The sequence below is a fragment of the Limnobacter sp. 130 genome, from assembly GCF_902506325.1.
GTDB lineage: Bacteria > Pseudomonadota > Gammaproteobacteria > Burkholderiales > Burkholderiaceae_B > Limnobacter.
Genome location: NZ_LR732330.1, coordinates 630,473 through 688,143 on the forward strand (window position 1 = coordinate 630,473; position 57,671 = coordinate 688,143).

The 57,671-nt window shown below is 51.6% G+C and carries 47 protein-coding genes (1 of these 47 cut by a window edge); 15 read left to right on the forward strand and 32 right to left on the reverse strand.

Annotated elements, in window-relative coordinates; genetic code table 11:
* The 3 genes in view from FRIGORI9N_RS11995 to FRIGORI9N_RS12005 are tightly spaced (at most 4 nt apart) and all read left to right on the forward strand, a layout consistent with a single transcriptional unit that may run on beyond the window.
* Positions 1 to 808: the 3' portion of a hypothetical protein gene (locus tag FRIGORI9N_RS11995; protein WP_159571305.1), read on the forward strand. It extends 3,077 nt beyond the left edge of the window; only the last 808 of its 3,885 coding nucleotides appear in the window; its start codon lies off the left edge, out of view; its stop codon occupies positions 806 to 808.
* A 3-nt stretch (positions 809 to 811) separates the two neighbouring features.
* Positions 812 to 2,146 carry a multiheme c-type cytochrome gene (locus FRIGORI9N_RS12000; RefSeq protein ID WP_159571308.1) on the forward strand — a complete coding sequence of 445 codons (1,335 nt, stop codon included), beginning with the start codon at positions 812 to 814 and terminating at the stop codon, positions 2,144 to 2,146.
* 4 nt (positions 2,147 to 2,150) lie between these two features.
* Entirely contained in the window at positions 2,151 to 4,628 is a 2,478-nt protein-coding gene (locus FRIGORI9N_RS12005; protein WP_159571311.1) for a cyclic nucleotide-binding domain-containing protein, read from the forward strand.
* 16 nt (positions 4,629 to 4,644) lie between these two features.
* On the opposite strand, the gene FRIGORI9N_RS12010 is transcribed toward FRIGORI9N_RS12005, so the two are convergent.
* The 10 genes from FRIGORI9N_RS12010 to FRIGORI9N_RS12055 all read right to left on the reverse strand — a co-directional run bounded on the left by FRIGORI9N_RS12010 (position 4,645) and on the right by FRIGORI9N_RS12055 (position 22,252).
* A complete protein-coding gene (locus tag FRIGORI9N_RS12010; protein WP_159571314.1) occupies positions 4,645 to 6,909 on the reverse strand; it encodes a CHASE2 domain-containing protein in 2,265 nt (754 codons plus the stop codon).
* A gap of 13 nt (positions 6,910 to 6,922) precedes the next feature.
* Positions 6,923 to 8,374 carry a FecR domain-containing protein gene (locus FRIGORI9N_RS12015; RefSeq protein ID WP_159571317.1) on the reverse strand — a complete coding sequence of 484 codons (1,452 nt, stop codon included), beginning with the start codon at positions 8,372 to 8,374 and terminating at the stop codon, positions 6,923 to 6,925.
* A gap of 11 nt (positions 8,375 to 8,385) precedes the next feature.
* Complete coding sequence (locus tag FRIGORI9N_RS12020) at positions 8,386 to 13,605, reverse strand: filamentous hemagglutinin N-terminal domain-containing protein (protein WP_159571320.1); 5,220 nt, start codon at positions 13,603 to 13,605, stop codon at positions 8,386 to 8,388.
* Between the two features lie 11 nt (positions 13,606 to 13,616).
* Positions 13,617 to 15,269 carry a ShlB/FhaC/HecB family hemolysin secretion/activation protein gene (locus FRIGORI9N_RS12025; RefSeq protein WP_159571323.1) on the reverse strand — a complete coding sequence of 551 codons (1,653 nt, stop codon included), beginning with the start codon at positions 15,267 to 15,269 and terminating at the stop codon, positions 13,617 to 13,619.
* Between the two features lie 18 nt (positions 15,270 to 15,287).
* A complete protein-coding gene (locus FRIGORI9N_RS12030) occupies positions 15,288 to 16,067 on the reverse strand; it encodes a 3',5'-cyclic-nucleotide phosphodiesterase (RefSeq protein WP_159571326.1) in 780 nt (259 codons plus the stop codon).
* Positions 16,068 to 16,097: 30 nt separating this feature from the next.
* Complete coding sequence (locus FRIGORI9N_RS12035) at positions 16,098 to 17,837, reverse strand: patatin-like phospholipase family protein (RefSeq protein WP_159571328.1); 1,740 nt, start codon at positions 17,835 to 17,837, stop codon at positions 16,098 to 16,100.
* Between the two features lie 93 nt (positions 17,838 to 17,930).
* Positions 17,931 to 20,228 carry an AsmA family protein gene (locus tag FRIGORI9N_RS12040; protein ID WP_159571331.1) on the reverse strand — a complete coding sequence of 766 codons (2,298 nt, stop codon included), beginning with the start codon at positions 20,226 to 20,228 and terminating at the stop codon, positions 17,931 to 17,933.
* Between the two features lie 12 nt (positions 20,229 to 20,240).
* Positions 20,241 to 20,963, reverse strand: a complete 723-nt coding sequence (dnaQ, locus tag FRIGORI9N_RS12045; RefSeq protein ID WP_159571334.1) for a DNA polymerase III subunit epsilon — start codon at positions 20,961 to 20,963, stop codon at positions 20,241 to 20,243.
* Positions 20,960 to 21,400 carry a ribonuclease HI gene (gene rnhA / locus FRIGORI9N_RS12050; protein ID WP_201301496.1) on the reverse strand — a complete coding sequence of 147 codons (441 nt, stop codon included), beginning with the start codon at positions 21,398 to 21,400 and terminating at the stop codon, positions 20,960 to 20,962. The genes dnaQ and rnhA overlap by 4 nt, the downstream gene beginning before the upstream one ends.
* Positions 21,401 to 21,433: 33 nt before the next feature.
* Positions 21,434 to 22,252 carry a class I SAM-dependent methyltransferase gene (locus FRIGORI9N_RS12055; protein WP_159571337.1) on the reverse strand — a complete coding sequence of 273 codons (819 nt, stop codon included), beginning with the start codon at positions 22,250 to 22,252 and terminating at the stop codon, positions 21,434 to 21,436.
* Here FRIGORI9N_RS12055 and gloB point away from each other — a divergent pair.
* Entirely contained in the window at positions 22,243 to 23,016 is a 774-nt protein-coding gene (gene gloB / locus FRIGORI9N_RS12060) for a hydroxyacylglutathione hydrolase (RefSeq protein ID WP_159571340.1), read from the forward strand. The genes FRIGORI9N_RS12055 and gloB overlap by 10 nt on opposite strands.
* 119 nt (positions 23,017 to 23,135) lie before the next feature.
* Positions 23,136 to 24,428 carry a transglycosylase SLT domain-containing protein gene (locus tag FRIGORI9N_RS12065; protein ID WP_159571343.1) on the forward strand — a complete coding sequence of 431 codons (1,293 nt, stop codon included), beginning with the start codon at positions 23,136 to 23,138 and terminating at the stop codon, positions 24,426 to 24,428.
* A gap of 4 nt (positions 24,429 to 24,432) precedes the next feature.
* Here the strand turns inward: FRIGORI9N_RS12065 and FRIGORI9N_RS12070 are convergent, their stop codons facing one another.
* From FRIGORI9N_RS12070 to FRIGORI9N_RS12090, 5 genes are read right to left on the reverse strand one after another with little or no spacing between them, the layout of a single operon-like run.
* Positions 24,433 to 26,271 (reverse strand): ABC transporter ATP-binding protein, encoded by a 1,839-nt coding sequence (locus tag FRIGORI9N_RS12070; protein ID WP_159571346.1) that lies wholly within the window; start codon positions 26,269 to 26,271, stop codon positions 24,433 to 24,435.
* Between the two features lie 4 nt (positions 26,272 to 26,275).
* Positions 26,276 to 27,673, reverse strand: a complete 1,398-nt coding sequence (locus FRIGORI9N_RS12075) for an ABC transporter permease (protein ID WP_159571349.1) — start codon at positions 27,671 to 27,673, stop codon at positions 26,276 to 26,278.
* 13 nt (positions 27,674 to 27,686) lie between these two features.
* A complete protein-coding gene (locus FRIGORI9N_RS12080; RefSeq protein WP_159571351.1) occupies positions 27,687 to 28,664 on the reverse strand; it encodes an ABC transporter permease in 978 nt (325 codons plus the stop codon).
* Complete coding sequence (locus FRIGORI9N_RS12085; protein ID WP_159571353.1) at positions 28,664 to 30,952, reverse strand: ABC transporter substrate-binding protein; 2,289 nt, start codon at positions 30,950 to 30,952, stop codon at positions 28,664 to 28,666. The genes FRIGORI9N_RS12080 and FRIGORI9N_RS12085 overlap by 1 nt, the downstream gene beginning before the upstream one ends.
* A 40-nt stretch (positions 30,953 to 30,992) precedes the next feature.
* Entirely contained in the window at positions 30,993 to 31,628 is a 636-nt protein-coding gene (locus FRIGORI9N_RS12090) for a DUF882 domain-containing protein (RefSeq protein WP_159571355.1), read from the reverse strand.
* Positions 31,629 to 31,692: 64 nt separating this feature from the next.
* Between FRIGORI9N_RS12090 and gltX the strand changes: the two genes are divergently transcribed.
* Together gltX and FRIGORI9N_RS12100 are read left to right on the forward strand one after the other, a co-directional pair.
* Complete coding sequence (gltX, locus tag FRIGORI9N_RS12095; protein ID WP_159571357.1) at positions 31,693 to 33,114, forward strand: glutamate--tRNA ligase; 1,422 nt, start codon at positions 31,693 to 31,695, stop codon at positions 33,112 to 33,114.
* Positions 33,111 to 34,322: an O-succinylhomoserine sulfhydrylase gene (locus FRIGORI9N_RS12100; protein WP_159571360.1), complete on the forward strand. Its 1,212-nt coding sequence runs from the start codon at positions 33,111 to 33,113 to the stop codon at positions 34,320 to 34,322. Before gltX ends, FRIGORI9N_RS12100 begins: the two co-directional genes overlap by 4 nt.
* 77 nt (positions 34,323 to 34,399) lie before the next feature.
* Here the strand turns inward: FRIGORI9N_RS12100 and FRIGORI9N_RS12105 are convergent, their stop codons facing one another.
* The 3 genes from FRIGORI9N_RS12105 to FRIGORI9N_RS12115 all read right to left on the reverse strand — a co-directional run bounded on the left by FRIGORI9N_RS12105 (position 34,400) and on the right by FRIGORI9N_RS12115 (position 36,239).
* Complete coding sequence (locus FRIGORI9N_RS12105; RefSeq protein ID WP_159571363.1) at positions 34,400 to 34,729, reverse strand: H-NS family nucleoid-associated regulatory protein; 330 nt, start codon at positions 34,727 to 34,729, stop codon at positions 34,400 to 34,402.
* A 79-nt stretch (positions 34,730 to 34,808) separates the two neighbouring features.
* Entirely contained in the window at positions 34,809 to 35,402 is a 594-nt protein-coding gene (locus FRIGORI9N_RS12110; protein WP_159571366.1) for an isochorismatase family protein, read from the reverse strand.
* A gap of 87 nt (positions 35,403 to 35,489) precedes the next feature.
* On the reverse strand, positions 35,490 to 36,239 hold the full coding sequence (locus FRIGORI9N_RS12115) for an MBL fold metallo-hydrolase (protein ID WP_159571369.1): 750 nt from the start codon (positions 36,237 to 36,239) through the stop codon (positions 35,490 to 35,492).
* Between the two features lie 151 nt (positions 36,240 to 36,390).
* On the opposite strand from FRIGORI9N_RS12115, the gene FRIGORI9N_RS12120 reads away from it, so the two are divergent.
* A complete protein-coding gene (locus FRIGORI9N_RS12120) occupies positions 36,391 to 37,200 on the forward strand; it encodes a sulfite exporter TauE/SafE family protein (RefSeq protein WP_159571372.1) in 810 nt (269 codons plus the stop codon).
* 5 nt (positions 37,201 to 37,205) lie between these two features.
* Here FRIGORI9N_RS12120 and FRIGORI9N_RS12125 read toward each other — a convergent pair whose 3' ends face one another.
* The 3 genes from FRIGORI9N_RS12125 to FRIGORI9N_RS12135 all read right to left on the reverse strand — a co-directional run bounded on the left by FRIGORI9N_RS12125 (position 37,206) and on the right by FRIGORI9N_RS12135 (position 40,697).
* Positions 37,206 to 37,898: a hypothetical protein gene (locus tag FRIGORI9N_RS12125; RefSeq protein WP_159571375.1), complete on the reverse strand. Its 693-nt coding sequence runs from the start codon at positions 37,896 to 37,898 to the stop codon at positions 37,206 to 37,208.
* A 171-nt stretch (positions 37,899 to 38,069) separates the two neighbouring features.
* The gene (locus tag FRIGORI9N_RS12130) at positions 38,070 to 39,374 is read right to left on the reverse strand and encodes a hypothetical protein (protein ID WP_159571378.1); all 1,305 of its coding nucleotides are present in this window, start codon (positions 39,372 to 39,374) and stop codon (positions 38,070 to 38,072) included.
* Positions 39,375 to 39,554: 180 nt separating this feature from the next.
* The gene (locus FRIGORI9N_RS12135) at positions 39,555 to 40,697 is read right to left on the reverse strand and encodes an acyl-CoA dehydrogenase family protein (RefSeq protein ID WP_236550881.1); all 1,143 of its coding nucleotides are present in this window, start codon (positions 40,695 to 40,697) and stop codon (positions 39,555 to 39,557) included.
* 104 nt (positions 40,698 to 40,801) lie between these two features.
* Between FRIGORI9N_RS12135 and FRIGORI9N_RS12140 the strand changes: the two genes are divergently transcribed.
* Positions 40,802 to 41,407: a TetR/AcrR family transcriptional regulator gene (locus FRIGORI9N_RS12140; protein ID WP_159571381.1), complete on the forward strand. Its 606-nt coding sequence runs from the start codon at positions 40,802 to 40,804 to the stop codon at positions 41,405 to 41,407.
* Positions 41,408 to 41,426: 19 nt separating this feature from the next.
* On the opposite strand, the gene FRIGORI9N_RS12145 is transcribed toward FRIGORI9N_RS12140, so the two are convergent.
* Together FRIGORI9N_RS12145 and FRIGORI9N_RS12150 are read right to left on the reverse strand one after the other, a co-directional pair.
* Positions 41,427 to 41,630 (reverse strand): YjfB family protein, encoded by a 204-nt coding sequence (locus FRIGORI9N_RS12145; RefSeq protein WP_159571384.1) that lies wholly within the window; start codon positions 41,628 to 41,630, stop codon positions 41,427 to 41,429.
* A 63-nt stretch (positions 41,631 to 41,693) separates the two neighbouring features.
* Entirely contained in the window at positions 41,694 to 42,017 is a 324-nt protein-coding gene (locus FRIGORI9N_RS12150; protein ID WP_159571387.1) for a hypothetical protein, read from the reverse strand.
* Positions 42,018 to 42,179: 162 nt separating this feature from the next.
* Here FRIGORI9N_RS12150 and FRIGORI9N_RS12155 point away from each other — a divergent pair, with 162 nt between their 5' ends.
* A complete protein-coding gene (locus tag FRIGORI9N_RS12155; protein WP_159571390.1) occupies positions 42,180 to 43,883 on the forward strand; it encodes an acyl-CoA dehydrogenase family protein in 1,704 nt (567 codons plus the stop codon).
* A gap of 9 nt (positions 43,884 to 43,892) precedes the next feature.
* On the opposite strand, the gene FRIGORI9N_RS12160 is transcribed toward FRIGORI9N_RS12155, so the two are convergent.
* The gene (locus tag FRIGORI9N_RS12160; RefSeq protein WP_159571393.1) at positions 43,893 to 44,306 is read right to left on the reverse strand and encodes a hypothetical protein; all 414 of its coding nucleotides are present in this window, start codon (positions 44,304 to 44,306) and stop codon (positions 43,893 to 43,895) included.
* Positions 44,307 to 44,492: 186 nt separating this feature from the next.
* Between FRIGORI9N_RS12160 and FRIGORI9N_RS12165 the strand changes: the two genes are divergently transcribed.
* The 5 genes from FRIGORI9N_RS12165 to FRIGORI9N_RS12185 all read left to right on the forward strand — a co-directional run bounded on the left by FRIGORI9N_RS12165 (position 44,493) and on the right by FRIGORI9N_RS12185 (position 49,065).
* Entirely contained in the window at positions 44,493 to 44,732 is a 240-nt protein-coding gene (locus tag FRIGORI9N_RS12165; RefSeq protein ID WP_159571396.1) for a DUF2798 domain-containing protein, read from the forward strand.
* A 105-nt stretch (positions 44,733 to 44,837) separates the two neighbouring features.
* Positions 44,838 to 46,268, forward strand: coding sequence for a hypothetical protein (locus tag FRIGORI9N_RS12170; protein WP_159571399.1), 1,431 nt, complete (start codon positions 44,838 to 44,840; stop codon positions 46,266 to 46,268).
* 80 nt (positions 46,269 to 46,348) lie between these two features.
* The gene (locus tag FRIGORI9N_RS12175; RefSeq protein ID WP_159571402.1) at positions 46,349 to 47,578 is read left to right on the forward strand and encodes an oxygenase MpaB family protein; all 1,230 of its coding nucleotides are present in this window, start codon (positions 46,349 to 46,351) and stop codon (positions 47,576 to 47,578) included.
* A 60-nt stretch (positions 47,579 to 47,638) separates the two neighbouring features.
* Positions 47,639 to 48,469 carry an SDR family oxidoreductase gene (locus FRIGORI9N_RS12180; protein ID WP_159571405.1) on the forward strand — a complete coding sequence of 277 codons (831 nt, stop codon included), beginning with the start codon at positions 47,639 to 47,641 and terminating at the stop codon, positions 48,467 to 48,469.
* A 5-nt stretch (positions 48,470 to 48,474) separates the two neighbouring features.
* Positions 48,475 to 49,065: a TetR/AcrR family transcriptional regulator gene (locus FRIGORI9N_RS12185; protein WP_159571409.1), complete on the forward strand. Its 591-nt coding sequence runs from the start codon at positions 48,475 to 48,477 to the stop codon at positions 49,063 to 49,065.
* A gap of 142 nt (positions 49,066 to 49,207) precedes the next feature.
* Here FRIGORI9N_RS12185 and FRIGORI9N_RS12190 read toward each other — a convergent pair whose 3' ends face one another.
* The 8 genes from FRIGORI9N_RS12190 to FRIGORI9N_RS12225 all read right to left on the reverse strand — a co-directional run bounded on the left by FRIGORI9N_RS12190 (position 49,208) and on the right by FRIGORI9N_RS12225 (position 57,412).
* Positions 49,208 to 50,272, reverse strand: a complete 1,065-nt coding sequence (locus FRIGORI9N_RS12190) for a chemotaxis response regulator protein-glutamate methylesterase (protein ID WP_159571412.1) — start codon at positions 50,270 to 50,272, stop codon at positions 49,208 to 49,210.
* A gap of 12 nt (positions 50,273 to 50,284) precedes the next feature.
* The gene (locus FRIGORI9N_RS12195) at positions 50,285 to 51,097 is read right to left on the reverse strand and encodes a protein-glutamate O-methyltransferase CheR (RefSeq protein ID WP_159571415.1); all 813 of its coding nucleotides are present in this window, start codon (positions 51,095 to 51,097) and stop codon (positions 50,285 to 50,287) included.
* Positions 51,098 to 51,160: 63 nt separating this feature from the next.
* Positions 51,161 to 51,685 (reverse strand): chemotaxis protein CheW, encoded by a 525-nt coding sequence (locus FRIGORI9N_RS12200; RefSeq protein ID WP_159571418.1) that lies wholly within the window; start codon positions 51,683 to 51,685, stop codon positions 51,161 to 51,163.
* Between the two features lie 18 nt (positions 51,686 to 51,703).
* Entirely contained in the window at positions 51,704 to 53,368 is a 1,665-nt protein-coding gene (locus FRIGORI9N_RS12205) for a methyl-accepting chemotaxis protein (RefSeq protein ID WP_159571421.1), read from the reverse strand.
* A gap of 38 nt (positions 53,369 to 53,406) precedes the next feature.
* Positions 53,407 to 55,509: a chemotaxis protein CheA gene (locus FRIGORI9N_RS12210; RefSeq protein WP_159571424.1), complete on the reverse strand. Its 2,103-nt coding sequence runs from the start codon at positions 55,507 to 55,509 to the stop codon at positions 53,407 to 53,409.
* A gap of 3 nt (positions 55,510 to 55,512) precedes the next feature.
* Positions 55,513 to 55,824, reverse strand: coding sequence for a lipid asymmetry maintenance protein MlaB (locus FRIGORI9N_RS12215; RefSeq protein WP_159571427.1), 312 nt, complete (start codon positions 55,822 to 55,824; stop codon positions 55,513 to 55,515).
* 14 nt (positions 55,825 to 55,838) lie between these two features.
* Positions 55,839 to 56,207 carry a response regulator gene (locus FRIGORI9N_RS12220; protein ID WP_159571430.1) on the reverse strand — a complete coding sequence of 123 codons (369 nt, stop codon included), beginning with the start codon at positions 56,205 to 56,207 and terminating at the stop codon, positions 55,839 to 55,841.
* Between the two features lie 14 nt (positions 56,208 to 56,221).
* Positions 56,222 to 57,412, reverse strand: a complete 1,191-nt coding sequence (locus FRIGORI9N_RS12225; RefSeq protein WP_159571433.1) for a methyl-accepting chemotaxis protein — start codon at positions 57,410 to 57,412, stop codon at positions 56,222 to 56,224.
* Positions 57,413 to 57,671: the final 259 nt, after the last annotated feature.

Sequence of the window (57,671 nt, forward strand, 5' to 3'; positions counted from 1 at the left end):
GACCTGGAATGAAAACGGGGTGTTGAATGGCGCAAGCCACATTGCGCTGGGCGGGCATTACGCCTACATCACCACGCCCAAAGGGCTTGTGTTTGTTGATATCAACGACCCGCTAAAACCAAGGCACATCACCACCCTGCCCTTGCAGGACGCACGCGCCACAGCGGTGCAATTCCGCTACCTGTTTGCCACCACCGCCAAAGGGCTGGAAGTGATCGACATTACCCACCCTGAAAAACCGGAACACACTGGCGCAGTGGTGCCCATGGCCGATGCGCAACGCGTGTACCTGGCCCGCACCTACGCCTACGTGGCTGCGAAAAAACAAGGTTTGGTGATTGTGGACATTGAGCGCCCGCGCAAGCCCGTGGTGTATCAACAATTTACTGCTGACGGTCAGCTCAATGACGCGCATGATGTGGTGGTGGGTTCCACCAACGCATCACTGTTTGCCTATGTGGCCGATGGTGTGAACGGGCTAAAGGTATTGCAGCTTACCTCGCCAGACACACAGCCAAGATTTTACGGTTTTTCGCCTGCGCCCATGCCCGAGTTGATTGCGTGGCGTAAAACCCCAAGCCCGGCATTGTCTGTGTCGAAAGGACTGGATCGGGACCGTGCGGTCGATGAAACAGGTGGGCAGATTGCGGTGTTTGGCCGCATTGGTTCTCGCCCCTTCACACGCAAGGAAATGGAAGCGTTTTACCTGCGGGCCGATGGCCGCTTGTGGACGGTGACCGACAAAGTTGAAAAGGAAAACTACTTGCCCAAGCCCAAAGTGAATTCAGTGGCTTTCAGAAAGGATTAAGCCATGACAGCCCGTCTTCTTTTCTCGCCCGCAATCGCCTTTTTGGTGGGGATGCTTGCCATGCCCCTGACTGGCGCAGCGCAAACCATGCCACACCAGTCGCCCAACCAATCGGTGGGCACCGTGAACTGCGCCAGCAGCACATGCCACGGCAGCATTGCCGAGCGCACAGCCACCCCTGTTTTACAAAATGAATACACCACTTGGTTGCGGCAAGACCCACACACCCAAGCCTATGCGGTGCTGAAAAACGCGCAATCCCAACGCATTGCAAAAAATCTGAAGCTTGCACAACCTGCGCATGAAGCCAAGGTGTGCCTGGATTGCCACAGCCACAATGTACCGGCCAGCAAACAAGGGCCGCGCTTTGACAAAAGTGATGGGGTGAACTGCGAGGCCTGCCACGGCCCCGCTGAAAAGTGGATTAAAACCCACGTGGAACCGAAAGCCAGCCACGCCAGAAATGTGGAAAACGGGCTGTACCCCACCAGCGACCCCTATGCGGTTGCAAAATTGTGCACCGGCTGCCATGTGGGTGATTCCAGCCGCCCGATCACCCACCAAATCATGGGTGCGGGCCACCCGCGCATTTCAATCGAAGTTGAAACATTCATGGCGCTGGAGCCGCCCCATTACCGCATTGATGATGACTGGCGAGAACGCAAAGGTGCATTCGACACCGGAAAAATATGGGCGATGGGCCAGTTCGCCACCAGCGCAAACCTGCTGGAATTAATTGCTGACCCCAAGCGGAATCGCCAAGGCATTGTGCCGGAACTCATGATGTTCGACTGCCACGCCTGCCATTCACCCATGAGCAAGAAAGACTGGAGCAAAGACCTGGCACTGACCCCTGGCCAGCCACGCATCAACAATGCCAGCCTGATCATGGTTCAGGCCGTGGTTCGGGCCGCAGCACCCGCACAAGAACCTGCCTTGAGAAGCCTGATTGAGCAGCTTCACATTCAAAGCACATCGCCAGCGGCCAGCATGCAAGAGATTGAACGCATTGCGCGAAGCCTGAACAGCGAGCTAAACAGGGCCCGTTCTGTTGTGCAAAAGGTGTCATTCACTGAACCCATTATGGAAAAACTTTTGAAAGAATTGGTAACCATGGCCGCGAGCAACCAATACCCCGATTACGCCAGTGCTGAACAGGCCTACATGTCCATTAGCAGTGTAGCCAACGGCCTTGCAAACAAAGGCAATTCGCAACTGGCCAGTGCCGTGAATGCACGCATGGATCGCCTGCTGAGGTTATTGAACAATGACGAACGATATGACCGCAAACAATTCCAGACCGAACTGCTGGCGTTGAAAGCTGCGGTGGGGGGTTAAACACATGTCCGACACGAACACGCGCATTACGCCAACCCCCATGTTCAGCGATCTGTCAGCTGATCTGGATATTGCAATTGTTGGCTCTGGCCCAGCGGGCCTGTCTGCCGCTGCGCGTGCGCAACAACTGGGTTGCAAATACGCGTTATTCGAATCAGAGAAACACGCATCGGACACCATTTACAAGTACCAAAAGGGCAAGCATGTGATGGCTGAGCCCGGCTTTTTGCCGCTTCGCAGTGGCATGTCATTTGATGCGGGCAAACGCGAAAGTGTTTTGGGCACCTGGGATTCTCAGCTGCTTGATCAAAAAATCAATATTCAATACAAGAAAACAGTCAGCAAAATAATCAGGCTCAATGATGGTGCCGGCCCTTTTGAACTGACCTGTGAAGACGGCACTACAACCACAGCCCGCACAGTGATTCTGGGCATTGGTCTACAGGGAAATATTCGAAAGATTGGCACCGCGGGCGACGACCTTCCCAATGTTCAATACACCTTGGCTGATCCTGATGAGTTCAACAATGAAACCATCATTGTGATTGGGGCTGGTGATGCCGCCATTGAAAACGCACTGGCCTTGATGAAAAACAACAAGGTGGTGCTGATCAACCGCAAAGATGAATTTGCCCGGTGTAAAGAAGGCAACCTGAATCAGATTCTTGCAGCAGACAGGAACGAAGACCTGCGCATTTTCTACAACACGAGTACGAGTGCGGTCGAAGAAATGCCGGAGGCCAAAGACGGCGAGCCCACCCTGAACTACCGCTACAAAGGCCCGGAAGGTGAGCAGGCCATGCCCGTGCACCGAATCATTGCACGCTTGGGGGCGACACCGCCCCGTGGCTTGGTGGAAAGCTTCGGGGTGACCTTTCCCAACAGCGATCCCAATGCAGTGCCTGCCCTGAGCGAAACTTATGAATCCAACGTACCCGGCCTGTTTATTGTAGGTGCCCTGGGCGGCTACCCTTTGATCAAGCAAGCGATGAACCAGGGCCATGAAGTGGTCGACTCGATCATGGGCCTGCCTGTGGTACCTGCAGACGAACCACTGCTCGCTGAGAAATTCATGCCCTTGGGTGATATTTCTGTCTCGGCCGTGCTTGACATGATTCTGGACAACGTTCCCCTGTTCAACCAGATGACCCGCCTTCAACTGCGTGAATTCATGCTGGAATCAACGCTGCACCAACCCAAGAAAGGCTCTGTCATCTTTCACAAAGGCGACTACACCAGTACTTTCTTTACAATTGTGCAAGGTGGCGTGGGCATTGAATTGGTGAACAAGGAAGGCAAGCCTTTTATCCTGAATCTCGACAAAGGCAATTATTTTGGCGAAATGGGCCTGATCTCCGGGCGACGCCGCACGGCCACGGTCTATGCAGGAGAAAACTGCGTATTGATCGAAACACCTCGCAAAGCGATGTTGAAGTTGATTGCCTCGGTGGATGCGGTGCGCCGAACCATCGACGAAACGTTCGTGCGCCGCGCCCTGTCCACGCACCTTGCCCCACAGCTAGAGCCTCAGGAAATCGAACAACTGATTGCATCGGGCATCAGTGTGACCCGCTACGTACGGGGTGAAAAACTGTTCAGTGAAGGTGATAAAACCGACGGCTTGCACCTGATCCGACGCGGATCGGTGTCGGTGTCCAAATTGCTGGATGATCAGGATTCGGTGCTTTCTTATGTATCCGCAGGCAGCTATGTCGGTGAAATTGATCTGGTCAATGGCACAGACCGCCAAACCACTTGCACCGCCACGGTACTGACTGAAGTGCTGTTGATTCAAGCCGACGCGGTCATCGATGTATTGAGCAAAAACAGCAACTGGAAAAAAGCGCTGCAGGCCAAGATTGGCAAGCGCGTGCACGACGCTATTTTTCGGGAAAGCACGGCAAAACGCGAAAGCGATCTGATTCATTTTCTGATGAAGCAAGGTTTGGGTGACGCAACCAACGCCTTGGTGATCGATGAAAATTTGTGCGTGCACTGTGACAATTGCGAGCGTGCGTGTGCAGAAACCCACGATGGGATACCCCGCCTGGATCGCGACGCGGGGCCCACATTCCAGAACATTCATCTGGCGCATTCCTGTCGACATTGCGAACAGCCGCATTGCATGAAAGACTGCCCACCCGATGCCATTCGCCGCAATGAAAAAGGCGAGGTAATGATTGCCGACACCTGCATTGGTTGTGGTAACTGTGCCAAAAATTGCCCATACAACGCGATTGAATTGCGCGTAAAACCACCCCCCAGAAAAACTGGCTTGTTGTCTTGGTTGCTCTTCGGTTCGGGCGGCCCCTTGGGCGAACGCCCTGTGAAGTACGATGCCAACGCCATCAAGAAAGCGTACAAGTGTGACTTGTGCCATGGCAAAGAAGGCGGCCCGGCCTGTGTTCGTGCGTGCCCAACCGGCGCTGCGTTCCGGATTTCACCCGAAGTGTATTTGAACCAGCAAAACGAACTGATCTAAGCTGAATCAGTTCGTTTTACTTGGTGTCGAACTGGGTTACACCATTCCAGTTTTCAGGGGGGGGTGTTTCTTTGAAGTACGCAATGCGTGCGGCATACAAGTCGTAAAGCACATTGAACTCCGGTGAATGGCCGTGCCATTCATCCAGGCTTTGCAGCGCAGCGTCCCATTGCTGCGCCTTGAATTGCGTCAACATGGTCTCCCACACGCGCAAACCGGTTAATTGCTGCTCTGTCACGGCGCTGTGCTCGCCCAAGGGGGCATAAATGAATACGGGCTCATTCTTGCCTTTTACCTTCACAGCATCCAACTCTTGAAAAACCATGCCAGAAACAGCTGCTTTGGTTTGCGGGCCTACGATAACGCCCACACCATAGGTTTTGGTGATGCCTTCAAGTCGTGAGCCCAGGTTCACTGCGTCGCCCATCACAGTGTACGCGCGGCGAATTTTAGAGCCCATGTCGCCCACACGCATTTGACCGGTGTTTACACCCACCCCAATGGCCAGTGTGGGCCAGTTGCGCGCCAAGAGCCGTTCGTTTAAACGCACGGCTTCCTCCTGCATGGCGATGGCGGCTTTGGTGGCCAACTCCGCATGCTCTGCATCGGCAATGGGTGCCCCCCAAAATGCCATGATGGCGTCACCAATGTACTTGTCCAAAGTGCCACGATGGGAACGAATGATTTCAGACATCACCGTGAGGTACTCATTGATGTACTCACGCAATTCATTGGGCTTGAGTGACTCTGAAATGGTGGTGAAACCACGCACATCGGAAAACAGCACGGTGAGTTCGCGGCTTTCGCCTTCCATGGAATAGCGTGTGGGATCCGATGCCATTTCAGACACCAACTCGGGGGCCACGTACTCTCCAAACAAATCCACCATTTGCCGTTTACTGCGCGATTCAGCCAAATAACCATAGGCCACGTCAAACACAAAAATCGCCAATACCAACAACAACACAACCGCCACAGGCAACACAAGGCCAGCCTGAAAGTACAACACTGAATTGATGGCCACGCTGGCCACCAACACCGCAAACGCAACCAACAGCGACCAGGTGGCGTTGAGAATCGGCATCATGACGCTGAGCACCACACCGACAGCCAGTACGGTGATGAAAAGCAAACCTTGGGAATACTCAGGGCGAAGTTTGTAGACACCATCGAGCATGCCGCTGATGACATTGGCATGGACCTCTACCCCCGGGTAGGCCGGGTTCACGGGCGTGCTTCGCAAATCGAGCAGACCAGGTGCAGTGGTTCCCACCAGTACAATTCGACCTTCGATGTCTTCGGGTTTTAATGCACCCGCAAGTACATCGGCCGCCGAGACATAACGATAGCCGCCCGCATTGGGACCGCCCTTGGCGCGAAAATGCACGCGCGTCAACAAACCGCGTTCTACAGGAATGTCCAATTCAACTTCTGGAGACCTGAGTGCTATTAATTCAACTGCGCCATAGTCATCGGGTACACCTTCCGGAAATACCGGAATCACCTGTGGGTTACCCAGCGCGCGTCGAAGTGTACCCAAGGCAAAACTTTGGTAATAAGCCTCGTTGAATTGGGCCAGCAGCGGAATGGAACGCACTGTACCGTCCTCATCCAAAATGGGATTGAAATAACCGCCTTCAGCATTTTTTTGTAGAACCGGGATGTTGCCACCGTAGCCCTGCCAGCTGGTGCTGTCCAGGGTAAGGTCACCCAACTGGCTTTTTTTGAACAATGCGGGTGGAAGTGCTCCAGACAATGCGGTCGCATCCTGATTCAGGTAATACCCCAACACCACTGGGCGATCAGTCAGGACTTTCGCCAGTTGCGCATCACGATCAAATTCAGCGGTAATTTGCCCTTCCAAACCTAGCAACTCACTTTTTAAGGTGGGTTTGCTTTCAAGAATGGACCCAAGCGCCAACAATGCATCACTTTGCTGAGGCTCGGCAAACACAATGTCGAACCCCACTGCAGCTGCGCCCAGCCTGTCGGTCAATTCAAGCACCAATTTCGCCACGACATCTCGCGACCAAGGCCAGCGCCCCACTTCACCCAGGCTTTTCTCATCAATGTCGACAATCACAATGCGCGGATCAAGCTCGGGCTTTTGTGCCTCGGCCCGAAGCCGCACGTCGTAAACCAGATAATCGAGACGCTTCACCACATCGCTGGGCGCAAAACCCAACACATGCAGCAAGGCTATGGCGGTGAATGAAAAGCCCACGCCAATGCGAAAAGCCTTGCCTGCGATTCTTCGCCAGGACTTCTTGAATGTACTCACGCCTTGACTGCCCTTATGGTGCGCACTGTGGTGCAGAGAAAGGCGGCGAAGACAGGGTAATGTCTTCAACGATAATGTCAGGCGGTGCAGTCAACAACTGAGGCGGCAAATTGGTTGACGTTTGCACAAAAGCACCCTCGCCCCGATTGACTTCCAGCGGAGTTTGATTGGAGTTCGTGATCACGATCACACCATCATTCACAGCCACATAAAGCTGTGCTCCGCCTTCAGAGTCAGCGCCCTGCTGCAAGGACTGCACTGGCGTGGACGACAAGGATTCAAAATTCGCGGGTGTTGTCTCGGGCAATGGTCCGGCATTGGGTACATTACCCAACACATTGGGCAACGAATTGATGACCTGAATTTTCACATTGCCTGCAGGAATGATTGCAGACTGCCCGGCATTAATCACGGAATTCATGTCACCCGAGGTCACAATAATTTGCCCGTCTCGAAGCTCAACCGTCAGGTTGGCCCCGCCAGAACACACGACCAGTCCGCCTGCGGCTGAAGTGCACGAAATATCAATTGCAGTGCCCCGAATACCCACCGTTGCAGTTTCTGTGAAAAACTTCACATTGTTGGGTTCCGCCTTGGCGATTGCGCCCGTAACGGCGCGTACCGCACCTTTCAACAACTTGAACGATGCCACTGATGTTTGGGGCGAAGCGGGTGCATAACGATAAGCCGCCACCTGCATGGAGCTACCCCCCGGCAAGGTCAAACGGGTGGAATCTGCCATGCTGAGCACGGCATAACCACCCTCAGGAACATCCACCGTTTCGCCTGCAAACACCGCGGCGCCCTTTTGCAGGGGACGGCGTTTTCCATTTGACGAAATGGCGAACAACTCGCCGGTCAATTGCGACACGCGTCCTGCTACATCTGAGGTGGAGGTGTTCGTCACAGTGGCTTTCTCAGACTCACCCTTGGCAAGGCGATTACACTCGTTGCCATTACAAATTCGAGCGGAGAAATCGGTGCCTCGAATACCAATGGTTGCGGTTTCGCTTTTCAGTGCAAAGGCATCTGCACTGCCCCGCTTGCCGATCAAACCAGTCAAGGTGCGCAACCCCCCTTTCACCAGTTTAAATTCTGCCTTGTCGGCTATCGGCTGTTCGGGCTGATACTCGTAGTTCTCAACCACAAAGCGCGTGTTGGGCCGCAAGGCCACTTGCGTGGTGTCCACAAATTCAAGCACCGCCGTACTTTTGGCCTGCGTATTAATGACATCGCCCACGTTCAGTTTGGTCCCTGCACTGGCGAATTTGTTTTTGCCTTCGGCAGTTTGCAAATTCACCAAACCAGTCACCACCTTGATACTACCGACGATTGCCTTGGTCGGTTGATTGCTTGCTGAAGCGCCTGCAGGTGCCAGGTCTTTCGATTGAATATTCTGGGCCAAGGCAGGGTTGGTGCCCGCGAAGGTGAAGGCGAAAAGTCCAAGGGCCAATAATTTATGCATGTTGTAGGTCCTCATTTGCACACTGCCGAAGCACGCTGTGGATCACTTTGTGTGGTCTTCAACTCGATGTCATTGGACTGCTGTGAAATGGTTGTACCCCCGGTATTCTGATTTGCCACCGTTACGGCCTGCTCTTCTTGCTGAGGGGTCGAAGAGCTGCTGGGGCTTGTCGACGTTGTTGATGTAGACGTTGAGGTCGGTGTAAACGCCTGATTCAAATTCTGCCCCACTGTGGAGTCCGAGGTGCCTGTTGTTTGAGTCAAGGTGGTCGGACTTGTAGTTGAGCCTGGTTCGGACACAGGAGGTGGCGAACTGAGCGCAACAGTCGTGGTACTCATTTGCTGAATCTGGTTCACACTTGCCACAGCCGGAGACGAGAAGGTGTAGGCAGAACTGGCAGGGGCATTCGAGACGCTGCCGAAACTTCCGTTAATGGCACTGGCTTCCAGAAACGCGTATTGGCTGCCAGCAGTCAAGGTGCCTCCGGAAATATCAATCAGGTTCAATTGACCTGCCAGGTTGGCATTGCCCTGAACAACAATGCAGTCAAAATCAGTGCCTTTTACGCCGCCGTCGCTGGCTATCTCAATATCAATGACACTGGTTGAGTCCAGGTTCAAATCACCGCTGACTGTCATCAAACCAGGAGAAGCACCAGGAACGATTCGGCCGCCTTGTGCATTCAAGTTGCCATTGATGCTTGCAAAGCCCCGCAAGGCACCGCCGTTGATATTGACATTGCCATTCAACACGGCGCCGGGTTGCACATTGAGATTGCCTGCAGTCTGAACATAGCCACTGCTGCCGAAGGAGAACACACCCATATTGAAAGTTAAGGTACCGCTGTTGAAAAAGCCCGCTGTGTTTGACGATGCCAAGCCATTGAGAACATACGAGCCAGTGTTGCTGATGGAGCCACTGTTCATGATGTTATTCTGGATCAGGCTGCCTGTGCTGTTGCTCAGGATCAGGTTACCGCTGTTGCTCAGCGTGCCCGTACCGGAAAGCAATCCACTGTAGGTGTAATTGCCTTGCAGTTCAAACAAGCCATTGTTCTCAATGTTGTTGGTAATTGTCTCGTTGGTTTGATTGGGTCCCAAGCGCACAGTTGAAGAAACACCATTGACAATGCGTCGACCACTTTGCAGATCAGCCGCAGTCACAATGTTCAAACCCATCATGAACTGGATCTCATCGATGGTCTGAAATGCATACCGTAAACCACTGAGATCGGTTCCAGCAGCGAACGCGACCCCACTGTTGGCCAAAGTGGGGCTGGGCGAGCCGAGCGAGGTCAGTACCATGCCCGAGTAGGCTACAGCCTGGTTCACATCAAACTTCACACAGAAATCAAACACCGAGCAGGTGAATCCGTCCGTCAGCGAATCAGGCGTGCCGTCAATTACAAAAGACGGATTTGAAAAACCGGACAACACGGTAGTCACAGGCGTGGAGAATCCATCAAAGTCCTCGTACTCGGCAATCGCCACGGCCTCGGGCGTTAGCTGACCCACCAGGAACACAGGGCGCTGTGGCGCTGGCGTGTTTCCATAAAACAAGCTGAGCGCCGGTGGCAAACTGGCAGCGTTACCGGTCACATTGAGCGTGATTCCACTGCCCACATTCAAGGTCATCGAGTCGGGAATTGAATCCACCGCCATTGGGTCGTAGGCGCGTCGACCCGCGAGAATCAGGTTGCCCTGCGTACCCGAGCTAATGGTGGCTGTGCCATTCAAATTCGCCACACCTTCGGCATCGGATTCCACAATCAGGAAAGAGTCGCCGCCCATGTTGATGTTGGCACCAATCAGTACCGCAGGTGTAACAGGGGCACCATTTTCATCTTGAGTTGCCAGTAAAACCACGCCCGTGGGCGATACATTGATGGTCGTGCTTACTTCGGTGTTGCGAAGTTCAAGGAAACCGTCAGGTGCAATATTGATTGAATTGGCAGTACCCGCACTGGTGAGCAAGCCACCAGTGACCACCAAGTCTTCAGCAACCAGAATACTGCCCTTGGAAAGCGGCGCAGAAGTTGCTGCATTGGCGGCGTTAACGGCACTGTTGTCCCACACCCCCTCTGCCGCCAATCGACCGCCATTTGTACGGTTTACACCATACAGATCTGCAGAGACGAAGTTGCCAGACAAGGCGATCAATGAGTTCGCGCCGTTTACATTCAGACTCCCGTCTGTGGTCGAAATATTTTTACCCTCAAGACGCACACGGCCCGAATTCACGGTTAGCGAACCATTGAAATCAAGATCTACCAAAGCCTCGAATTCAGAGTTCTGCGTCTCGGAAAACTGAATTTCCCCGATCCTTAAGGAACGTCCGTCACCACCAGCATTCACCTGAATGTTGGCCGATTCGATCACCATGGTGCTAATTGGAGTCGACACGCTGACTTCCGAGTTGAAGTCAAAATTCTCCGTATCGGTTTGAATCGAGTTCAAGAATCCGTTGACCTCGATGGTGACCGGCGCATCCAGGCGACCGTCCAGGCCGGTGATGTCAACAATTGCGCCACCAAAGGGTGAGCTTGAAAAACTTGCGGCTTCAAGGGGGGGCTCTGAGTGAATGATGTCATCGGAGGCGGCCCCGTTCATTACAATGCGCGCACCCTGCTGGGCAACGAATTGCCCTTGTGTGGTCGAAATGTAAGCGCCTTCCTGCTTGGCCAGAACCATTGGTGTAGAGCCAGAGGAAGTGAATGCTCTTCCCAACTCAAGATAGGATCCCGCCGACAAATTGATTCGTGAATTGGCACCCATACCGAGCGCCTGAAAACTTGCATTTGCAAAGCCCGGGGCAAAGTTGATGCTTCCATTCAAATCGGTGTCAATCGCGCTCAACGAAGCAGAAGAACCGAATTCATTGGACATCAAATTGAAGGTTCCATCCAGCACTGCCTTTTGGTAGGACATGCTGGCACCCACCAGGTTAATCGTGCTTCCCGTTCCTGCCACAAGGTCGCCAATGTCATAAAAACCAAAAGGCGAGCTGCTGCTGCCAGAGTTGCTTAGAAAGTTCAGGGTGCCCGCATTGGTATCAATCTCGAAAATCTCGCTGAATCCACCATTGAAGTTCACGGTGCCGCTTGAAACCAGCCTGTTCAAAATGGTATTTGGATTCAAATCAAATGAGAATTCTGGATCAAACCGAGTGAATGTAGACACAGTGCTGCCAGCGTCCACGGTCAGGCTGTTGGCCTCCATGGAGTTGTATTGCAGATTGCCTTGAATGGGCGCAGGCAAATCGAAATTATCTACACCGACTCGAATGTCGGTTGCAGGCGTGATTTCATCAGGAAAAAAGCTGAGATTGTTCACCATCAAATTGGCACCCAACACGTTCAACTTGACTGTTTTTCCCGGATCAACATTCAAGCTTTGCTCGGTCATTGGATCTGTGGCTACCGCACTGGTGACATAGATCTGATTCAGCAGCAATGGTTGAGACGTGTTGGCACTGTTCATGCCCGAAAGCAAATTCACACCATCCAGCGGCAATTGCCCAAGTGTATTGGTGGGCAATGTATTGCCGACATCGTAAGGGGACAGAATCAAGCTGCCGGAATTGCCCAAATACAGTGGTGCATCGATATACACAGGCTTCGCAATGTCATAACTCAAGTGCAAATCAAACCCGTCGAATGCAAGTTGTCCGGGGTTTAAACCAACAGCCTCATCAATGTTGATTTCACCCTTGGCTTCAAGAAACAGCAAAGGATTCACGCCCGTAGATTGTGAGAAATTCTGACTGATCAGAATGGGTGCAGAGATGGTTAAGTTGCCGTCTCCGGGTTGTGTCCCCGATGTGTAAATTTGAACAAAACCGTTGTTCTCAAGGCCACTCACCACGGTGCTGTTCAGCAAAAAGGACTCGGTTGGCGAGAAGGTCGAACTAATGTCGTCTGTCGAGAAAAACGGGCTTTGTTGCCCAGGTTCCAGGTTGAAACCACCTTCCGGAATTTGATCCACAATCGTCAGGTTGGCCGGGTCAATGAGCCACTGCCCGGCCTCACCATTTGCCGCAGAAGTATTGGCCGCTACATTCACCGCCAGGCTTTGTTTGCCCGAGGTTTCTACCCGACCGCCGTTGCCACCCAATGCGCCGCCTTTGGCTTGCACCTCGGAATCAACCACAGTGTGTCCATCGGCCCACACCACCACTTCACCACCGTTGCCGTTGGCAGTGGCATTCGCAGAAATTCGGGTATTGGTCTGCACCACGGTTTGTTGCGCATTGGCAAGACTGGCGTCTTGCCCTTTCCAGCCACCACCCACATGCACTGTACCGCCACCCGTGGCGCCATCTGCGGAAATTCGGGCACCTTCCAGCACGGCAACTCGTTGACCGGTGATATCGATTTCACCACCTTGGCCGCTGCTGCCTTCGGCAAGCAGCTGACCGCCCACCAACGCATCGCCTTGGGCGATGAATCGAATCACGCCGCCCTCGCCAACCTGCGCGCCAGTGGCTTCAACCACGCCACTGTTTTTCACCAAATGCGAAAACAGGGAGGCGTTTTTGCTGATGATTTGCCCCAGGTTCACCACCTTGTCGCCCTCTTTCGCGGCAACTGTGAGGCCAATCGTGGGGTGCCTCATGTCAACAATCGTGACACTGTGCCCCGCCGCCAACAACACTTCGCCATCGGCATGAATAATGCCGCTGTTCTCAATGCTGGGGGCCAACAAAACAATGGAGCCGCCGGAGTGCGTGGTCAGCGAACCTTGATTCACAATATTGCCGGCGGTGCCTGTGGAGTCGTTGAAACGCAAATGCCCGTTCAACAAATCAGTGTTCGAGGCCGCCAAGGTGCTGGCCAAAAACCCGGCTGTATCAACCACTGCGCCCTGCCCAAAAAACACGCCGGCCGGGTTGATCAAAAACACCTGCCCATTGCTTTGAAGGGTGCCAAGAATTTGGGAAACATCGCCACCTGTGACTCGGTTAAACACCTGGCTGGCTGTATTTTGCTGAATAAACTGCGTGGTTTGCCCCACGTCAATATTGAACTGTTGCCAATTCAGAATGGCACCCGGCGTATTGGTAATTTGCATCAGGTTACCAATGGTTTGCGCGGTGGCCTGCCCTGCAACCACCGACATTCCGGTGGGGTTGGCATACGACGAACTTGCAATGGCCATTGCCACGCCCAAAGCCACTGCCTTGCGACGAAACCGGGTATTTGAACTGCAGTTTGAAAGACGATTGGATTTCATGGTGTCTTTCCTTACAGGGAAGTGGCAAAAGTGACGTGCAACATCACGTCACCATGCGGTTGAATGGGTAAGCCCGACACAACTTTGGCCAGGTCAACTCGAAATTGATGTTTGGGGGAGAATGCAAAACGGACGCCGACACCGTAGGACATCAAGTGCGGCTCAACCGGCGACCCAAACACCGGGTTGTTGAATTTCAATTGGGCAGCATCTACGAAGCCCACGAACTGCAATCGTTCAAACAGTGTTCCAAATGTTTTATTGATATTCGGCCCCATCAACTCGAGAGACTGGCGAAGGCCGCGGTCTGCGGAAACAACGCGTTCTTCGAAACCACGCACCGAATAAACACCACCAGCACCAAACTGCTCACCAGGGATCAATGAGTAGTCGGTGTGCTGCGCATCCAGCTGCGCGGTCAAACGCCAACCTGGCATGACCTGTTCAGACCAGCTTGCATTGGCGCGAATAACGTCAAAATTGGCTTCGGCTGCAGGGTTGGTCATGCTGTATTGCGCAGTTGAATTATTTCCGCCGGTCACATAATTCTTGAAATAGCCAATTTGAAAAGCCCGCTGGCGAGAATCCTGCGCCTCGGTCAGGGAATACGACAGGCCCACAGGTCGACTTTCCAGTTCAGGCACCAAGCTTGGGCCAAAACCATTGAGTTGCACCTGACTGACAAATTCTTTGATTTCATGAGAAAAAGTGAGTCGCGCGTCAAACCCCGCCAAGCGATCCAGTAATTTCACCCAACGAATGGCCACGGTGGTACCCGCACCGGCCACCGACACGGAACTGGCAGATGGGCCAGACCCCACACTCAAATTGCCCGCATCGACGTTGGAATCGCTGTAAGCCATTTCCAGCATGGAATCCAGGGAATAGAACGGCACCTTGTAATTCAAGCCGAAGACTTCGACATCAGACCAGCGGCCTGGCGAGGTCACGTATTGAAACGAGGCCATGTGGCCTTTGTTGAATGCATTGTTGTGCTGCAGGGCAAGCCCCATGCGGAAGTCGCCCGTGGCATTGGTACCCGAATTGTCGAGTGTTAAATAAGCTGCCAAGGGATTTTGATCAGACACTTGTACTTTTGCATCCACCAAACCCGGTTTGTCGCTGGGTTCCAGGCGCACGCGTACAATTTTTGCCGGATTGTCATTGATCAGACGCAGGTTTTTGTCCATGTCGACGGTGTTGATCAGGGCACCGGGCTGCAACACCACCAAACTTTGCTGAATGGATTCTGCGGTGAAATGATCATTGCCAGCCACGGTCACCACATCGAGTCGGGCATCCACAATTTGCAGCTTGAGCTTTTCTCCCGGCGTAATTTCCTGCTCAGGAATGAGCACACGAACAACCTCATAGCCCGCCTCGGCGTGTAGTTGCTCCACCGCCACGGTGGCCGCTCGTAAATCATTAAAGGTGATTTCTCTTCCTGAAAAACCCTGCAATATCGACATCACTTGATCGCGCGGCACCAATTCTGGGCCCAACACCTCAAAACCGGAAAGCTGGAAGCTGGGTTCCTGATATTTGTCGCTACCGGACTTCGAATTGGCTGTACTTTCAGGCAAGGGTTGTGCATTCGCGAACTGCAAATGCGAATTGACCAACAGCACCACTGCACAGGCGACTGCGGATAGTTTGAATTTCATAGAATTGTTGTGGAACCGTTAAATGTTAAAAATCATTCCGGCCGATAGAATGCGCAGCGGCTGGCTTCCCGGATACTGCTGTAACTCTTTTTGAATCTGGTCGTGTTCTCTGGGTTTTAGGTGACTAATCCAGATTTCACATGCTGCGTTTAATTTTTGAAGCTCACCAAACAACAAACTTGGGCACAAATGCTTGGCCAAATCTGCAAGCCATTTTTCCTTATCGGGAAAAGCAGCCTCGATAAAGAAATAATCTACCTTTTTTGCCTGGTTGATAAGGGTGAACAACCGGTCTGTTTGGTGTGTGTCTCCAGAAAAGCACCATCCACCTGTGGGCGTATCAAGGAATACACCCACGGCAGGCACCGTGTGGTCCACTGCCACCGTTGTAATTCTGCGTTTACCGAATACCAGTTCTTCTTCAGGCTGTATCTCAACATACTCCAGTACCGGGTTTTCTGCATTCGGAATTTTTGAGAAGTCAGGCCATATTTCCTCATTGAAAATATGCTGTTGCAAGGCCTTGATTGTGGGGGGGGTGGCATAGACCTTCAACGGGCGTTCACGACCAACGCCCACCGTATCGATCAGGAAGGGCAATCCACAAATGTGATCAAGATGTGAATGCGTGATGAAGACATGCTCAATTTGCTCCAAGCGAGCAAAGTCAAGCTCGCACAACCCTGTGCCTGCATCGATCAAAATATCGCTGTCGATCAGGAAGCTAGTTGTTCCTTGTCCGGGTATACCGATACTGCCGCTGCAACCCAACACCTCTACTGTAGAGTGTTTTTGCATCAAAGCCTCGTAAGAATGACGACTGCGTTGTTATGTAATTTTGTGAAGTAAACCCAGTATATCCGGAATTGCCTTACGCCCAGCCTCGTAACCCAAGGCAACGATCTCTTCTCTGCGCTCAAACTCCATCAATCCGATTTGCTCGATCGGAGGTTGAACATACAAATCACTAATCACCTTGGCTTGCCTTGATTTTTCAATGCCACCCAGTTCAATGACCCGCATTAGCGACTTCATCATGCTGGGCATTTGCACGCTGCCCTCATCGACCATGTGCGCGGTGATGTCTTCCTCAAGCCCAACATCCACGGTGACAATTTTTCGTGCGCCGCGGGCACGCATGCAATCAACAGGCACATTGTTGACCAGTGCGCCATCTACCATCACATGCCGGCCCGCCATGAAAGGCTCAAAAAACACGGGAATCGACGTACTGGCGCGCACCGCCTCCCACAACGGGCCTTGTTCAAACAAAAACTGATTGCCCGAGGTCAAATTGCAGCTCACCGCGAAAAACGGAATGGGTTGATCTTCAATCAACAAATCTCCGAATACGCTCTGGTACATGTCATTGACTGCCTTGCTTTTTACAAAACCGTGTTTGGGTATCCAGTAATCAGTCAGTTTGAATGGCAATCCTTTTTTAAAACTGGTGGCCAGCGCTTTGTTCACTTCTGCTGAAGATCGACCCGACGAAATCAGGGCGCCAACCAGGGCACCCATGGATGTTCCGCCCACGGAGTCAACCACAACACCTGCCTCTTCAAGCGCTTGAAAAAATCCGGCATGCGCAAACCCGCGGGCACCACCACCGCCAAGAACCAAACCGAGAGTCAGCCCCAGCACATGGCGTGCCGTGCGGGCATTGTCCGAATGGTGCCCCCGCCGCACATGCAATAGTTTAAAACCACTGCCAAATTCTTTGCGTATGCGCTCAACCACCGACTGCTCAACCCAGCCCGCCTCGTGAACAAGGACAAACCAAACAGGCAAATCATCATTGGCCGATTTCAGTTGCGCCCTCAATAATTCGCAACTGCGCGAATCATTCAAGGTACTTGCGCAGAGCATCACCACCATGCAATCCACTTCTTCGATCAGGCGGTCGTCCAGTTGCTCCAGCGGTTCAGTCTCGATCATTTCCACCAGCCAGCTTGTCGCACTGAGCGAATGGGGTGGCGTCACATCGCTGAGCTGCTTCCATCGCCGCAATTCGCAATGCCGTGCCATGGCAGACTGGAAACCTTCGATCGCCTGCGTGTTAAAACCCTCGGGCCGAACAAATGACTGAAACAAAATAAATTGATGCTGCTTCAAAGGACCGCTGTACCCGAGTTCTCGCTTGAATCGGGACACCAACATTCGGATAAGGTGATGGTAGACCGATCTGCTGTACTCGCCGAATTGTTCCAGGGCAGCCTGATCGATCTGGAGTAGAACACTGTCGCGGCGGGCAGAAATTGTGAGCGTGCGAGGGGCTTGGTCGAAAAAACCAAGTTCACCGATCATTTCACCTGGATAAAAAGAGAGGGTAATGTCTTGAAAACCATCCGGACGAAAACGCTGCCCTTTCAGCTGGCCTTGCAACAAAAGGTAAAAATGGAGACTGGCTTCACCTTGTTCAAACAAGGTTTCCGCACGGCGCAAACGAACCAGTTTTGCCAACCGTATTAACTGCTCAGCCTCACCTGGCTGAATTTCAAGCTTTTTAGATAAAAGCTCAATGGCGTAACTCAGCTCAATGACCGGCAAGTCAGCAGGTTCGGACACAGGGACACCGTTATAAGAATAATTTGACTAAATGTTAGCAAACTATTGCCTTGCCAAACACCTACCCCCATGGGGCCCCCGATCCGCGATTGCCTATCGATTCAGAAATCCTTTGAAGGCATCTTTTAATTTTTCCTCCGCCTTGCCTTTCAACTCTTCCTTTTTCTCATCTATTTTGGGTTGCAGTTTGGCTTTTGCGGCCTCCTTGGCCAGTTCTTTGAACTGCAACTCCCATTGAACCCCGGTGAACGGGCCATACAGGCGAACAGGCACGGTCACTCCGTTCAAACCGGAATCAAGTGTTTTGCCATCCTGGCCGGTGCTGGTTGCGACCACGGAAGCTTTGGCCAGGTAATCAAGACTGTTCTTGACCAGGTTCACTTGCCCGGCACCACCAATTCGAAACAGCGGCGCCATCACGCTTAAATCGTTCGAAGTTGCAACGCCATTGGCAATGTCAAAACTAACTGCGAGGGAACTGAAATCGGTTTTCTGGGTGGAATCTGTTTTTTGCGTGGCATTGCTGCCGCTGCTTAGCAGCGATTTGGCATTGCGAAACCGCTCGGCCAGGTTGATGCCTTTAATGGCCCCGTCTTGCAAACTGACAGAGACCTTGCCGTCCAGCGCGGCCTTCATCTGGTTCACGGTATTGCCGGTGGTGCGAATATTGATTCCCACATTGCCCTTGCCCTCCACCATGTCTTTGTCCAGCAAGGCTTTGATCACCGGTTGAACCTGAACACCGGTCATGTTCTGGTTCACGGTCACGGTTTGGGTGTTTGCATCGGCGGTGATCACACCCTTGGTTGATCCACCATACAACTTTGCATCCAATGGAGAAATAGTCAGCTTGCCGCCCCGCGCCACTGCCTTGGTTTTCACTTGCTGAGCCTGAAGATTGGACACCTTCAGTTCACCAATATTGGCGGTAATGTCCAGATTCAAATTGCGCAAGGGGCTTAGGTCAACTGGCGTGTCTTTGGCGGTTTCTGCAGGCTTGCCTGAATTGGTGGAGTCAGCCGCTTTTTTGGGCGGCAGCAGCGCATCAATGTTCAGCTTGTCTGCGTTCAGCACTGCGGTAATTGCTGGCTTGGTAAAGTTTTTCACTGCCGCTTTCAAATCGAAACTGGTGGCTTCAAATTTCGAATTCAAATCCAGTTCGGCAGTTTTCTCGGTGTTATTGACCACAAGCCGACCTGCCAAGGGCATGCTGGCCTCTTTTTTAGGCAATGCCGGGTCTTTCACATCCAGCTGCCCGGTCAAGGCAGCCAATTCGATTAACTGACTTTTCATGTTCAGGCTCATGGGGCTGGCCAGCTTCAAATTCACTGTGCGCTCGCCTTCCACCAAATTAACCGTGGTGTTCAAGGCTGCAGAAACCGCCTGCTTTAAATTACCCTGCAAGCCAGTCAAATCGATCGTGGCTTTGATACTGCGTGTGGGCTGCTTCAAATCCGCTTTGAAATTGAAAGCTTCGCCGCGGGCAACCGTTTCACTGAGTTCCAGCGAGGGCGAGTTCAAACTGACGTCGAATGCGCCCACATTGGGCAATTGCCCTTTGGCCTTGGCATCCAGCGACTGCGCTTTGACTTCCAGCGTTTTCGGGTTTACGTTCAACGTACTGGCCTGCACATTCACATCCGCCTGTTGTTGATCCAGTTGCCCCAACACGGCAAATTTCAGGTTTTCAAAATTTGCATACAGGTTTTCACCCAAACCAAACTCAAGGCGGGTGTTCAGGTCAATGTTCAAATCAGCTTGCGGTTTGTTGGCTTTCACATTGCCCTTCAGTGCAATGTCGGTTGGCACGCCGGGTTCAATGCGGCCGCTTTGCATTGAGAAGTCATTCAGGGAGGCTTGCAGACCTGTTTGATTGTCTGTGTAGGTCACATTTACTTTTTCAAGCGCGATCGAGTCCACCGAGAAATTCAGTGCTTGCTCACCCGCTTGCTGCGTTGGTTCAGGCTCTGCTTGAGGTTCGTCTTTTTTCTCGGGATTGCTCAAGTCATCGAAATTGAACTTGCCTTCGGCGTTTTTCACCACGTTCACAGTGACACCGCTGGCCTGGACAGCGTCGACAACCACTTCGGAACTCAACAGGGGCAATAAGGCCAATGAAATGCTGACCTTGTCCGCTTTCAGAAATTGATCGGTGCTTTGAAATTCAGAGAGTGTTACGCCATTCAGGTCGGCGCCAATCGAGGGAAACCACTTTAACTGCACAGGGCCGGTGAATGCCAAATCACGCTGCTGTTTTTCCTTGACCACCGCACTGGCTTTATTCAACAAAGCCTGCTGGTCAATGGTATTCACCAAAATCGCTGCGGTGGCTGCCAATACAACTGGCACCCCCACCACAATGCCCACACCCCATGCAATCGCCTTTTTCATGGCGCACCTCCCTTAAGCTGCTTGTTCGTCCGTGGTCTGGCTGATCTTGCTCCACACACTTGGGCCTTTGGCCACTTTTTCAATCTCGGTCAAATAAGCCACGTGCAAAGCCAGCTCATCCTCAGTCGGTTCGGGTTCTGGCAAATCCAGGGCGCTAAGTTTAATGCGCTCTACACCGTCGTCGTCATGGTGTGCATTCAGATCAATCACCAGGCTATCCTGCCCGCGTGTCATGGCCAAATACACCTCAGCCAGAATTTGCGAGTCAAGCAAAGCGCCGTGCAATTGACGGTGCGCATTGTTCACGCCAAGTCGGTCACACAACGCATCCAGATTGTTGCGTTTGCCGGGAAACATTTCACGCGCCATGCCCAGGGAGTCAATGACGCCATCCACATAATCGGCCATCTTGCCCAAACCAAGGCGTTCAAGTTCGCCATCCAGAAAACCGATGTCGAATGATGCGTTGTGAATGATCAGCGTGCTGCCTTGCACAAAGTCGAGAAAATCTTTGGCGATCTGTTTGAATTTGGGCTTGTCCGCCAACATTTCACCGGAAATTCCATGCACCTGAAAAGCGCCCTCATCCACCTCGCGTTCAGGATTGACGTATTGGTGAAAATGATGATCGGTGACTTGCCGTCCGTTCACCTCAATACAACCAATTTCAATAATGCGGTGGCCTTGCCGAACTTCCAGACCAGTTGTTTCAGTATCGAGTACCACGTATCTCATTGTTTCATCACCTTTTCTACACCAAGGTTTGCCAACGCATCGGCCTTTTCGTTACCGGGGTTGCCGGAATGGCCTTTTACCCAGTGCCAGCGAACCAAATGGCGCACGCTGGCTTCGTCCAGTATTTGCCACAAGTCGGCATTCTTCACCGGCTTTTTGTCCGAGGTTTTCCAACCGTTCATCTTCCACTTCGGCATCCACTCCAATACTCCTTTACGCACGTACTGCGAATCGGTGTACACGTCGATGCTGCAGCGCTTCTTCAAAGCATTCAATCCTTCAATGACAGCAGTCAGTTCCATGCGATTGTTGGTGGTATTCAATTCACCACCACACAATTCTTTGGCATGGTCACCCGATTGCAAAAACACACCCCAACCACCTGGCCCCGGGTTGCCTTTGCATGCCCCGTCGGCATACATCACAACGCTGGCAATTCTCTGTTCACTCACAATAAAATCCTGTTGGCCTTATCCACGGTCGCCTATTGTAGGTGTTTTATTCAGCGCCTTATTGGCCACAGGTTTCAGTTGACGCGCGGATACTTTTTTGTCCTTGAAAGCAGGGCCAATCAAACGCATGCCGCGCACGCGCTTGACTGCGCATACAAAATAGACTGCGCCACAGACGGGCCACCACCGGTCGCCCGCATGCTCCATGAAACCCATGTGGCTCAGGCCCTTCTCGGTGAAGGCGGGAAAGCGATAGCAACCAAAACGACCAAACTCGGGTTCACAGGAAAGCAGTTTCAACCAGTCCTTCAAGCGACTCAAATGAATGGGTTCACAACCTTCTGGCCACACAGGTGCCCAGCGTTTCAGGGCGGCATGGCGCAAGCCCCACAACGACATTGGATTAAAACCGGTAATGACCACGCGCCCTTCGGGCATTAACACCCGCTCCACCTCGCGCAGCAACTGGTGAGGATTCTCAGAAAATTCGAGCACATGCGGCAACACGATCATGTCCAGCGATTTGCTCTCGAAAGGCAATTCTTCAAACTCGGCAAAACAATCCGGGCTGATCACCTCGACACCGGCAGGCTTGTTGGCCACCAAACCCTGCTGCACATAGGCTTTGTGCGGAATGCGGCTTTCTTTGAGACCATCGACCAAGCGGGTGCCAAGTTGCACCGCCCTGAAGCCAAACAGATCGGGCACCACTGAATCGATCCATGCCTGCTCACGACTTGTGAAGTACCGGCCCGCTGGCGTGCTCAACCATGCGTCGAGTGCTAACATTTGAGCTTGTTGTGTACTCAGTTCGTTCAGGGGTTCAGATGGAATCATTCAAGTCTTCTCAAGTTTCGAATTGGTCGGTCTACGGCATTCCGGCCTTTCAGGACAATTACCTTTGGGCGATCGTGCATGAACCCAGCAAGGCCTGCATGGTAGTAGACCCTGGTTGTGCCAAGTCGGTTCAAGATTTTCTGGACGCCCGAGGCTACCATCTTAGCGGTATTTTGATCACCCATCACCACATGGACCACGTGGGGGGAATTGATGCGCTGTTGGGCAAAGCAAAGAAAGACCTGCCGGTGTATGGACCCGCCAGCGGACGGATTGCGCAAATCAATCGCCCGGTGCGCGAGGGCGACACGGTGGATGTTCACTGCCTGGTGGCGAAAGTTCTGGAAGTACCGGGCCATACGCTGGACCACATCGCCTACGTGATCGAGCTCAAAGACACCATGAACAGCGAGGAAGTTTGGATGTTTCCCGGCGACACACTGTTTTCCGGCGGCTGCGGCCGCTTGTTCGAAGGCAGCCCCCAGCAAATGTTCGAATCACTTCAAAAACTCAATCAATTTCCTGCAAATACCCGGGTGCACTGTGCGCATGAATACACAGAATCCAATATGCGCTTTTCGCGAGCCTACGCACCAGACTCCAAAAAAATTGAAGATCGAGAAAGTGAAGTCCGCAGAATTCGGGAACAAGGGTTAAGCACTATTCCGACAACACTAGAGACCGAACGGCTCAGTAATTTGTTTATCAATGCAGCAAACCCCATTGAATTCAAACAAATACGTGAGGCAAAAGACAAATTCTGATCGCAATAATCAATTAACATTATTTCACGATCACACTTATTTGAAATAATTCAAGGGGTATCACTCAAGCTGGGGCATGGGTCAACTCTCGATTGACCTACACAAAAGTTCAACATAGGATGCACTTTCGTTTCGCACTTCGCCCTGCCCGGCACCCATACCCTTTGAAACACGACTCGTTCAAAAATGGAATCAAGCACGCAGTTAAAACGCCCTCCTTGGGACGTTTCAAGGCGATGCTGACGGTTTTGGCCGGTCTATTTCTCGGGCCCAGCCTTGCATGGGCCAACGCCCAGCAAGCAGAAATTGCACTAAACGGTGGCAACGAAGACGCACAACTGTTTGGACTGGTCGGACCAAACCCTGGACTTGAATTGAAACTGTCAGGTCCTCTGAAGCTGATCACACTTGATTTTGCTGAAGAACCAGGCGATGTGTGGGCCGACATTCGAAAAGGCTTTTCAATACCCGACCTTGAAACACCGGCGATCAAAGTTCGGGAACGTGCGCTGCTGAAAAACAAACGCCTGGTCAATGCCATGCTGCAGCGTTCCGAGCCCTATATTTATTTCATCGCCCAGGAATGTGCAAAACGCGGTATGCCCTCCGAGCTTGCGCTGCTGCCTTTCATCGAAAGCCAATTCAATCCGCATGCCCGCTCTCCGTCGGCCGCTGAAGGTTTGTGGCAGTTTATTCCCAGCACAGGTCGTCAGTTTGACTTGAAACAAAACACGTGGGTGGATGAACGCCGGGACCTGGTGGCCTCAACCCGAGCCGCACTGGATTACCTGACCTACCTGTACGACATGCATGGCGACTGGCACCTGGCCTTGCTTTCCTACAACTGGGGCGAAGGATCCGTGTTAAGGGCGGTAAAAAAAGCACAAGAGGCTGGCCTGGAACCTACCCTGGACAATCTTGAATTGCCCCTGGAAACAAAACATTACATTCCCAAATTACAGGCGTTGAAAAACCTGATCCAAAACCCGGAACGCTTCGGGACCACTTTGCCCAAGTTTCCCAACAAGCCTTACTTTGCGGAAATCAAACGCAGCTCAGACGTTGATCTGCGAGAAATTGCCAGACTGGCAGGCGTTGAACTGGAGATAATTCGCAAATTAAACCCGGGTTTGAACCAGCCAATTTTGTATGCAGCCCACAGCAACACACTTCTGGTACCCATTGAGTACAGCGCAAAAATTCAGGCAAGCCTGAGTGTATACAAACCACCCAAACCCCAACGCAGCTACACCGTGAGGAAAGGAGACACCTTGGGTGAAATTGCAGCGCGTTTTGACGTGAGCGTTAAGGCTTTGCAACGCCTGAACGGATTGGGCAAGAAGAAACTGATCAAACCCGGAATGAAATTGGGCATTCCCAACGCCCCAAAGCCAGGCAACTGGGAATCCTGAATTGTTACAACACAGGTGCAGCGTCGATTAGCTGGCGGGTGTAGGCATGCTGTGGATTGGCAAACAAATGTTCTGCAGAACCTCGTTCAACGACATCGCCGTGCCTTAGCACCACCACTTCATCGGCCAGATACTGCACCACAGCCAGGTTGTGGGTAATGAACAGCAGGGCCACGCCTGTTTCGTTTTGCAATCGCTTGAGCAAATTCAGTATTTGGGCTTGCACTGAAACATCCAGCGCAGAAGTGGGTTCATCACAAATCAAAATTTTCGGCTCAGATACCAGGGCACGCGCAATCGCGATGCGCTGGCGTTGCCCTCCAGAGAACTCATGCGGAAAACGCGCAAGTGCCTCGGCGGGCATGCTGACTTGATCGATCACTTTCGCGATTCGCAAGGCGCGGGCCTGCGCATCCATGTCAGGACGCAAACTCAGCAAGGGTTCTTCCAGAATTTCAGCAATTCGGTGGCGCGGGTTCAGCGAGGCAAAGGGATCCTGAAACACGAATTGAATTTTAGAGCGCCAGCCTTGGGGGCCACGTTCGGCCCACTGGCGAAGTGGTCGGCTTTCCATCAGCACATCGCCGTCTACTTTCGCATTGCTGCCCAGCAGGCCCAACAAGGCCCGGGCGGCTGTGGTTTTACCCGACCCTGACTCACCCACCAAGGCCACGGTACGGCCCTGTTGCAAGGTTATATCCAGCTTGTTCAAAACAGGTTTGAATTGTTTTTTCAGCAAACCACCTTTTTCAGGATAGGCCACTGACAGCGACACAGTTTGCAAAACCACTTTGCCCTGTTTACCGATCGATACCGAGTCATCGGCAGCCTGCAAATTGGCCTGTGGTTTCTTGAACGACAAATCAGCATGGTAAAAACAGCGCACGACATGGGTGTCTGTGGCAGCACTCAATTCAGGAGTGCTCTCTTGGCAATTGTCTTGCGCATGCATGCAGCGGGCGGCAAACCTGCAACCCGGCTGCGGGTTGACCAAAGAGGGCACCCGGCCCTCCAGCGCATACAAGGCCTGCCCGCGCTGGGCCTGGCTTGGCAAGGACTTCACCAGTGCGTGGGCATACGGATGCCGCGGCGCCGCAAAAAACTCGGCGGTGCTGGCTTTTTCAACCAGTTGGCCTGCATACATGAGCCCCACCGTGTCAGCCATTTGCTTCACGATGGCCAGGTCGTGCGTAATCAGCAGCATGGCCATACCCTGCTCACGCTGCAGGGTTTTCAGCAAATCCAGCACTTGGGCCTGAATGGACACATCCAGGGCGGTGGTGGGTTCGTCCGCGATCAGTAAGTCGGGCTTTACACTCAAAGCCATGGCGATCATCACCCGCTGCTTTTGCCCGCCCGACATTTCAAATGGGTACTGTTGCAGGCGTTTTGCAGGCTCGGGAATGCCAACTCGGGCAAGCCATTCCTCGGCCTCTTTCAAAGCCTGTGCTTTGCTGGCGCCTGTGTGTAAGCAAATGATTTCAGTGAGCTGATCGCCCACGGTCATCACCGGGTTCAGGCTGGTACCGGGCTCCTGGAAAATCATGGCAATGCGTTTGCCCCGCAAGGTTCGCATGGCAGTTTCGCTGATACGCAATACGTCCGTACCCTCGGTACTGGCAATGCCCTCACTTAATTTCACTTGTCCGGCCACAATGGCGCCACTGTCGGGCAGCAAGCGCGCAATGCTCAGCGCTGTCATGGACTTGCCACAACCCGATTCGCCCACCAAGGCGAAAGTCTGCCCCTTTTCAATGGCCAGAGAAATGTCGTCCAATGCATGCACCCAACCGGCCTCGCTGGCCAGTCGGGTAGAAAGTCCGTGGATGTCGAGCAAACTCATACGCTTACACCCTTACCAAAGATTGTTTCAACTGGCGTGCGCGGGGATCGAATGCATCACGCACGGCATCGGCAAACAGGTTGGCTGACAGCACCAGCAACAGCATGAATACAAACGCTGCCACCAGGCTCCACCATACAATCGGTTCACGGCTTAACTCCAACCGTGCCGCATTAATCATGGTGCCGTAACTGAAGGTACTTGGGTCTACGCCCACGCCCACATAACTCAGCACGGCTTCGGCCAGCACCAGGCCAGAGAAATCCATCACCATGGCGATCAGAATCAGGTGCATCAAATTGGGCAACAAATGCGAGAACAGAATTTTTACGCTGGAAACACCACTGGCCCGTGCTGCGAGAATGTAATCCTGCTCGCGCATTTTCAATACCTCGCCGCGAATTAGTCGGGCAAGCCCTGTCCAACTGGTCAAGCCCAAAATAGCGCACAGGAAAAACAGGCGAAGGTCTGCCTTTTCAACCGAGGATGCAAATGCTTCGGGGTTGGCATCCAGTGCAACCTGCAACATCAGTACCGTTGCGGCAATCAACAGCACGGAAGGAATGGAATTCAAGGTGGTGTAGATGTACTGAATAATGTCATCGACCCAACCCCTGAAATAACCAGCGGCCAAACCCATGGCAATGCCCACGGGCAGTGTTAGCAAAGTGGTCAACAAGCCAATCAGCATGGCGGTGCGCAGGCCTTTCAAGGCGATGTAAAACACATCAACACCCACCTTGTCGGTGCCCAGCACATGGTAGGCCTCGGCCCACTTCCAAACCACACCGCCGAGAATACACAACACAAACAAGGTCCACACCACAGCCTGATATGCACCACTGCCGGTGAACACACTGATGTTGTTTTGGTGTTCGGCATTGGACATGGCCCGGCGAATAATCCACAAGGCCGAGAGGAAAAATGCCCACAACACTGCACCGCCCAGCGCGCCTTGATACGCCCGTTTCAACAGGTCCTGGCCTTTCAGGCTTTCATCTTGCAGGTGCGCGCCACCAAACTGCAAACGGGCATAATCGCGCACGGGTTTGCCGTTCAACTCCATGGTCTCTTTGCTCAAGGCTCGAGTGGCCAGGGGCGCGGAATACGATTTTTCGCGCTCGTAAGCCAATGGGCCCAAGGCGACGTCCAGCACCGAAATGATGGGATTGGCATAGCGGCTTTGTTGCTCAACATTCAAACGAAGATGAACACTGTCCAACAAGGTAATGACCACCGCCAACAGCAGAATCACCAAACTGGCACTGGCAATTTTTGATTGAAACACCAAACCCCAAGAAGCACGCGACAACGGGCTTTTGATCACACTGCGGGCATAGGCCAACACGCCCAAAACCAGCAGCCAAATGAGTACATCAGTGAGCAATAGTGTGGGTATCATCAGCCAGCGCCCTTTAAGCCAAACGAACCCGAGGGTCCGCGATGGTGTAAGCAATGTCGGTCAAAATCAAACCCACCAAATAAAGCACGGAACCTATGAACACCATGGCACGTACAATTGCGAAGTCTTGCGACTGAATGGCCTCGATGGTGTAACTGCCCAAGCCGGGAATGCCGAAAAACGATTCGGAAATCAGTGAACCCATGAACAAAAGGGGAATGACCGTGACGGAGCCGGTCAGAATGGGAATCAGCCCGTTGCGCAACACATGCCGCCCCAGCACTTGCACTTCAGACAAGCCTTTGGCGCGTGCGGTTCGCACATAATCTTTGTTGATTTCTTCAAGGAAAATGGTGCGGTACCAACGCGTACCACCACCCAAGCCACTGACCACGCCAATGAGAACAGGAAGGATCAGGAAACGCCAAGCATCAAGGCCCGAGTCATATCCGGAAATTGGCACCAGTGCCAGTGTTTTCGAGAATAGGTACTGACCACCAATGATGTAAAACAAGCCGGAAATTGACATGGCCAGCACACACAACACCACGCCGGTTAAATCAAGGTAGGTGCCCCTGAAAAATGTCAGCAGCAACGACAGCACAATGTTCAAAAACAAACCAAGAATGAATACCGGAACGGCCAAAGCCAGGCTGGGCCCTGCACGCTTTGCAATTTCATTGGCAATGTTGCGGCCGTCGTCCGAACTGCCAAATTCGCCCACAAACATGGGTACCGACTTTTGAAAGAAAATGGTTTCTGTCAACTTGCCTGTGGCTTGCGCTTCGCTGTTGATCAGCAGTGGCAAGTCGTACCCCTTCTCCCGCTTCCATTGATCCACCGACTCTTGCGAAACCCGCTTGCCACCCAATGCCAAACGGGCCATGTCATCAGGACTGTTCACCTGAAAAAACAACACAAAGGTAATCAGGTTGACGCCCAATAGCACCAACAAACCGTACAACACACGGCGCAGCAAATAGTTGCCCATCAGCGTTGCCCTCCTGTGCTTTTGGCCAAATCTTCGCGGATACCCATGGCCTGTTCGCGGCGTTTCCATGCAGCCCAGGCTGGCCAGATAAACAACGCCAGTGCAATCAACAGCACTGGAATGGGCCACCACTCAGGCTGATTCCATTCTTTCCTGGCAGCGTCGCGCTTGGCCGTGTCAATTGTTTTGTATTTAATGCTGTTGCGCGCAAGGTCGTTGGGTTTCACATTCCCGTACCACTCGTGAATCAAGCCGAATTGCTGGGGCACAAAAGCAAACAGCCACGGCGCATCGTCTTGAACCAGATCAGTCATTTGGGAAATAATTTGTGCGCGCTCCTCGTTGTTCGGCATGGTTTTCATGCGCTCAAACATCGCGTCGTACTGCGCGTTGGAATAATTCGATGCGTTTTCACCCGCAGTTTTTGCTCGACTATTGGGGCCATAGAGCAGGAACAAAAAGTTTTCCGGATCGGGGTAATCGGCATTCCATCCCAGGAAGAAAATTTGCGCGTTGCCCTTGCGGATTTTTTCCTGAAAACGATTCCAGTCTGTGGCCCGAATATCCAGCTGGATGTTCAATTTGGCAAACTGCTTGCGGTACCAGTCAAAGCGGGCTTTGTCGCCAGGGCCCCCACCGGTGGTGTCTAAAGCCAAAGTCAAAGGTTGCCCTGTTTTCGGATCAATACCGTTGTTGTAGCCAGCCTGTTTCAGCAAAGCCAATGCATCTTCAACGGGCTTGCGCACTGGCTTGCCATCAACAATGTCATACACCTGCGTGTTGTAACCAGCCTCGCCTTCCTCAAAGCCAAATAAACCTGGGGGTACAGGCCCGTGTGCGGGTACAGCACGGCCATTGGTAAATATCTGCGAAAACTCTTCCCAATCCATAGCGATTGCAATCGCCTGACGAAGCAACTTGGCGCGCTCGGCATCTTGGGCAGATTGACCTGGCCCAACCACAGGATCGAGCCAGTTAAAGCCCAGATAAAACATGCTGGTGGACAAAGAAGTTTCCAGACGAATGCCTTTCTCAGCCATTTCAGGGGTCAGGGCCGCGTCACCATCTGCACTAGCGCGAATGGCTTGGTCGAAGGTGTCTGCACTGACACCGGAGGTGTCGTAATAGCCCTGCAAAAACTTGTTCCAGTAAGGAATGCCTTCTTTCTCGCGCGTGAACACGACTCGATCAATGAATGGCATGGTTTTACCAGCATCGGCGAGCAAACCTTTGGCTTCGTCGTCAGGCTCACCTTCTGAAGGATAGGGCTCACCCCGGTGGTTGGGATTGCGGGTGAGCACCATGCGGGAATTCGGATCGTTCTCGGTCAGCATATAGGCGGCAGTACCCACGGGCCACCAATCCAATACCAGGTTATTTTCGATGAACCCTTTTTGGCTGTAAAAGGCATCGGCTTCCCAGGGAATGGGTGCAAAAAACGGCATGGCCAACCAGTAAATAAACTGCGGGTACTTGCCGTTTACGCGGATTTCAAGGGTGTGGTCGCCCAGCGCTTGGGCACCAGGCAAATCGAATTCACGCAAATCAAGCCACGGCAAATCAGCGGTGGCCGGCGGAAACGCGTCGCCTGTTTCCTTCTGGATTTTTTCTTTCAGCGCTTTGTCGTGTTCTTGCAGGGTTTTGGACAACTCGCCCAAACCGACCACGTAGTCACCCATGTGCCCCAAAATTGGCGACACAATTCTGGAACTTGCCAAGCGCTTGATCTCGTACACGTAGTCGTGTGCGGTCAGTTCACGCGTGCCCTGCACCTCGAATTGCAGGGGGCTGTTGTACTTGCGGGCTTCGTCGCCCAGTTGGTGATACAAAAAATTGCCTTGCTCATCTTTGGCAAACGCAGGGTGCGGCTGGTATTTGATGCCCGGCTTTAATTGAATGGTGTAAACACTGGTTTTGACGGCGTCCAAGGGTGCATCGTCGGGTAACACATTGCCCGCCTCATCCAGGTAAACGGGCATTGGCATGGCCGCAGCCGCCAGCGGTTCAAGCTGATAAGGGCGTTTCAGGTAATGGTACTGAAACAGCGGTTCGTAAATTTGGTAGGTGAATTCGGCTTCGTCTGACGTATAGGACTGCGCCGGGTCCAGGTGTTTGGGCCGAGCTGTGAAGGCGGTGTAAAGGGTGTTGAGTTTTTTGTCTGTGGCGGTTTCAACATAGGGATTGTTGGGTGCTTTGCTACATGCGGCCAAGGAAAGGCCCAAAGCCGCCGCCACAACAAAACCACCACTCCACTGAACTGCTTTTGCGAAACGCTGGAAAACTGCCAAAAAACCACCCTCGCACTGTTGTTTTTTTAGATGGCCTTATTTAACCACGCCAAACGCGCTCCGGACCCGTGTCAGCATGAATCCAGCCACCTTTTGAACCGACCCGGAAGTAAAAGCCCACGCCGCCAGCACGGAAACCTTCTACCAACTCACCCAATACCTTGGGGTGCAAGCCGGGCAGCCGGAAATCAACCGCCTGTCCTTTCAAGTGCAAAGAATTTCGGGCTGCGGGCAGGCCTTGTTCAATCAGGCGAGAATTGGTTTTGAGGCTACGATAACCCGAGGTGATTTCAACCGGGGCAACAAAGCCATAACGACGAACAAAGGCCTGTGCAGCCCAAAGGGTGTCGATAATTTGCGTGTCCATGCGGAAAATCTGATTTGCCTGCACGTCTCGAAGCAAACCACAAATCTGTTCGTAGGCGATTGGGTTAAGATGTCCGTCTTTCCAGTAAGTAATGTTCAAGCGCTCGCCCGATTGTGGGCGTACCATTTCAAGGGTGCGCGGTTGCAACCAAAATGTCAGGTCAACCAGCCCCGGATCGAACAAATCGGGTGGAGGAAGCAAATCGGAACCAGCGGCCAAAACGCCGCGATTCAGAAATGTGTCTACCGAGCCAATAACGGCCAAAGTGCTTACCGCTTTGAGAAATGATCGTCGGTCGAAATTGTGCATTGCCATAACTTAAGAATTTACTTGAACTTATAATATGAGTTCTTTGAAAAAAAGTCACTAATCCATGTCAACAGATCGCCAAAATCAAACAGTTCGCACCCGTTTTGCACCCAGCCCTACCGGCTATTTGCATTTGGGTGGCGCCAGAACCGCTTTGTACAGCTGGGCTTTTGCCCGCCACCACAAGGGTCAGTTCATTCTTCGCGTGGAAGACACCGATGTTGAGCGGTCTACGCCCGAAGCCGTTCAAGCCATCATGGACGGCATGGCCTGGTTGAACCTGGATTACGATGAAGGCCCGTTTTTTCAAATGCAGCGCATGGACCGTTACCGGGCCATGATCGACAAACTGCTTGAAAAAGGCGATGCCTACCTTTGCTACTGTACGCAAGATGAGTTGAATCAAATGCGTGAAAAGCAACGGGAAAATGGTCAGCGCATTCGTTATGACGGCACCTGGCGCCCCGAGGCTGGCAAAGTGCTGCCCGCGCCACCCGCCGACGTCAAGCCTGTGGTGCGCTTCAAAAACCCGTTGAGCGGCGCTGTAAGCTGGGACGATTTGGTGAAAGGGCCCATTTCAATCAACAACGAAGAAATGGACGATTTGATTATCGCCCGCCAGGACGGCACGCCCACCTATAACTTTTGCGTGGTGGTGGACGACTGGGAAATGAAAATTACCCATGTGATTCGTGGCGACGATCACATCAACAACACGCCGCGCCAAATCAATATTTTGAAAGCGCTGGGCGGTGAGCAGCCCGTTTACGGCCACATTCCGATGATTCTTGGCCCCGATGGCGAGAAGCTGTCCAAGCGCCACGGCGCGGTCAGTGTGGTGCAGTACCACGAAGAGGGCTTTTTGCCCGACGCCATGATCAACTACCTGGCCCGCTTGGGCTGGAGTCACGGCGATGACGAACTTTTCAGCCGCGAGCAATTGATTGAGTGGTTTGACTCGACCAACCTGTCGAAATCGGCCGCACAGTTCGACCCTGAAAAACTGAAATGGGTGAACGCCCATTACATGAAACAGGCCCCGAAAGAATTGCTGCTGTCGGACTTGCAAACCCGCCTGGAGCAAGACGGTGTGAATGCATTTGAAGGCCCCAAACTGAATGATGTGCTGGATGTGGTGCTTGAACGCGCCTCCACCTTGGTGCAACTGCGCGACGAAGCCGCGCTATTTTACAAAGTGCCACAGGTGAATGCTGAGGAGCTGGCCCCCATGCTGGCCGAAGCGGGTGTGCGCGCAGCGCTTGCCGAATTCAACGAGGGCCTGAACGGTGTGGACTGGAATGTGGAAGCACTGAATGGTTTGGTGAAAGCCACCATTAAAAACCACGGCTTGAAAATGCCCAAGCTGGCCATGCCCTTGCGTTTGATGTTGACGGGCATCACGCAAACGCCTTCAATTGACAAGGTAATGAACTTGCTGGGCAAGCACACTGTACAAACTCGAATTGCGCAAGGATTGCAATCATGAGCAACAACAAACCCAAGGCGAACCCTGCCGACTGGGGCACAGCCACCCAGGCCATTCGCGCGGGCAGCCACCGCACTGAATTTGGCGAACATTCCGAAGCGATGTTTTTAACATCGAGCTTTGTGTTCGACAGTGCCGCACAGGCCGCCGCACGCTTTGCCGGTACCGAAGAAGGCAATGTGTATGCCCGTTTTACCAACCCCAGCGTGCAAATGTTTGAACAACGCCTGGCCGTGCTGGAAGACATGGAATATTGCCTGGCCACATCCAGCGGCATGGCTGCCATAACAACAACCTGCATGGGCTTGCTCAATGCAGGCGACCACATTGTTGCGTCGAAGGCTTTGTTTGGCGCCACTGTGCAGTTGTTTGTGAACATTCTGTCGCGCTTTGGTATTGAAACGACGTTTGTGGATGGCACCAGCATTGAGGCTTGGGAAAAGGCGATCAAACCCAACACCAGGTTGTTTTATAGCGAAACACCGTCGAACCCGCTGACTGAAATTCTGGACATGAGGGCGCTGAGCGACTTGGCCAAAAAGCACGGCATTTACAACGTGGTCGACAACTGCTTCTGTACCCCTGCCCTGCAAAAGCCGGTCGATTTCGGCACCGAAATCATTATTCATTCCGCCACCAAATACCTGGATGGCCAAGGCCGTGTGCTGGGTGGCGCCATTTGTGGCCCCAAAGACTTGTTGAAAGACAAAATTCTGCCCGTACTGCGTACAGCGGGCCCAACCCTGTCTGCATTCAACGCCTGGGTGCTGTTCAAGGGTTTGGAAACGCTGAACATTCGCATGTTGGCGCAATCGGCTGCTGCGCTTGAAGTTGCCACCTGGCTGGAAGCGCACCCTGCTGTGAGCAAGGTGTACTACCCTGGCCTGAAAAGCCACCCACAGCATGAACTGGCCATGAAGCAGCAAAAAACAGGTGGTGCAATTGTGTCGTTCGAGGTGAAATCCATGAACGAAGACGACGCACGTGCCAACGCATGGAATGTGATCGACAACAGCCATTTGATGTCGATTACTGCCAACCTGGGCGACACCCGCACCACGATTACCCACCCTGGCACTACCACGCACGGAAGGCTAAGCCCTGAAGCGCGTGAAGCTGCCGGCATCAAGCAGGGCTTGATTCGCTTGGCGATTGGCCTTGAGGATGTTGCCGACTTGAAGAAGGACTTGGCGCGCGGGCTGGGCTGACTGGCCAGGAAGTACGCGAACGGGCAAAAAAAAGCCGCTGATTTTCATCAGCGGCTTTTTCATGACTGAAGCGCACATTAAACGCGCATTTGGTCTTCGATCAAACCCTTGGACAAGGCGTCTTTCATCCAGTTTGGACGCTTACCGCGGCCAGACCAGGTCAATGAGGAATCCTGAGGGTGACGGAAACGCACAGGCGCTGGTCCCAGCTCGCGTTTTCCCTTGACTTTGCCTCCACCCAATTCTGCAAACAATTCCTCAAGCTTCAAACCTTTTGAAGCAGCAAGTTTCTTTACTTCTTCAATTGCCTGCAACTTAGAACTACGTTCATTCAATTCTTTTTCAATGGTTGACTTCAATTGTTGAAGCTCAGAAGCACTTAACGCCGATAGATTTAGTTTTTTCATTTTTGATTTTAAGAAAGTTTATTAACAAGCCCGATTGTAATTAAATTTGATATTAACCACAAACCACAACCTAAATTGATTACTTAATCAAGTCAAGCGCGAATTTAAAGTGTTCATTTTCTGCACTTTCCAACCATTCAAACACCACCATTTCGGTTGTGACCAGCTCGGCCCCATTGCCCGCCAGCCGGTCAAACGCGGCATCCCGATTTCTCTCAGTTCTGGATCCACAGGCGTCGGTGACAACCCAGACCTCCATTTCCTCATTCAACAAGTCGAGTGCGGTTTGAAGCAAGCACACATGCGCCTCTACACCGGCAATCACAATACTGGGGCGCTCAGAGTCCTGATTATTCTTTTGCAAATGCTTGGGCAAACTGCGCGCATTGCCTGCTGGTGCTTTTGAGGTCAGTAAGTCGACCAAACCTTCCGGACAGGCGCTAAAGTGGGTTTTGCGCATTGTGGCTTTGCAAAATGCACCCAGGGCTGGCACAAACGGACCTATTTTGTCCGGAACATGTTCAGTACCAAAAACAGGTACACGCAACTTTTTGGCCAAGGAGGCCAAAATTAGTGCATTGTTATAAACATCATCTGCCTGATGAATGGCAGGCATCAACTTTTCTTGATAATCAATTAAAACCAGTTGGCTTGATTCGTGATTCAATAACATTCGATGTGATAAACCAAAGTGCAAAACAAGAGCATACAAGGTTATTCACAACAAAAACACCACAAACTGAACAACACAAACATTGAATCAACCCTGTTGACTTTCTGTAATCTGCTGGCAATATTTTTCAAGCTCTTCGGGCAAATGGCTGGGGCAAACACCACAAAGGCGATTACCTGGTACTGCATAATCAATAAACTTTGGATAGGGTAAATTCAATTTACCCATGATCTCGATAAACTCCTCAAGCGTTTTTTGTTCGCCCAAACGCGGATTTCGACTTTTCTCTTGAGCAATCGAAGAAACCCGCCGGTTTTGATAATCGTGCCCCGGATAAACCAAGGTGTCTTCAGGCAAAGAAAATAATTTTTCCCTCACACTTTTGTACAAGGTGGGTGCATCACCGTTCTGAAAATCGGTTCGCCCACAGCCATCAATCAACAGCGCATCGCCAGTAAATACCCTTTCCCCCAAGCGATAGGAAAAGTGACCATCGGTGTGCCCCGGCGTGTGCAAGGGCTGAATTTCAATACTGCCAATTAAAAACTGTCGGTCTTCTTCAATACCATGGTCGGTGCACGGCAAACGATCGAAAGCGGGAGCGGCTATCTTGCTGCCCACTTTTTTCTTCAACTCAAGTGCGGCAGTAATGTGATCTGCGTGTATGTGTGTATCCAGGGTATAGGCGAGAGTCAAACCAAGTTCATTGACCACTGCCAGGTCGCGATCAATTGCGGACACCACCGGGTCAATCAACACGGCCTGCCCTGTTTGCTCACAGCCCAACAAATAGGTGTAGGTGCTGGACACCGGCTCGAATAGTTGCTTGAAAATCATATTCCGTCCTCAATATTTTATATATGCGTATTCGCGCATATAATAAATGGCATTCTATATTTTTATTGCCTGTCATGCAGTATGCAAATACGGCAAGGCAAAATGTTCAATACTCAATCTTTACAGGGGAAATCTTGAAGCAGGTATTTGCATGATTGGTACGCTGGCCTTGGGACTTTTGGTGGGGTTGGTCATGGCACTGACGGGCGCTGGCGGTGGCGTGCTTGCTGTACCGCTACTGGTATTTACAACCGGGTTGCCTGTTCAACAGGTGTCTGCCATTGGTTTGCTGGCGGTGGGCTTGGCGGCAACGCTGGGTGCGGCACTTGGCCTTCGCGCAGGCGAGGTGCGCTACAAAGCTGCAGGCCTGATGGGGTCTGTGGGCTTGCTGCTATCACCTGTTGGCTTTTGGGTGGCTCAGCAAGTCAATACCAAAGCGCTGGGCCTTGTGTTCTCGGCGGTGCTGTTGTGGGTTGCATTCAACGCATTTCGGGGTGCTGCAAATTCAGAGCTGAATGTGATTGATGCGCCGCCCGATTCGGAAAAAAGCAAATGCCCTTGTATACGTAGTCCGGAAACCGGGCGCTTTATATGGACCTGGCCATGCGCTCGTGCACTTGTTTTCTCTGGTGCGGTGGCGGGCTTTCTATCAGGGTTGCTGGGTGTGGGTGGCGGCTTTGTGCTGGTGCCCGCCTTGCAGCGCTTCACCAACTTAAGTGTGCAATCGGTCACTGTCACTTCATTGGCGGTGATTGCAATTGTTTCAACATTTGGCGTGTTGAACAGCGCCAGCGCCGGCGCTTTCAATTATGAAATCGGTATTACTTTCGCAGCCGCCGCCTTGTGCGGCATGATGGGAGGGCGGCTGGTTTCCAACAAAATGCCAAGCGCACAATTGAAAAAAGCATTTGGTGTGATGTGCGTGATTGTGGCGGCACTGATGGTGGTGAAGAATATTTAAGTGATTCAAAATCCCGGCGTAATTCCGAAACCAATCGTGAAAGCTCTGGCCTCTTGAAAAGTGCCATAGTCGCTGCCGTAGCTGGCATCCACTTGCAGAAAATCGGGAATCAGCGTGTACCGCACCCCAATACGCCAACTTAAACTGTCATTCACACCTGAATAGGTTTCAACAGAAAACCCGACTCGCTCATTGAACGAATAATCGAGTGCTGCTGCTTTGAAGACACTGTTGTCGCTTTGGATTTGGTCACTGTATTGCAAATAGCCCAAATTCAAGTGAAGCAGTAAATCGGTGCCATGCAGGGGCACAGAGGCAATGGTAGTAAGCAGCGTTTCTTGCGAAGATTCATCGCTGAATTTCAAGCGCCCCCATTCGCGACTAGCTGCCAAGCCAAATCCTGTCGAGTTCTCGGTGAAATCTCGAAGTATGTGTTTGTAACCAAGCGAGTTCAGGGACAGATCTTCCTGATTGCCATGTGCAGCACCAAGCCCCAGACTGAATTCGCCGTTGCCAAGGAAATTGCAACCTCCATTGAAATTGTCCTGTCGGACTTCAAGGGCAGTTTCTGTCCAGAAATCAAGTTGGCAGATTCTGTGGGCAGTGACTGACGCATCATCAGTTTCAATGGGACGGCCGGCTTGTGCCGAATTTACACCCACGGTCAAAGAGACAACTACGGCAATTAATTTTTTCACAAATATATAGGGTCGGTTTTGTAACGATCGGGGACATTCAAACCATCAGCAATCACTGGAAAACCGCAAGGCTGCCATATACCTCCAGCGTAAAGGTTTATATCACACACAATATAAAAAGCCCCCATGGTTACCCAAAGGAGCTTTTTTGTACCACTCAAACTAACCTGATTAGATTGGCAAAGCACCTGTCACTGGATCAAGGGCACCCAAGCCACCGCCGTCCGTAGAAATCGGCAACGCACCGGTGAGCATATCCAAAGGCAAGGCATCTGTACCTGCACTTGAATCGCTAGAACTTGCTGTGTCGCCGCCCAACACCTCGCCGACCGTACCAATTAAACCAGTGGGGTCTTGAGCAGAGGCATCGGTCACCGCATTACCCAAAGTTTCAACTCCACCAGCCAGGGTATCCACACCATCGCCCACGGCACTGGTTACTGGGTCAAGTGGTGCCAACGCTGCGTCTTCAGCGGTCAGGTCGGTAAGGCCCTCACTCACCTCGTTCAAAGTACCAGGCAAACCGTTGGTGTCACTGGTATCGTCGCTGGTACCCACGATTGGCGCCAAAATATCAGATGTAATCGGTGCAAGGGGGCTGTCATCGCCTGCCAGCGTATTGCCCACATCGGCCAAACCTTCTGCAACGCCATCCACCGCGCCAGAATCAGAACCCAGGGTTTCAGTCAGTGGGTCTACAACAGGAGCCAAGGGGGTATTTTCCGTGCCACTGTCCAGTCCGGTTGAAATTGCGTTTACCGCACCCACAACGCCACCGGCATCGGAGCCATCACCGCTACCGGGATCGCCAACCACACCGGCGAGCACGTCCGTCAAACCTGTGGGGTCTTGATCGGAAATCCCTCCGATTGCGCCACCCACGGTACCCAAGCCATCGGACACAGCATCAGTTGCGCCAGCCACGGGTGCCAATGGAGTTTCCTCCAGACCATCGCCAACAGACTCAACGCCACCGGCCAAACCACCAGCACCGGAGCCACCATCGCCAGCACCGCCGTTGTCATCGTCGTTGCCCAGAATGAAAGCACCTGCAGCCACGGCACCCAAGCCGGCGGCTGCGCCACCACCCAAACCACCCGCCAGCAGACCAGCGCCAACAAGCCCAGACATTTCGCCGGTGCCTTGCTCCAGAATTGCAGATGAAATATCGTCGTCAATGTCGTAAAGTTCGACACCTTCGGTCAAGGCAACTACCTTGGTGCGCGAAGCCGCGCCTGCTACGTCAGAGCCAATTTCTTCCAGACGCGCAGCCGCACCCGGCTGCAATACCAACAAGGTATCGCCCTGCCCTGCACCACGTGCCGGAATTCGAATTTCCATGGGAGTTGCAGATGTATTGGAAATCTCATCACCCCATTGGAACAACTCGGCATCGGCCACTGCCTGACCATTTCGGGTCACCGTGGGCGTTGCATTGGGGGTCTGAATTTTGGCAACCGGGGTTTGATCAATCATGAGGTGTACACCTGTAAGTTTTCTGACACAACTAATACACCCAATCGCTTGGAACAGATTCGAATATTGTCACTAAAAATTGTGAACAATATTTAACACACAAAGTATTCATGCACCACCGAATAGCCAGTTCAACAAAAAAACCCGCTCGAAAGCGGGTTTTTTGATGGTCAGTTTGCCTTACAGTGACCGCGCGATAATCTCTTTCATGATCTCGCTGGAGCCGCCATAAATGCGCTGCACGCGCGCATCGGCGTACATCTGCGCAATTGGATATTCCATCATGTAACCATAGCCGCCGAAGAACTGAAGGCACTCGTCAATCACCTTGCATTCCAGTTCGCTCAAATGCAACTTGGCAATTGACGCTGTTGCCGCATCCAACTTACCGGCAACCAGTTTCTCAATGGAGTTGTCGATAAATGCACGGGCCACCACAGCCTGCGATTTCAACTCTGCCATCTTGAAGCGGGTGTTCTGGAACTCAAAAATCGACTTGCCAAAGGCCTTGCGTTCCTTGGTGTATTCCAGGGTAATTTCTATGGCCATTTCAATGGCGGCCATGGCGCCCACGCCCAACATAAGGCGCTCGTAAGGCAGTTCAACCATCAACTGCATGAAGCCCATGCCTTCAGCGCCCAACACGTTTTGGGTTGGAATACGCACATTGTCAAAGAACAGTTCGCAAGTGTCTTGTCCTTTCTGGCCCAGTTTTTCCAGAATGCGGCCAACCTTGAAACCTTCTGCCTGCTTGGTTTCAAGCAGTAGCAAGGTGGTGCCTTTTGCCCCGGCGCTGGGGTCGGTTTTCACCACCAGAATAATGACATCGGCGTGATAACCATTTGAAATAAAAATCTTGGAACCATTCACAACGTAGTGGTTGCCGTCTTTCACCGCGCTGGTGCGAATACCCTGCAAGTCTGACCCTGCACCAGGCTCGCTCATCGCGATTGCACCAATCATTTCACCGCTGGCCATTTTCGGCAAAAAGTATTGTTTCTGTGCTTCGGTACCGTGGTTCAAAATATACTGCGCAGCAATCGCGTGCACATGCACCCCGAACGACCGGTCGCCGCTGTAGGCCAGTTCTTCAAACAGTACAGCCATGTGGGTAAAATCACCGCCTGCGCCGCCGTATTCTTCGGGAATGTCAGCAGACAACAAACCCATTTCACCGGCTTTGTTCCACAACTCACGGTCCACATACCGTTGCTTGGCCCATTTGTGTTGATTGGGTTTGATCTCTGTTTCAACAAAACGACGAATATTGGAACGGTACAGTTCGAGGTCGGAATTCATCCAGCTGGGGTTGGGGTATCTCATTTGTCTCTTCGCACTCTCAAAGTTATAGGTCAACCGACCGGTTGCAGTGAATCGATTATAGGTCACATGACCGGTTTGTCAATATTTGAGTTAAAGTAACGCCCATGAGCACACACGCCACCACTGACAAAGGTCACATTCGTTCGCAAGAAATATTGAGAACAGCCCAAGCCATATTGGCCGCTGAGGGCTATGCCGGGCTGAGCATGCGCAGCGTAGCCACTCAACTGGGTATTTCACTGAGTACTGTGCAGCACTACTACACCAACAAGGAAGCCTTGGTTGAGGCCTTGCTGATTTATGTGATGGACAATTACCAGGCAGCGGTTGCGCAGGTGATGAATGCGATGAGCGACAAAAGTCAGCTGGAACGATTTACCACCATCGTGGATTTGATTTTGCTGGAAATACGTCGCCCGGAAACCTTTGGCGTACTGGCTGAAATTTATGCGTTATCGAACCGTTTGCCTTTTGCAGCCCGATTGATTGATGCGGTGTATGCGCGGGAAAGAAAAGAAATTTTTAAACTGATTTACGGGCTGGAACCAAAAATCAGCAAGTCGGAATACAAGCTGCGGGCAGCCATGATTGTGGTCCAAATTCACGGACTTGTTTCACAGCTTGCGCAAGACAACGACCCAAGCCTTAGCCGAAAACAACTTGAACAAGCTGCTCGGCAAAGTTTTTTAATGTTGGCTACAAGAGCCTGATGCATTTAACCGTAAACCCTCAGGCGTAGACGTTCAGGCGAGTACCCAAATTACCGCTGGTTGCCAAAGGTGGTGGTTGTGGAATGGACTGAATCAGCTGGGCAACAGAAGATTCCGCGATGTCCATGGTTTTCTTGAACACTGCAATTTGACCTTGCTGAATATTTTGGGCCTGCTGCATTTGAACCGTGGCATTCACCATGGCGGCTGGGGATACATCCATGCATTTTCTCCATATCAATTCACTTGATAACGGCAGCAGCACACAAAAATTGAATCGAACTTGCTAAGACCCCTTCTTGGCTCGGTCCAGAATTTGCACCACCAGCTCACTGCGTATCTGCTCACCGCGCTCCACATTCTGGGCGTGTAGCAGCACGTTTTCCTCAATCAGCTTCGCCATTGAACTAAGCAGCACATAAATGAGGTCTTCGGCCTTGAACATGGCAGCATTTTGAAGAATGTTCAAAGCCCCCAGGCAACAAGAGTGGCGCAGCGCCATTTCATCCACTGCAAGATCGCCATAGTCCAGTGGATCCTCCTTGGCAACTTCATTGACCAACATCACTAAGGTGTTCAAATCAATTTCTACTTGATGCGTTGTTGCCATGGTGTTTCTCCGTGGTGAGCACACCTTCGTTCTACCATAGCGCTGTACAGAAAACCAGCACAAAATGGGTCAAAGCCCACCCAATTAATTACAACTATTTGCATTATTGATAAATATGAGTAATTATTGGAAGATACTTCAAGAATTACAGGGATAAACGCCATGAAAACCGCCAAAGAATTGCAAGCCAGCCCAATCGTGGGTGAAACCCACCAGGTGCACAATGTGGCCAGTGATTTGCACAGCTACAACCTGTTTACCACTGACGCTGCCCTGCTTGAGGGCGTGAAGCGCGAAGGTGGCGCGTGGGGTGTTGGGGAGGTTGCTGCCTTTGGCGAAAAATGTGGCAAACCGGAATACCTTGAACTGGGTTTTCTGGCCAACAAATACACACCTGAACTGGATACCCATGATCGCTTCGGCAACCGGGTTGATTCCGTGCGCTACCACGGTGCTTACCATGAACTGATGAAATCAGCGCTAGAGGAAGGATTGCACAGCCAGCCCTGGACCCACCCGCGAGAAGGTGCCCATGTGGTGCGCGGTGCAAAAGCATTCCTGCAAAGCCAGGTGGAGGCCGGCCATGGTTGCCCTGTCACCATGACATTTGCCTCGGTTCCCAGCTTCCGCATACAACCCGAAGTGGCTGCAATTTTTGAATCCAAAATTCTGAATCGCGGTTACGACCCGCGCAATGTGCCCATTGATGAAAAACAGTCCATCACCGTGGGCATGGGCATGACCGAAAAACAGGGTGGATCCGATGTACGGGCCAACAGCACCATGGCCACACCGGTTAATCAGCCCGGTGCCGGGCAACTCTATTCCCTGGTGGGCCACAAGTGGTTTTTGTCGGCCCCCATGTGCGACGTGTTTTTGATTCTGGCGCAAACCACCGCTGGTGTGTCTTGCTTTGCCGTGCCCCGCTGGTTGCCCGATGGCACAAAAAATGCACTCAACGTGATTCGTCTGAAAGACAAAATGGGCAACAAATCCAATGCATCCAGCGAAGTGGAATTTCGTGGTGCGCAAGGCTGGTTGATTGGCGATGAAGGCCGCGGTGTGCCCACCATCATTGAAATGGTTAGCCTGACCCGCTTTGACTGCATGGGCGCATCCGCTAGCCTGATGCGCGCTGGCTTGGCCAATGCCATTCACCACTGCAAACAGCGCGCCGCCTTCGGTGCCAAATTAATTGACCAACCCCTGATGCAAAACGTGTTGGCCGATTTGCAACTGGAATACGAGGGCGCCATGGCTTTTTCCATGCGCATGGCCCGGGCACTGGACATGAAAGACAGCGACGAACACGAAGCCCAACTGGCGCGCCTGGCCACAGCTGTTGGCAAGTACTGGATTTGCAAACGCGCTCCCCAGCACAGCTACGAAATCATGGAATGTATTGGCGGCAGCGGTGTCATGGAAAATTCAATTTACCCACGCCTGTTCCGGGAAAGTGTGATCAACCCGATTTGGGAGGGCAGCGGCAATGTGCAATGTCTGGATGTACTTCGTGCCATTGCAAAAACACCGGCTGTGCTCATGGCATTCAATGCCGAATTGAACAAAGCACGTGGTGGCAACTCCATACTTGATACCTACCTGGATGGCATGAACCAACAGTTCAGGCAACTGAACCCTGCCGACCTGCATGGCTTGCAGTACAGTGCCCGTACCATGGTCGATCAAATGGCCTTGGCCTTTGAAGCATCCTTGTTGGTGCGCCATGCACCTGCTGCGGTTAGCGAGGCCTTCTGTGCAAGTCGCCTGGCGGCACAAGGGCACCACAACTACGGCGCCTTGCCCAAGGGCATGCAGGTGAAAGCAATTATTGAGCGGGCTGACCCCGCAATTAACAAAGCCTGAAAGTTGAAATCATGAGAGTTCAATCAACGCCCATTGCCTGGGTGTTGGTTCCTCTCGCGCCTTCACCGACAGGCTGTGCGCCATGTCGTGAAAGGGTTTGCGCATGCGTGGCGTGGGCCAAAACAGTTGTCCCGTCAAACCTGGTTGCCGGGTCAACGCTGCTTCAATTGCAGGTATGCAATCGTTCCACACCAATGCGTTGGGCCAAATTTTCAAAGCCCACTCAATACTTTCCTGCTCGGCCAACACCGAGCTATAGGCCTCACAAGGTCTGCTGCACAACTGCACCACCTCGCCATTTTCAATGCACACCGCCGCCATGCAGTAACGCCCCTGCCCTGCGCCAGACGCATCCACCAACACATGCCTGCCCGTGTTGAATAACTCAGGCCTGCGATCTGAATCAGCCACACGAAAAGTCATTGGCACGGCACCCAGGAAAAAGGCGAATTATAGAAACAAGCCTTTGAGATTGAAAGGATTTCTTTAATCATTCCGTGTGAAATACGCAACGAATCATCAAGAAAGAAATGAAGGTGTTTACCCTGAGAGCAGGCACCGGCAATTGCCGCTAAAATTCACGAATCAAAAAACCTGTCACAACGCAATATGAACGCAGCACTTCCCGCCCAACCCGGAAAATTATTCCAACTGGTCTTCGCACTCATCATGGGTTTTCTGATGGTGGGCATCGTCACCTTTGTGACCACCGCCAGCAATTTTGGCTTTGGTGGCAACTTTCTGGCCACCTGGGGAAAAACCTACTTCATTGGTTATTTGGCTGCCGTGCCAGCCATCTACATGCTGGCCCCCATCGCAAGGCGAATCACGGCGCAGTTACTGAACTAGCGCACTGAATCGGCATTACCCCTTTTCTCCGGTTTTCAGTGCGGCTACCCTGCGGTTATTCTTTCGGTTAAATGGTTTTAACCCAAAAGGCCACAGGAGCCCCTCGTGACGGAATTCAAACGCAGCCAGGAAATGCACCAGTACTATCGCGACAGTCTGGTGAAAACCTATTTCTTTGAAGAGCTTGGCAAAATCCCGAAAGAAACACTGATTTCGCTGATCGACACCAATGCCTGCGACCCCGTGTTGTGTGCTGAAACCCTGCATGCAGTGCAATCGGGTTTGCCCGCTGCAAAAGACCTGGCACTGAAACAAATGATCATGCTGATTGCGCAATCCCATTTGTCCATGGACAAACACCGCAATGGCATTCAAACACCCCTGCCTGCGGCTTATAAAAAAGGCATTCGCGATGGGCTCATGCGTGTGCTGCAAAAAGTGCCCAGCGTGAAATACCTGATGAACGCCATTCAGATTTTGTACCGCATTGGTGAAATCGATGAGGCCATGGCTTTGGTGCGCAAAAACGAAAAAATTGTTGACACCTCGCCACACCTGCAACAAATCGTCGCCATGGTGTACACCATGGAAGCGCGTTACGAAGAAGCACTGCCTTACCTGGTCAAGCTTGTGGATTCAGGTGCCCACCAAAACAATTCGCTGGTCAAACTTCTCAGCATGACCTGCATGTACGAACTGGGTGCCCTGCCTGACGAACCCGTCGACTTTGCCAGCCTGGCCAATACACCTGTACAGGCGGAAACAGGATTCCCCTATGCATGGATCATCGAACCAGCCAAAACACAACGCACCAAACCCACTGTGTTGATTGCCTGCGACGACAAGTACTTTTATGAACACGCGCTGACCCTGCTGTATTCCGTGATTGAACACAACAGTGCCGACCTGCTGGTGCATTTTCACCTGTACACACCCAACGCCGGTGTGATTCAACACGTTCAAGACCTTACAGGCAAATATCCACAACTGGAAATTACTGCCACGCAGGAAACAATCGATTTGGAATCACCCACCAAAGTGGTGGAGTTTGCAACCCGTCGTTTTGCCGCCAGCAAAGCCCTGCTGACACACCTGAATTCACCTGTAATACTGATCGATGCCGATGCCTTGTGGCGCAAGCCCTGGGCGGCCACCCTGGGCGAATTGGCCAACAACAACGATGTCATTGTGTGCCAACCCAAGGCGGCGCCATTTTGGGAACATGTTGCAGCGGGTGTGGTGTACTTGAACAACACACCGGCCGCCCAGCGATACATTGCGCAAGTGGTTGCGTTTATTGAAGACAACCTGAACAAAGGCAAATCAATCTGGTTTCTGGACCAAATCGCCTTGTCAGCTTGTCGCCAGGAAGCACACAAGCAAAGTTCGGGCATTCGATTTGGCAGCACCGCCCCCGATCGCTTGATGGACGTCAACCACGGCGAGAACGCACTGATCTGGGTGGTTACCAACCAGAAGCACGCAGCCGGTGTTTATGCCGATTACAAACGCGAATTACAACAGCGCCATGAATAAACACTGGTTTCAAAATGCGACTTGAATGCGACTAAAAATTCGCTTTAGTCTGAGGCATCTTCACAGCATGCCTCAGCCACATGACCACCATTGATCACCCCCACCCCACCCGACTACGGCCTTTTCCGCTGACCCAGGTTCACACACCTTGGCCCATCCAACAATTACTGGGTGGGCAGTTCGCTCCAAGCCAGCAACAGTACCTTGATTTGCACAGGGGTTTGTTTGAAGGTGATCCGGTGATGGACCAATACATCGAGGCGCGAATCAAAGCGTCGCCTGATCACCCCGATTGGCGGGAATTTCACCACGCCCTGCAGTCAAACAATCCACTGACCTGTCAGGGCAGCGATGCACTTCAAACTGTGTTGCAGTCCACCTGCACCAACCCCGACTGGGCAGACTGGGCGTTGATCGAGGAAGGTGTGCAATTCATTCACAGCACCGGGCGTGCCGCCACCGACGTGCTGCGTGACATGGCCTTGATGGGCGGCTACCTGATGGTCGCTTTCAACAAAACCCTGATCCTGACCGGCGAACTGGAAAAAGGCGCAGCCCCCCGGCTGGCCAGCACAGCGCAATGGTGGCTCAAAGTGGTCAACCCACACGCCAACCACGCGGGTGGCCCCGGTGCCATGTCCACACTGCGCGTTCGCTGGATGCATGCACTGGTGCGCAAGCAGTTGCAGCACAACCCACAATGGAACACCACGCAATGGGGGCTGCCCATCAACCAGGTGGACATGGCCGCCACATACCTGGGCTTTAGCACTGTCATGCTGCTGGGTCTTCGCAAAATGGGCATTGTAGTAACACCCCGCAATTCAAGGGCTGTGATGCAACTGTGGAAATTGATCGGCTGGCAAATGGGTGTACAGGAAAAATGGCTGCTTGATACTGAAGCACAGGCGTTGATCCAGTTGCGTCAGTTTTTGTTCACCCACTCCCCACCCGACGAATCCACCCACCGCCTGGCCACCGCACTGGCTGGCGAACCGCTTAGCCGCGGGTACAACAACTTTCAAAACCTGCGCAGGGCTTATGCCCATCAAAAGCATTTGAGTTCATCGTGGTATTTGCTGGGCCCGCGTATGTTCCGCAAATTGGGGCTACGCGCTCCCTTTGGTCCCTTCATTGCCTTATTGGCCGTACCCGCAAGGGCTGCCCTGCATATGTTGGGGCGATGCACGCCAGGGCTGGCTACATGGCACATTCGCCAAGGCCGAAAATCGCAGGAAATTGCAGTGGCTGAACTTCAACAGCGGCAAGTTCAACAGGCAGTGCCACCTGTTTCCGTCAACGCGAGTTGAATACGAACAATAAGTCGTATTAAACTGAACGATCGTTCGAATAACAAAGGCAGGGGCAATATGGGAAGCTGGTCGAATAAAACAGTATTCATCACCGGCGGCAGCCGTGGCATTGGGCGGGAAATCATTTTGCGATTGGCGCGAGAAGGCGCCAATATTACGATTGCTGCCAAATCAGACACACCCAACCCCAAGCTGCCCGGCACCATTCACTCGGTCGCCCAGGAAGTGATCGAAGCTGGCGGTAGAGCACTGCCAGTGACCACCGATGTGCGTGACGAGGAACAAATCAAACGTGCCATTCAAGCCACCGTGCAACAGTTTGGTGGCATCGATTTGCTGGTGAACAACGCCGGTTTTTTGGGCATTACCCAACTGGGCATTACCGAGACCAAAAAATTCGACCTGATGCACGCGCTGAACACCCGCGCCCCGCTGATCACCATGCGCGAATGCCTGCCCTACCTGCAAGCCAGCAAAGGCAGCGTGCTGAACCTGTGCCCACCGCTGAACCTGGACAAAGGCTGGCTGGGTGCATTCATTCCCTACACCAGCACCAAGTATTCAATGACATTGCTCAGCATGGGTTTTCAGCAGGAAGTCAAAGCCAAAGGTATTGCGGTTAAAACCCTGTGGCCCGCCACCTTGATCGCCACCGCTGCAGTGGGCATGTTCAGCGGCGAAGAAGGTTTGAATGTGTCGCGCAAACCCGAAGTGATGGCCGATGCTGCATTTGAATTGATCAATCAGCGCGATCGCTTTGCTGCCAAGGTAAGCTGGCTGGATGAAGAAGTGCTGCGCGAAACCGGGGTATCGGATTTCACGCAATACGCTAACAACCCGGCGCGCGTGGATGAAATTCAACGGGACTTCTACATCGGCAAGTTCTAAAACCCATGCGCAAAATTCCACAGCAGCAACGTTCCAAAGAACTGGTTGCGCGGCTGGTTGACGCCACCGCCCAATCCATTCGGGAACAAGGCATGGACAAGTTCACCACGCACCATGTGGCCGAACTTGCAGGCGTCAGCGTGGGGTCGCTGTATCAGTATTTTGATTCACGCGAAGACTTGATTGAGGCCTTGCTGGACACAGTCACGCTGAATCTTCGCGAAGGCTTGAATACGCTGGTACTGGAAAAAACCACTGATCTTCGCGACATGGTGCAACGGTCCGTGCACTTCGGCATGTCTTTTTTGCGTGCCGACGATGGCCTTGCAGTTGAGCTGGTGCGCAACTGGTACCGCCTGCCCACCCAGAATGTGGTTCGGCTGCTGCAAGACACTCTGCTGGACTTCATGCGGATGTACCTGCTGAAGAACCCGCTGAGCAACAACCCCGAACGGCTTCAAATTCGAAGTTTCATTATTGCCAACGCCATCGTGTTCACCATGATCCGCGCGATTAGTGAACCCAGCCCTTTCATCACCGACGAGGAACTGGAAATTGAGTTGGTTGAAATGGTGGTCAGCTATTTGCGTGCCTAGCCTGAATACTTGATTGCTGAACTTTGTTTGGTGAACTGCTCGAACCGAAAGGTTTAAGTTAGTGCATCAAGGTAGATTTAAATCTGAGATCCACAGATCAAAGCCCAAAGTACAAAAAACAAATGGATTTATTGATAATCCATCAGCCGCAAATGATTCGCGGAAACTCCAACAACGAACACACCTTACCCACTCCGCCCAGCTTGATTGCCTCTTTGGGCATACCAAACACAACGCAGCTGTTCTCATCCTGAGCAAAAGTTTGAGAGCCTACATCGTACATCTCTCGTAATCCCTTTGCCCCATCGTCCCCCATGCCCGTCATGATGATGCCTTTTGCGTTCTTGCCCGCATATCTCGCCACAGATCGAAAGAGAACATCTACAGATGGCTTGTGACGGTTCACCAATGGCCCGTCAAGAATCTCGACGTGATAAGTCGCACCAGACCGTTTAAGCGCCATATGCCTTCCACCTGGTGCGATCAACGCCAACCCCGGCAGTACCCTATCACCGTTCTGAGCCTCCCGAACTTCTATTTCGCAAAGCTGATTCAATCGCATTGCAAAGGATGCAGTGAATTTCTCTGGCATGTGTTGAACAATCACGATACCTGGGCATACTCTGGGAAGACGGGTCAAAATCTGTTCCAAGGCCTGAGTACCTCCAGTCGAAGTACCAATTGCCACTAAACTTTCGGTGGTTTGCAACATGGCCTGGGGTGTTGGCGTGGGAAGCACGGCATCCGCAGAGAGTTTTTTGCTCACATCAAGACTGACAACAGGTTTTGGTTTTAAGCGATCTGCACGCACATTTGCCGCGGCCTTGACGGTGGCAATCAAAGACTGGGCAGTATCCGTCAAAAAGTTTTTGACAGAGACCTTGGGCTTAAAGATGACTTCAAACGCGCCAAGCGACAACGCCTGCAAAGTTGTCTCAGCGCCCTTTTCTGTTAATGACGAGCAAATGATCACTGGAATAGGCTTTGTACTCATCAACTTTCTTAAAAAGGTAATTCCGTCCATTCGCGGCATTTCGACGTCCAAAATCAAAACGTCAGGCCAGGCTTTGCTCATCTTATCCATGGCAAACAAAGGATCAGAAGCCACGCCAATCACTTCTATACCAGAATCATGCTTAAGAATCTCGACCATCATTTGCCGAACAACGGCAGAGTCATCCACGATAAACACCTTGATTTTTTGCATGCTGACCTAGCCCTATGATTTCTGATAAATCGACGGAGACACCAATTTCAAAGCATCACAAACTCCGTTAAGGCTTTCCGAATGGCTGATGATGAAATAGCCTCCAGGTTTTAAATGTGGCAACAAATTCTGCATCACCTTTTGTTTTGTTGCCGTATCAAAATAAATCATCACATTGCGCAAAAAGATCACATCAAACAGACCAACGTTGGGAATTCGTTCAATCAGATTGATGTTCTTGAAGTCCACTTTGCTGCGCAAAGCGGATTGCACCATCAGAAAACCTTCTTTATTGCCAACACCTTTTAAGCAATATTTTCTTAGAAGCATCTCTGGCAAATTACGTGCCTTGACCAGGGGAAACTGGGCACGCCGCGCATGACTTAGAATTTGCTCACTGATGTCCGAGCCAAAAACGCTCCAATTACCATCGCCCATTTTTTCCATCAACATCATCGCGATGGTGTACGCCTCTTCGCCAGAGGAACTTGCTGCACTCCAAATTCGAAATTGTCCACTTGCCGACACTGTGGGAATAATATGCTTGACCAAAAAATCGAAGTGATTGGGTTCTCTGTAAAAATAGGTTTCGTTGGTGGTCAACAAATCGAGAGCCCACTGCAACTCATTTTTGTTGCCCTCGTCCATGATCATCTTGAAGTAATCACCATAAGACGGGATGTCGTAATGTTTGAGGCGTTTGTACAGCCTGCCAGCCACAAGTGACTTCTTGGCAGGTGTTAAATTGATGCCTGCCCTTTTGTAGATCCAGCTTTTGAACTGGTTAAACTCACGATCATTGATGGATGGAACTGAGTTGCTCATATTGACTTAATCCAAAAAATTGGATGGGTCGACAAAGATACGCCCATCCTCCACCTGTAACAATCAAGCCGTTTGCTCCGACCTATCGGACTCCGCAAGCATTAGCATCTCGTCAACGGACAAAACACGATTCACATTCAGTGTAATCACAAACTTATTGTCCACCTTGGCCATGCCGGAGATGAACTCCTGTCGCAGACCAGTCCCAAAATCAGGGGTTGGTTCAATGTCGGAGGCGGCAATCTCCAAAACCTCTGACACCGAATCCACAAGTATTCCTAGATCTTGTGAGCCAGTCTCGCCTTTCGATTCAATAATGACAATGCAGCTGCGTCGTGTAACCTCTGAAGAATGTCGGCCAAATCTTGCTGACAAATCAATCACAGGAACCACGGCGCCTCTGAGATTAATCACACCCCGAACAAATCCAGGCATCATTGGCACCGTTGTGAGCACGCCGTACTCGAGAATTTCCTTGATACCAAGAATACCGATTGCAAACATCTCGTGCCCGAGCTGAAATGTCAGGTACTGAGACTCACCATCTTCATTGGAGGGCGCGTTGCCCCCCTCAGGCTTAAGGTTCATATTGAGTGCTCCTTGACATCAAAACTTGGTGAACTCAGTTTCATCGGCATACGACGGCTGAGGAGAATGTACAGTGCGAACGCTTTTGACCGAGGTTGACGGTTTGCCACGGTTTGGTATCGGCTTGACAGCAGCTGCAGTGCGCACCGAGGGAGACGAATTCACCAGGTGGTCCACGGAGTCCACTTTGAAGAAACTCATGGCCTGTTGCAACTGTTCAGCCTGACCGCTCATCTCTTCTGAAGTAGCGGCCAGCTCCTCGCTGCTCGCTGCGTTTTGCTGAGTGATTTGATTGAGCTGCGTCATGGCTGTATTGATCTGATTGACGCCCGACGCCTGCTCTGTTGACGCTGCACTAATCTCCTGAACCAAGTCAGAGGTTTTATTGATGGAGGGAACCATCTCGGCAAGTAACTTGCCAGCATTTTCGGCAACAACAACGCTACTCGAAGACAGCTCACCAATTTCCTGTGCAGCAACCTGACTACGCTCTGCCAACTTTCTAACCTCCGCCGCAACCACCGCAAAGCCCTTTCCATGTTCACCAGCACGAGCGGCCTCAATTGCGGCATTCAACGCCAACAGGTTGGTCTGGTACGCGATGTCATCAATTATGCTGATGCGCTCGGCGATTTGCTTCATTGCAGCCACTGTTTTTTGTACGGACTCGCCGCCTTCTGCTGCTTCACGGGCTGCCTTGCTGGCCATGCTGTCCGTTACCTTGGCGTTCTCGGTGTTTTGATTAATACTTGCGCTCATCTGTTCAATCGATGCGCTGGTTTCCTCCACGCTGGCAGCCTGCTCACTTGTTGCCTGGCTCATGGATTGAGCTGTTGCACTGACCTCCTCTGACGCGCTTGCAAGGTTATCGGCTGAGTTACGCACCTCGCCGATAATCTTGGATAGTTTGTCCACCATGGACTTCATTGCGCCCAACAACTGCCCAGTTTCATCCTTGGAGCTTACTTCGATTGAAGCAGTTAAATCGCCGTTGGCCAATTGGTTGGCCACCTGAGCAGCCTGTGTCAGAGGTTTAGAAATAATGCGCGCCACAAACATGGCCAACGCCAAACCCAAAGCCAACGCAGTCACCAAAACAACAATAATGGCAAGTCGGGCACTTTCGTAGGTTTCGGTACCTTTGGCTGCAGCCTGGTTGGCGCCACTGTTATTGAACTCGATAAGTTTTTCGACCGACTGCTCAAGTTGCCTAAACAAATCCAGACTGCTGGATTTGTACATTAAGCGCGCCTCATCAGCTTTCAATGCACGCGATAGCTCAATCAACCCCTTGCTATTATTCAAATAGGCCTGCCAAACCTGATTGAACTCACCCAACAGGTCACGATCCTCATCGTTGCTCATTAGTTGCTCATAAGTAGCATTGCGTGTATTGAACTCTTTGAGCGCTTGTTGCAATTGATCCTCAATCTCTTTCATGTCGCGCTCATCTTGTGCAAGAATATGGCGGCCTTCGCCTAAACGATATTGCGACATGTAATACCGCATCCCGGCAGCTGCTCGCATGCTGGGCATCCAGTTCTCACTCATGTTCACCGAAGACTGATTTACCGTTCCCAGTTGGATGATTGAGAATCCACCCATGAAGGTGGTAAGCGCCAATACGCTCAAAAAAGAAAGAATTAATTTTTTGCTAATTTTCAAGTTGTAAAACCATTTCATTTTGATGCTCCTGAAGAACAATAGATATTCGGATTGACTTACACCATTTGAGGCACTGCAAGGTCACTATTTATTTTTTTGTCGGGACGGTGAATGTCTTTTGTTAAAGACACTGCATCCAAAATCAGGGCCACTGATCCATCACCCAAAATGGTTGAACCAGCAATTCCCTTCACCACACTGAACAACTTTCCAAGTGGCTTGATGACGGTCTGAAACTCGCCTTGAAGCTCATCTACCACCAAACCAAACTTGCGGTCACCCGTGTTAATAACCACCACGTTCGCCCGTTTGGAGACACCCTCTTTCACCGAAAAGTGCTCACGTAAAAATATGAGAGGCAAAACTTCTCCACGTAGATCCAAGTACTGCTTGCCCTTGGTTGCGGAAAACTGAGAGTCCGAAAGCTCAATACATTCTTGGACCATGTCCAAGGGAATGACGTACCGTGACTTCCCGACAGCAACAAGAAATCCGTCGATGATTGCCAAAGTAAGCGGCAAACGAATTCGAACGGTAGTTCCTTCCGCCATCTTGCTATCAAGCTCAATCGAGCCTCGGAGTGCATCAATATTGCGCCTTACAACATCCATGCCAACGCCTCTGCCAGAAATATTGGTAATGGTCGACGCTGTAGAAAATCCAGGCTCAAAGATCAAATTGAAGATCTCCTGATCGCTGCCTGGAGGTGCTGAGATCAATCCTTTCTCGAGCGCCTTGCTGACGATACGATCCTTGTCCAGGCCACGGCCATCGTCGGTGATTTCGATGACGATATTCCCGGACTCGTGGTACGCATTCAGATGGACCGAACCCTTGACTGGCTTTCTCGCGTCTTGGCGCTCTTGCGGAGATTCAATACCGTGATCCATTGCATTTCGAATCAGATGCATCAATGGATCACCGATTTTTTCGATCACTGTTTTGTCGAGTTCTGTTTCGCCGCCGCTGATTTTGAGTTCGATCTGTTTGCCCAACTCTTTGCTTACATCACGTACAACCCGCTGATACCTGTTGAAGGTGTCGCCTATTGGAATCATCCGCAACTTAAGAGCACCGTCTCGGATGTGCTCAACCAAGGAGGAAATGCTTGACGTTGCTTCAAACAAAAGATCGTTTTTACAACTCTTCGCAAGCAGCGATGCACCAGCGCCTGCAATGACCAACTCACCAACCAGATTAATCAAGCTGTCCAGCTTCTCGGCATGTACACGTACATACTGAGAATCTTTAGAACCAACAGACCCTGACGACATGTTTTTCAACAGCGAAGCTGGCTGTGGTGATTGGCTCGAAGTTGCTGGATCTACTTGCGCACTAGCGGTCACATCTTCACCGCAAATCAAATCGCTCAGTAAATATTCTTGTGGCTTGCTCTGTTCTACCGCAAACGCTTGAGTAACATTGATTACTGAACAGTCTGCAATAAAGTCGAATGTCTCCAGGATATCTTCCTTGGAACACAGGGTCCGCAACTGAATATCCGCTGCCCAATAACAATCTTCTGGATCGAACTCTTCAAGGGCTGGCATGTCTACCACTCGACTCTCCACCCGGGTGACTTCGCCCTTGCGGGTTAAAGCATTCACAAATGAAACGGGGTCCATTCCAAATCGAAATACCTCGCGTCCAAACACAACAGATATACGCCAAGATACTGCCTCATCTGCAACACTACCCGTGTTGATGATGGCGGCTGGCTGCGATGTAGACACTCCACAGGGATCCGGCAAATCGCCTCCAAAATCCGATATTTCCTTCAATTGCTCCAGTAGTGACGCACCGTTACTGTTCAAATCCTCTGCTGTGGATTCACCATCAGTGCCAGCGGCTTCCACCAACCTTGCAATGTGATCTCTACACGAGAGTAGCAATGCGATCTTGCGCTCATTCATGCACAACGATCCTCCTCGCAGTCGATCCAGCATGTCTTCCACCACGTGGGTAAAAGAGACGATTTCATCAAACCCAAATAATCCAGCAGAACCCTTGATGGTGTGTGCTGCCCTGAAAATTGCGTCAATGAGCTCCTGATTGCGCAGGTCTGATTCCATCTTTAACAAACACTCTTCCATGTCCTCAAGCAGCTCCCGAGACTCAATAAAAAATGTTTGCAGCACTGCGTCTAGATTTATGCTCATGATTCACCTCACGTAGGAAGTCAGGCCAAACGAGCGTTCAAACTCGCAGCGTGAGAAGATTGGCGTGACTGCTGCCCCCAGGTGAATCACATCCAATTGGATGTCCCGGGCACTCATTTCTTTTTTCAGCGCAACCAACAGCTGCAACCCTGAGGTATCCATCTCCTCTATATCGCGCAGATCAAGACTGACACGCGTGGCAAACTCAAGCGCTTTTTGCACCTGCTCCTTGATTGACGCAATGTTGTAAATATTTAAATCTCCGCTGAAAGACAACTCGACCGCATGGTTGACATCCCTTATGGTTAAAGACATGTTGAACTCCTTGTTTAAGGCAAAATAAGTTTGGATACTGCGCTTAACATCTGTGCCGGCTGAAAGGGCTTGATTACCCATGCCTTTGCACCAGCGGCTTGTCCCTCGGCCTTTTTGGAGTCCTGACTTTCTGTGGTCAGCATAATCACAGGCATAAATTTGAATTCAGGCAATTTTTTTAACTCCTTAACCAGCGTGATACCGTCCATCCCGGGCATGTTCACATCACTGATTACCAAATGAATTTTCTTGCCCTTGATTTTTTGAAGTGCATCATTTCCATCGGATGCCTCCAGCACGTCGTAACCTTCAGATTTAAGCGTCATAGAAACCACCTGGCGAATCGTGTTGGAATCATCCACCACCATGATTGTTTTTGGCATTTGAGTTATCTCCTTCAAAAAAAAGTGACATCTTGCTTGGGTGAAGACGCCGATCCACTTCCCTGGTGAATCTCTCTTTGCTCACGCATCGCATATTGAGTACTTAGCATTGAGAGCCACTCACTCTTTTGACGTGGCTTAAATAGAGGATCCCGGGACAACACTTGCTGGGTCTCGTTTGAAAATTCGAGAATGCTGGACTCGACTAAACCCAGAATTTGATTGACACGATCTTGGAATTGCAGAGACACGATCAGATTTGAGATGTCCGTCTGGGTCTTCAGGCCACTTTCCTTCAAACGACGGGACGCGAGCACCAAGGCTTCACAAGATTGCCCTAAGTCATCGAGTACGATTTCCACTTTGTTGCTGGACTCATTGAGCATTGCTTGATCTGACTCGGCACTGAGCTCCGATGCGTGAATCACCTCGCGAATGGAGTTATTGATCAGTTCGACAGATTTGGACATGTTCTTGCCGGTTTCGCTGGACTGATTTGACAGTGCGCGAACTTCCTCGGCCACTACGGCAAATCCCCGTCCTGACTCCCCTGCCCTTGCTGCTTCGATTGCAGCATTCAACGCCAACAGGTTCGTTCTTCCAGCAATAGCACTGGCCTGTGAAGCCATTTTGTTCAACGAATCCACATGGCTGCTGAGTCCACGAATCTTTTCGATTAGCTTGGATCGCTCGAGCAGGATTCTGTCCAGCGTCGCGGACAGATCCCGCATTTTTGTATTGCTGTCAGTGATTGTTTCAACAATATTTCTGTCGCTAGCGGTGCCAGACTCATCGGCCTTGATGATATTGTCGAGCTCCGAACTGATCTCGAAAAACTCCGAATTGAGCTCTACAATCGCTTCCTCGCATTTGGATCTTGCGAGCTTGATATTCTCGGACCAAAGACTCCCCAACGACTGCATGTTCTCGACAATCACGGTGAGATTGGCAGAGAAACTCGGAGCCAAATCAGAAGCCTCTGAATCCATTACCAGGACAGCAGCGGTTGCCGCGCTTTGCGTGTTTAGCCGCGCTAAAAATGCAAAAACCAATAAAATTGAAGCTGCAATCAAAGATGCTACAAAATAATATTGACCGGCAAATAAATAACCGCAAAAAAACAAACCAATACCGAGTAGTAAATTAATTATTACTTTTATAGTAAATTTACTATTAATTGATAATTTTTGGTCTTCGACGCCCATCACGTCCTCTCTCAATATCACGCAGGAAGACACAATAGATTATTAACTTAGGACGTAACATAACCAGTTACGGCAGGGACTCACTCGTGGGGGGGGGATTTAAATGAACGGTGGAATTTATTTTTAATAATTTTTACAACAAAATATAAAAAACCAAAAAAATCAATGTTTTTAATTTTATAAAAACAATTTTATATTTAAAATTTTTCTATAAAAAACAACAATTTATAATTGTTTTTTTTAAAAACTATTATTGCGC

Coding starts and splice junctions, on each gene's coding strand:
- FRIGORI9N_RS12200 (WP_159571418.1), bottom strand. CDS start 51,685: ATGAACCTTAAGCCTGAGGGGGGCAACGCGCCCTCCAATGAAGATGGT.
- FRIGORI9N_RS12090 (WP_159571355.1), bottom strand. CDS start 31,628: ATGCACAATTTCGACCGACGATCATTTCTCAAAGCGGTAAGCACTTTG.
- FRIGORI9N_RS12120 (WP_159571372.1), top strand. CDS start 36,391: ATGATTGGTACGCTGGCCTTGGGACTTTTGGTGGGGTTGGTCATGGCA.
- FRIGORI9N_RS12100 (WP_159571360.1), top strand. CDS start 33,111: ATGAGCAACAACAAACCCAAGGCGAACCCTGCCGACTGGGGCACAGCC.
- dnaQ (WP_159571334.1), bottom strand. CDS start 20,963: ATGAGATACGTGGTACTCGATACTGAAACAACTGGTCTGGAAGTTCGG.
- FRIGORI9N_RS12150 (WP_159571387.1), bottom strand. CDS start 42,017: ATGGCAACAACGCATCAAGTAGAAATTGATTTGAACACCTTAGTGATG.
- FRIGORI9N_RS12065 (WP_159571343.1), top strand. CDS start 23,136: ATGCACTTTCGTTTCGCACTTCGCCCTGCCCGGCACCCATACCCTTTG.
- FRIGORI9N_RS12195 (WP_159571415.1), bottom strand. CDS start 51,097: ATGAGCAACTCAGTTCCATCCATCAATGATCGTGAGTTTAACCAGTTC.
- FRIGORI9N_RS12185 (WP_159571409.1), top strand. CDS start 48,475: ATGCGCAAAATTCCACAGCAGCAACGTTCCAAAGAACTGGTTGCGCGG.
- FRIGORI9N_RS12015 (WP_159571317.1), bottom strand. CDS start 8,374: ATGCATAAATTATTGGCCCTTGGACTTTTCGCCTTCACCTTCGCGGGC.
- FRIGORI9N_RS12020 (WP_159571320.1), bottom strand. CDS start 13,605: ATGAAATCCAATCGTCTTTCAAACTGCAGTTCAAATACCCGGTTTCGT.
- FRIGORI9N_RS12225 (WP_159571433.1), bottom strand. CDS start 57,412: ATGGGCGTCGAAGACCAAAAATTATCAATTAATAGTAAATTTACTATA.
- FRIGORI9N_RS12205 (WP_159571421.1), bottom strand. CDS start 53,368: ATGAAATGGTTTTACAACTTGAAAATTAGCAAAAAATTAATTCTTTCT.
- FRIGORI9N_RS12210 (WP_159571424.1), bottom strand. CDS start 55,509: ATGAGCATAAATCTAGACGCAGTGCTGCAAACATTTTTTATTGAGTCT.
- gltX (WP_159571357.1), top strand. CDS start 31,693: ATGTCAACAGATCGCCAAAATCAAACAGTTCGCACCCGTTTTGCACCC.
- FRIGORI9N_RS12000 (WP_159571308.1), top strand. CDS start 812: ATGACAGCCCGTCTTCTTTTCTCGCCCGCAATCGCCTTTTTGGTGGGG.
- FRIGORI9N_RS12190 (WP_159571412.1), bottom strand. CDS start 50,272: ATGCAAAAAATCAAGGTGTTTATCGTGGATGACTCTGCCGTTGTTCGG.
- gloB (WP_159571340.1), top strand. CDS start 22,243: ATGGAATCATTCAAGTCTTCTCAAGTTTCGAATTGGTCGGTCTACGGC.
- FRIGORI9N_RS12075 (WP_159571349.1), bottom strand. CDS start 27,673: ATGATACCCACACTATTGCTCACTGATGTACTCATTTGGCTGCTGGTT.
- FRIGORI9N_RS12040 (WP_159571331.1), bottom strand. CDS start 20,228: ATGAAAAAGGCGATTGCATGGGGTGTGGGCATTGTGGTGGGGGTGCCA.
- FRIGORI9N_RS12180 (WP_159571405.1), top strand. CDS start 47,639: ATGGGAAGCTGGTCGAATAAAACAGTATTCATCACCGGCGGCAGCCGT.
- FRIGORI9N_RS12160 (WP_159571393.1), bottom strand. CDS start 44,306: ATGACTTTTCGTGTGGCTGATTCAGATCGCAGGCCTGAGTTATTCAAC.
- FRIGORI9N_RS12165 (WP_159571396.1), top strand. CDS start 44,493: ATGAACGCAGCACTTCCCGCCCAACCCGGAAAATTATTCCAACTGGTC.
- FRIGORI9N_RS12070 (WP_159571346.1), bottom strand. CDS start 26,271: ATGAGTTTGCTCGACATCCACGGACTTTCTACCCGACTGGCCAGCGAG.
- FRIGORI9N_RS12030 (WP_159571326.1), bottom strand. CDS start 16,067: ATGCAAAAACACTCTACAGTAGAGGTGTTGGGTTGCAGCGGCAGTATC.
- FRIGORI9N_RS12110 (WP_159571366.1), bottom strand. CDS start 35,402: ATGTTATTGAATCACGAATCAAGCCAACTGGTTTTAATTGATTATCAA.
- FRIGORI9N_RS12080 (WP_159571351.1), bottom strand. CDS start 28,664: ATGGGCAACTATTTGCTGCGCCGTGTGTTGTACGGTTTGTTGGTGCTA.
- FRIGORI9N_RS12115 (WP_159571369.1), bottom strand. CDS start 36,239: ATGATTTTCAAGCAACTATTCGAGCCGGTGTCCAGCACCTACACCTAT.
- FRIGORI9N_RS12155 (WP_159571390.1), top strand. CDS start 42,180: ATGAAAACCGCCAAAGAATTGCAAGCCAGCCCAATCGTGGGTGAAACC.
- FRIGORI9N_RS12135 (WP_236550881.1), bottom strand. CDS start 40,697: ATGAGATACCCCAACCCCAGCTGGATGAATTCCGACCTCGAACTGTAC.
- FRIGORI9N_RS12105 (WP_159571363.1), bottom strand. CDS start 34,729: ATGAAAAAACTAAATCTATCGGCGTTAAGTGCTTCTGAGCTTCAACAA.
- FRIGORI9N_RS12025 (WP_159571323.1), bottom strand. CDS start 15,269: ATGAAATTCAAACTATCCGCAGTCGCCTGTGCAGTGGTGCTGTTGGTC.
- FRIGORI9N_RS12175 (WP_159571402.1), top strand. CDS start 46,349: ATGACCACCATTGATCACCCCCACCCCACCCGACTACGGCCTTTTCCG.
- FRIGORI9N_RS12215 (WP_159571427.1), bottom strand. CDS start 55,824: ATGTCTTTAACCATAAGGGATGTCAACCATGCGGTCGAGTTGTCTTTC.
- FRIGORI9N_RS12130 (WP_159571378.1), bottom strand. CDS start 39,374: ATGATTGATCAAACCCCGGTTGCCAAAATTCAGACCCCCAATGCAACG.
- FRIGORI9N_RS12005 (WP_159571311.1), top strand. CDS start 2,151: ATGTCCGACACGAACACGCGCATTACGCCAACCCCCATGTTCAGCGAT.
- FRIGORI9N_RS12145 (WP_159571384.1), bottom strand. CDS start 41,630: ATGGATGTATCCCCAGCCGCCATGGTGAATGCCACGGTTCAAATGCAG.
- FRIGORI9N_RS12140 (WP_159571381.1), top strand. CDS start 40,802: ATGAGCACACACGCCACCACTGACAAAGGTCACATTCGTTCGCAAGAA.
- FRIGORI9N_RS12220 (WP_159571430.1), bottom strand. CDS start 56,207: ATGCCAAAAACAATCATGGTGGTGGATGATTCCAACACGATTCGCCAG.
- FRIGORI9N_RS12055 (WP_159571337.1), bottom strand. CDS start 22,252: ATGATTCCATCTGAACCCCTGAACGAACTGAGTACACAACAAGCTCAA.